Origin of the sequence: Pseudomonas sp. P39-UII1 (assembly GCF_039672635.1) — a bacterium.
Lineage (GTDB): Bacteria > Pseudomonadota > Gammaproteobacteria > Pseudomonadales > Pseudomonadaceae > Aquipseudomonas.
The window spans coordinates 57212-100204 of record NZ_JBDFPP010000016.1 but is presented as its reverse complement, the minus strand read 5'-3'; the positions used below and the strand labels follow the sequence as shown (position 1 = coordinate 100204).

The window sequence follows — 42993 nt, the reverse complement described above, 5'->3', positions numbered from 1 at the left end:
CAATCTGATCAACCACCGCCAATTTAAAAGACAGTGAGTAATCTCGCTGTGTGCGCTTTACACCTTGCTCCATCTGACTCTCCGGAAATTCGGGATGGGAGGTGTAAACCTTATTCAGGACGGGACATGGCAATAAAAAAGGCTGCCCAAGGGCAGCCTTTTTGCGGTCGGCTCAGGGAGCTTACTTGCGGTCTTTCAGTTCGACGATGTCGCGCTGCAGCTCGCCGGTGTACAGCTGGCGCGGGCGGCCAATCTTGTACGGGCTGGAGAGCATTTCTTTCCAGTGCGAGATCCAGCCCACGGTACGTGCCAGGGCGAAGATCACGGTGAACATGCTGGTCGGAATGCCGATCGCCTTCAGGATGATGCCCGAGTAGAAGTCGACGTTCGGGTACAGCGAGCGCTCGATGAAGTACGGATCGGTCAGGGCGATCTCTTCCAGGCGCATGGCCAGTTCCAGCTGCGGGTCGTTCTTGATGCCGAGCTCACCCAGGACTTCGTCGCAGGTCTTCTTCATCACGGTGGCGCGTGGGTCACGGTTCTTGTAAACGCGGTGACCGAAGCCCATCAGCTTGAACGGGTCGTTCTTGTCCTTGGCCTTGGCGATGTACTTGTCGATGTTCGAAACATCGCCAATTTCATCGAGCATGGTCAGTACGGCTTCGTTCGCGCCGCCGTGGGCAGGGCCCCACAGTGCGGCGATACCGGCGGCAATACAGGCGAACGGGTTGGCACCCGAAGAGCCGGCCAGGCGCACGGTGGAAGTGGAGGCGTTCTGTTCGTGGTCGGCATGGAGGATGAAGATCTTGTCCATTGCCTTGGCCAGCACCGGGCTGATCGGTTTGATCTCGCACGGGGTGTTGAACATCATGTGCAGGAAGTTTTCCGCGTACGACAGGTCGTTGCGCGGGTACATCATCGGTTGGCCCATGGAGTACTTGTAAACCATCGCGGCCAGGGTCGGCATCTTGGCGACCAGGCGCACCGCGGAAATTTCGCGGTGTTGCGGGTTATTGATGTCCAGGGAGTCGTGATAGAACGCCGAGAGGGCGCCAACCACACCGCACATCACCGCCATCGGGTGAGCGTCGCGGCGGAAACCGTTGAAGAAGGACTTCAGCTGCTCGTGAACCATGGTGTGGTTCTTGACGGTGCTGACGAACTGGGCCTTCTGCTCGGCATTCGGCAGTTCGCCGTTGAGCAGCAGGTAGCAGGTTTCCAGGTAGTCCGATTGTTCGGCGAGCTGTTCGATCGGGTAGCCGCGGTGCAGCAGCACGCCCTGGTCGCCATCGATGTAGGTGATCTTCGACTCGCACGAGGCGGTCGCCATGAAACCTGGGTCGAAGGTGAAGTGACCTGTGGCCCCCAACCCGCGGACGTCGATTACATCAGGACCAACGGTGCCGGTTAAAATGGGCAGCTCGACGGGGGCAGCGCCCTCGATGACCAACTGCGCTTTTTTGTCAGCCATGTGGCCTCCTATTAATGCTTGAAATCATCAGACAGACCCCCCACGCAGGGCCCGCACCACTATAGAGAAGTAAATTTGAATGTCAATTTGCCTAAAGGCTGGTTGAAACCGGCTCTGAGGCCTGATTTTTCACGAAATTCTCGCCCATTTACGCCTTTTGTTCGCTAAAGGCAATGCGCTATTTGGGCTACCCCGTCACGTTGTCATAAGCAGCCTAACTGTCTATACTCGGCACCCGACTCCCAGGGGCTTGCAAGCCCGAACTGCTGGGTGTCGCCGTTCCCTGGGTGGTGGGTACCTGACCAGTACACTTACCAACAACTTTGCCCTGATTCGCTAGGGGCTCTTCAGTGTGAAAAAAGCCGTGAAAAGCCAACGACCTGTAAACCTAGACCTAAGGACCATCAAGCTTCCTGTCACTGCGTACACGTCCATTCTTCACCGTATCTCCGGCGTCATCCTGTTCCTCGGCCTTGCCATCATGCTTTATGCACTGGGCAAATCGCTGGGTTCCGAGGAAGGCTTCGGTGAGGTGAAGGCGTGTCTGACCAGCCCGCTGGCCAAGTTCGTGACCTGGGGCCTGTTGTCCGCCCTGCTTTATCACCTCGTGGCAGGTGTACGCCACCTGATCATGGACATGGGCATCGGTGAGACGCTGGAAGGCGGCAAGCTGGGCTCGAAAATCGTGATCGTCATCTCCGTGGTGCTGATCGTTCTGGTGGGAGTTTGGGTATGGTAACCAATGTCACGAACCTGTCGCGTTCGGGCCTCTATGACTGGATGGCGCAGCGCGTATCGGCGGTCGTTCTCGCGGCTTACTTCATTTTCCTGATCGGCTACGTGGTCTGCCACCCAGGCATCGACTACACCCAGTGGCATGGTCTGTTCTCCAACAACGCGATGCGGATCTTCAGTCTGCTGGCCCTCGTTGCCCTGGGCGCTCACGCCTGGGTCGGCATGTGGACCATTGCGACCGACTACCTGACGCCTATGTCGTTCGGCAAGTCGGCAACTGCGATTCGTTTCCTGTTCCAGGCGGTATGCGGCGTTGCGATGTTCGCTTACTTCGTCTGGGGTGTGCAGATTCTCTGGGGTATCTGATCCATGGCTAGCATTCCTACTATTTCCTTCGACGCCATCATCATTGGTGGCGGCGGTGCCGGCATGCGCGCAGCGCTGCAGCTGGCTCAGGGCGGTCACAAGACTGCCGTAGTCACCAAGGTCTTCCCGACCCGTTCGCACACTGTATCCGCCCAGGGCGGCATCACCTGCGCCATCGCTTCGGCCGACCCGAACGATGACTGGCGCTGGCACATGTACGATACCGTCAAGGGTTCCGACTACATCGGTGACCAGGACGCTATCGAATACATGTGTCAGGAAGGCCCGGCTGCGGTCTTCGAACTGGACCATATGGGCCTGCCGTTCTCGCGTACCGAAACCGGCCGCATCTACCAGCGTCCGTTCGGTGGCCAGTCCAAGGACTTCGGCAAGGGCGGCCAGGCTGCTCGTACCTGCGCAGCATCCGACCGTACCGGTCACGCGCTGCTGCACACCCTGTACCAGGGCAACCTGAAAGCCGGTACCACCTTCCTCAACGAGTACTACGCCGTTGACCTGGTAAAAAACCAGGAAGGCGCCTTCGTCGGTGTGATCGCGATCTGCATCGAAACCGGCGAAACCATGTACATCAAGTCCAAGGCCACCGTTCTGGCGACTGGCGGTGCGGGCCGTATCTATGCCTCCACCACCAACGCCCTGATCAATACCGGCGACGGTATCGGCATGGCCCTGCGTGCCGGTGTACCGGTGCAGGACATCGAAATGTGGCAGTTCCACCCGACCGGCATCGCCGGCGCCGGTGTACTGGTCACCGAGGGTTGCCGCGGTGAGGGTGGCTACCTGATCAACGCCCACGGCGAGCGCTTCATGGAGCGTTACGCGCCGAACGCGAAAGACCTGGCCGGCCGCGACGTGGTTGCCCGCTCCATGGTCAAAGAGATCATCGCCGGCAACGGCGTGGGCCCGAACAAGGACCACGTACTGCTGAAGCTGGATCACCTGGGTGAGGAAGTGCTGCACAGCCGCCTGCCAGGCATCTGCGAGCTGTCCAAGACCTTCGCCCACGTCGACCCTGTGGTCGCGCCGGTGCCGGTCGTTCCGACCTGCCACTACATGATGGGTGGCGTTGCTACCAACATTCATGGCCAGGCCATCACCATGGACGAAGAAGGCAAGGATCACATCATCCCTGGCCTGTTTGCCGTCGGTGAAGTGGCGTGCGTATCGGTTCACGGTGCCAACCGCCTGGGCGGCAACTCGCTGCTCGACCTGGTGGTGTTCGGCCGTGCGGCCGGTCTGCACCTGGAGAAGGCGCTGAGCGACGGCATCGAGCACCTCGACGCCAGCGACACCGACATCGATGTTGCCCTGAACCGCCTGAACAAGCTCAACGAGCGCTCCACTGGCGAAGACGTTGCCAGCCTCAAGCGCGAGCTGCAGAGCTGCATGCAGAACTACTTCGGTGTATTCCGTACCGGCGAATACATGCTCAAAGGTATCGAGCAACTGGCTGGTCTGCGCGAGCGTATCGCCAACGTCAAGATCAACGACAAGTCCCAGGCCTTCAACACCGCGCGTATCGAAGCGCTGGAGCTGCAGAACCTGCTGGAAGTTGCCGAAGCTACCGCCATTGCAGCCGAAGCCCGTAAAGAGTCCCGCGGCGCCCACGCCCGTGAAGACTTCGAAGACCGTGACGACGAAAACTGGCTGTGCCACACCCTGTACTACCCGGGTGTCAAGCGCGTTGCCAAGCGCGGCGTCAACTTTGCGCCGAAGACTGTTCCAGCCTTCGAACCAAAAATCCGGACTTACTAAGGGTGGCTGCTATGTTGAAAGTCGAAGTTTATCGCTACAACCCCGACACCGACGCGGCGCCCAAGATGGAGTCGTTCGACGTCGACACCGGCGGCAAGGACCTGATGGTTCTGGATGTGCTGGCGCTGATCAAGGAAAAGGACGAGGGTTTCTCGTACCGTCGCTCCTGCCGTGAAGGCGTGTGCGGTTCCGACGGCATGAACATGAACGGCAAGAACGGCCTGGCCTGCATCACTCCGCTGTCGGGCGTGGTCAAGGGCAACAAGCTGGTGCTGCGCCCGCTGCCGGGCCTGCCGGTCATTCGTGACCTGGTCGTCGACATGAGCATCTTCTACAAGCAGTACGAGAAGGTGAAGCCATTCCTGCAGAACGACACGCCGGCCCCGGCCATCGAGCGTCTGCAGTCGCCGGAAGAGCGTGACAAGCTGGACGGTCTGTACGAGTGCATCCTGTGCGCTTGCTGCTCGACTTCCTGCCCATCGTTCTGGTGGAACCCAGACAAGTTCCTGGGCCCCGCGGCCCTGCTGCAGGCCTATCGCTTCCTGGCCGACAGCCGTGACACCAAGACCCAGGAGCGCCTGGCGTCCCTGGATGACCCGTTCAGCGTGTTCCGCTGCCGCGGGATCATGAACTGCGTCAACGTTTGCCCGAAGGGTCTGAACCCGACCAAGGCAATCGGCCACGTACGTAACATGCTGCTGCAAAGCGGCACCTGATTCAAAGCGTTGTAACTGCAGTAAGCCGAGGTGCGGGTGGTGAGCCCGCACTGAGGTAAAACCTGAGCAAGGGCCCACAAAGCCCGCGCTCGATACCTATGAAGATATGAGACCAGCAGGGGCTTTCCGGGCTGGTACCCGGAAAATCAGCAAGATCCAAGTGGCGTGGTTCAGTCGCTGTGTTCGGACTTTTCCAGGTTTGCTGTGGCTCTCGCCGATCAGTCCCCTAATCGAGGGTGACCAAGCATGCAAGAAAGCGTGATGCAGCGCATGTGGGAAAGCGCCCACCTTTCAGGTGGTAACGCTGCATATGTGGAAGAGCTCTACGAGCTCTACCTGCACGACCCTAACGCTGTGCCAGAAGAGTGGCGCACTTACTTCCAGAAGTTGCCTGCTGATGGCAGCACCGCTACTGATGTATCGCACTCGACAATCCGCGACCATTTCGTACTGCTGGCAAAGAACCAGCGCCGCGCCCAACCGGTGTCCGCCGGGAGCGTGAGCAGTGAACACGAGAAGAAGCAGGTTGAAGTTCTGCGACTGATCCAGGCCTATCGTATGCGCGGCCATCAGGCTGCCAAGCTCGACCCGTTGGGGTTGTGGCAGCGCCCTGCGCCCGTAGACCTGTCGATCAATCACTACGGCTTGACCAATGCCGATCTTGATACGACCTTCCGTGCCGGCGACCTGTTCATCGGCAAAGAGGAAGCGAGCCTACGCGAGATCGTCGAAGCGCTCCAGAAGACATATTGTCGCACCATTGGCGCCGAGTTCACCCACATCGTCGATTCCGAGCAGCGCAGCTGGTTCCAGCAGCGCCTCGAAAGCGTGCGCGGTCGTCCGGAATTCTCCGCCGACGTGCAGGCTCACCTGCTCGAGCGCGTGACGGCCGGTGAGGGCCTTGAGAAGTACCTGGGCACCAAGTACCCGGGCACCAAGCGTTTCGGCCTGGAAGGCGGCGAAAGCCTGATTCCGATGCTGGACGAAATGATCCAGCGCTCCGGCTCCTACGGCACCAAGGAAGTCGTGATCGGCATGGCCCACCGCGGCCGTCTGAACGTGCTGGTCAACACCTTCGGCAAGAACCCGCGCGAGCTGTTCGACGAGTTCGAAGGCAAGAAGATGAACGAGTTGGGCTCCGGTGACGTTAAATACCACCAGGGCTTCTCCTCGAACGTGATGACCACCGGTGGCGAAGTTCACCTGGCCATGGCGTTCAACCCGTCCCACCTGGAAATCGTCTCGCCAGTGGTTGAAGGTTCGGTGCGCGCCCGTCAGGACCGTCGCAACGACACCGTCGGCGACAAGGTGCTGCCGATCTCGATCCACGGCGACGCGGCCTTCGCCGGCCAGGGCGTGGTCATGGAAACCTTCCAGATGTCGCAGACCCGCGGTTTCAAGACCGGCGGTACCGTGCACATCGTGATCAACAACCAGGTTGGTTTCACCATCAGCAACCCGCTGGACGCGCGTTCCACCGAGTACGCCACCGACGTTGCCAAGATGATCCAGGCGCCGATCCTGCACGTTAACGGTGATGATCCGGAAGCCGTGCTGTTCGTGACCCAGCTGGCCATCGATTACCGCATGCAGTTCAAGCGTGACGTGGTCATCGACCTGGTCTGCTACCGCCGCCGCGGCCACAACGAGGCCGACGAGCCCAACGGTACCCAGCCGCTGATGTATCAGCAGATCAGCAAGCAGCGCACCACCCGTGAGCTGTATGCCGAAGCGCTGATCCAGGCTGGTCGCATCGACGCCGAGCGCGCTCAGGCCAAGATCGACGAGTACCGCAACGCCCTGGACAACGGCCTGCACGTGGTCAAGAGCCTGGTCAAGGAGCCGAACCGCGAGCTGTTCGTCGACTGGCGTCCCTACCTGGGCCACGCCTGGACCGCGCGTCACGACACCCGCTTCGACCTCAAGACCCTGCAGGACCTGTCGGCCAAGCTGCTGGAGCTGCCGGAAGGTTTCGTGGTTCAGCGCCAGGTTTCGAAGATCTACGAAGATCGCCAGAAGATGCAGGCCGGTGGCTTGCCGATCAACTGGGGTTATGCAGAGACCATGGCTTACGCCACGCTGCAGTTCGAAGGTCACCCGATCCGCATGACCGGCCAGGACATCGGCCGTGGCACCTTCTCGCACCGCCACGCGGTGTTGCACAACCAGAAGGACGCCAGCACCTACGTACCGCTGCAGAACCTGTTCCCGGGCCAGCCGCGCTTCGACCTGTACGACTCCTTCCTGTCGGAAGAAGCGGTACTGGCCTTCGAATACGGTTACTCGACCACCACGCCGAACGCGCTGGTGATCTGGGAAGCCCAGTTCGGCGACTTCGCCAACGGTGCGCAAGTGGTGATCGACCAGTTCATCACCAGCGGTGAGCACAAGTGGGGCCGCCTGTGCGGTCTGACCATGCTGCTGCCTCACGGTTATGAAGGGCAGGGCCCGGAGCACTCCTCCGCGCGCCTGGAGCGTTACCTGCAGCTGTGCGCCGAGCACAACATCCAGGTCTGCGTACCAACCACGCCAGCACAGATCTACCACCTGCTGCGTCGCCAGGTCATCCGTCCGCTGCGCAAGCCGCTGATCGTCCTGACGCCGAAGTCGCTGCTGCGCCACAAGCTGGCCATCTCGACCCTGGAAGACCTGGCAGAAGGCTCGTTCCAGACCGTGATCCCGGAAATCGACACCCTGGATCCGGCCAAGGTCGAGCGCCTGGTACTGTGCGGCGGCAAGGTGTACTACGACCTGCTGGAAAAACGCCGTGCCGAAGGCCGCGAAGACATCGCCATCGTGCGTATCGAGCAGCTGTACCCGTTCCCGGAAGACGACCTGGTCGACATCCTGGCGCCGTACACCAACCTCAAGCATGCCGTCTGGTGTCAGGAAGAACCGATGAACCAGGGCGCCTGGTACAGCAGTCAGCACCACATGCGCCGTATCCTGGGCCGCCACAACAAGGCGCTGGTCCTGGAATACGCCGGCCGCGACGCTTCTGCCGCACCAGCCTGTGGTTACGCTTCGAAGCACGCCGAACAGCAGGAAAAACTGCTGCAAGACGCCTTCACTGTCTAACGCCTTCGCGCACCTGAAACCGAATTTAAGGAAACACAGATAATGGCTATCGAGATCAAAGCCCCAACCTTCCCGGAATCGGTTGCCGACGGCACCGTTGCCACCTGGCACAAGAAGCCGGGCGAAGCCGTCAAGCGTGACGAGCTGATCGTCGACATCGAAACCGACAAGGTGGTCCTGGAAGTACTGGCCACCGCTGACGGCGTGATGGGCGACATCGTCAAGGGCGAGGGCGATACCGTCCTGTCCGACGAAGTCCTGGGTTCGATCGTCGAAGGCGGCGCTGCCGCCGCCGCTCCAGCGGCCGCTCCGGCCGCTGCTGCCCCGGCTGCTGCCGCTGCCGACGCTGGCGAAGACGACCCGGTCGCCGCGCCAGCCGCGCGCAAGCTGGCTGAAGAAAACGGCATCGACCTGGCTACCGTTGCCGGCACTGGCAAAGGCGGTCGCGTCACCAAGGAAGACGTGGTGGCTGCAGTCGCCAACAAGAAGTCGGCACCTGCCGCTGCGCCGGCTGCCAAGCCTGCCGCTGCCGCTGCTGCCCCGGTTGTGGCCGCCGCTGGCGACCGTACCGAGAAGCGCGTGCCGATGACCCGCCTGCGTGCCAAGATCGCCGAGCGCCTGGTCGAAGCCCAATCCAACATGGCGATGCTGACCACCTTCAACGAAGTCGACATGACCGAAGTCATGGCCCTGCGTTCGAAGTACAAGGACCTGTTCGAGAAGACCCACAACGGCGTGCGCCTGGGCTTCATGTCGTTCTTCGTCAAGGCCGCCACCGAAGCGCTGAAGCGCTTCCCGGCTGTCAACGCCTCGATCGACGGCAACGACATCGTCTACCACGGCTTCGCCGACGTCGGCGTTGCCGTCTCCAGCGACCGTGGCCTGGTGGTACCGGTACTGCGTAACGCCGAGTCGATGAGCCTGGCTGAAATCGAGAACGGCATCGCCACCTTCGGCAAGAAAGCCCGTGACGGCAAACTGTCGATCGAAGAAATGACCGGCGGTACCTTCACCATCACCAACGGCGGTACTTTCGGTTCGATGATGTCGACCCCGATCGTCAACCCGCCGCAGGCCGCCATTCTCGGCATGCACAACATCATCCAGCGCCCGATGGCCATCAACGGCCAAGTGGTTATCCGCCCGATGATGTACCTGGCGCTGTCGTACGATCACCGCCTGATCGACGGCAAGGAAGCGGTAACCTTCCTGGTCACCATCAAGAACCTGCTGGAAGATCCGTCTCGCCTGCTGCTGGACATCTAATCGCGCAGCTGTAAGCTGCAAGCCGCAAGCTTCAAGCCGAAGCCTGCTGGTCTTGCGGCTTGCAGCTTGCCGCTTGAAGCTAAAAAGGAATCTTTTATGACCCAGAAATTCGACGTAGTGGTGATTGGTGCAGGTCCTGGCGGCTATGTGGCTGCCATCAAGGCTGCCCAACTTGGTCTGAAGACTGCCTGTATCGAGAAATACACCGACGCCGAGGGCAAGCTGGCCCTGGGCGGCACCTGCCTGAACGTAGGGTGCATCCCGTCCAAGGCGCTGCTGGACAGCTCCTGGAAGTACAAGGAAGCCAAAGAGAGCTTCAACGTCCACGGTATCTCCACTGGCGAAGTGAAGATGGACGTCGCCGCGATGGTTGGCCGCAAGGCTGGCATCGTCAAGAACCTGACCGGTGGCGTTGCCACCCTGTTCAAGGCCAACGGCGTTACCTCGATCCAGGGCCACGGCAAACTGCTGGCTGGCAAGAAAGTCGAAGTCACCAAGGCTGATGGCACCACCGAAATCATCGAAGCCGAAAACGTGATCCTGGCCTCCGGCTCGCGTCCGATCGACATTCCGCCGGCTCCGGTCGACCAGAACGTCATCGTCGACTCCACCGGCGCCCTGGAATTCCAGACCGTACCTAAACGCCTGGGCGTGATCGGTGCTGGCGTGATCGGCCTGGAACTGGGTTCGGTATGGGCTCGCCTGGGTGCTGAAGTCACCGTCCTGGAAGCCCTGGACACCTTCCTGATGGCTGCCGACACCGCCGTGTCGAAAGAAGCTCAGAAGACGCTGACCAAGCAAGGCCTGGACATCAAGCTGGGCGCTCGCGTCACCGGTTCGAAAGTCAACGGCAACGAAGTCGAAGTCACCTACACCAACGCCGAAGGCGAGCAGAAGATCACCTTCGACAAGCTGATCGTCGCGGTCGGCCGTCGCCCGGTGACCACTGACCTGCTGGCCTCCGACAGCGGCGTGACCATCGACGAGCGTGGCTACATCTTCGTCGACGATCACTGCGCCACCAGCGTTCCGGGCGTGTTCGCCATCGGTGACGTGGTACGCGGCATGATGCTGGCACACAAGGCCTCGGAAGAGGGCATCATGGTCGTCGAGCGCATCAAGGGCCACAAAGCCCAGATGAACTACGACCTGATCCCGTCGGTTATCTACACCCACCCGGAAATCGCGTGGGTCGGCAAGACCGAACAAGCCTTGAAGGCCGAGGGTGTTGAGGTTAACGTAGGCACCTTCCCGTTCGCCGCCAGCGGCCGGGCGATGGCAGCCAACGACACCGGTGGTTTCGTCAAGGTCATCGCCGATGCCAAGACCGACCGCGTACTGGGTGTGCACGTGATTGGCCCATCGGCTGCCGAACTGGTACAGCAGGGCGCAATCGCAATGGAATTCGGCACCAGTGCCGAGGATCTGGGCATGATGGTCTTCAGCCATCCAACCCTGTCCGAAGCGCTGCATGAAGCAGCGCTGGCAGTGAATGGCGGCGCCATTCACGTAGCCAACCGTAAGAAGCGTTAATTATAAGAAACCACGGCGGGCTGCCCGTCGTGAGTCTTGCGTGCATGACTCACCGCGGAACGTTCGCCGGACCGAACTACACGGGAAAACCCGGGGTTGACGGTCACAGGTGGTGCGGCGCCAGCAATGGCGCAGCGCCGAAGCGCAGTACCTAACGAAGACGGTAAAAAGCATGAATCTTCACGAGTATCAGGGTAAGCAGCTGTTCGCTGAATACGGCCTGCCAGTTTCCAAGGGTTTCGCAGTCGACACCCCTGAAGCTGCAGCAGAAGCTTGCGACAAGATCGGCGGTTCCGAGTGGGTTGTCAAAGCCCAGGTTCACGCAGGTGGTCGCGGTAAAGCGGGCGGCGTCAAGCTGGTTCGCAGCAAGGAAGACGCCAAGGCGTTCGCTGCGCAATGGTTGGGCAAGCGTCTGGTAACCTACCAGACCGACGCCAACGGTCAGCCAGTGACCAAGATCCTGGTCGAATCCTGCACTGACATCGCCAAAGAGCTGTACCTGGGCGCTGTAGTCGATCGCTCGAGCCGCCGCATCGTGTTCATGGCCTCCACCGAAGGTGGCGTGGACATCGAGAAAGTTGCTCACGAAACTCCTGAGAAGATCATCAAGGCTACTATCGATCCGCTGGTCGGCGCTCAGCCGTTCCAGGGTCGTGAACTGGCATTCCAGCTGGGTCTGGAAGGCAAGCAAGTTGCTCAGTTCGCCAAGATTTTCGTAGGCCTGGCCAAGCTCTTCAAAGAGCACGACCTGGCCCTGCTCGAAGTCAACCCGCTGGTCATCAAGGCCGACGGCGACCTGCACTGCCTGGATGCGAAGATCAACATCGACGCAAACGCCATGTACCGTCAGCCTAAGCTGAAAACCTTCCACGACCCGTCGCAGGACGATCCTCGTGAAGCCCACGCTGCCAGCTTCGAGCTGAACTACGTGGCCCTGGAAGGCAACATCGGTTGCATGGTCAACGGTGCTGGCCTGGCCATGGGTACCATGGACATCGTCAACCTGCACGGCGGCAAACCAGCCAACTTCCTCGACGTAGGCGGCGGTGCCACCAAAGAGCGCGTTACCGAAGCGTTCAAGATCATTCTGTCCGACAGCAATGTCGCGGCCGTTCTGGTCAACATCTTCGGCGGCATCGTTCGCTGCGACATGATTGCCGAAGGCATCATCGGTGCAGTGAAAGAAGTCGGCGTTAAAGTTCCGGTCGTCGTTCGCCTCGAAGGCAACAACGCCGAACTGGGCGCTAAAGTACTGGCAGAAAGCGGTTTGAACATCATTGCGGCAACCAGCCTGACCGACGCTGCTCAACAAGTTGTCAAAGCTGCGGAGGGCAAGTAATGAGCGTCCTGATCAATAAAGACACCAAAGTCATCTGCCAGGGCTTCACCGGCTCGCAGGGTACTTTCCACTCCGAACAAGCCATCGCCTACGGCACCAAGATGGTCGGCGGCGTTACCCCAGGCAAGGGTGGCAGCACCCACCTGGGCCTGCCGGTGTTCAACACCGTCAAGGAAGCTGTGGAAGCGACCGGCGCTGACGCTTCGGTGATCTACGTTCCGGCTCCGTTCTGCAAGGACTCGATCCTGGAAGCGGCCTTCGGCGGCATCAAGCTGATCGTCTGCATCACCGAAGGCATTCCTACCCTGGATATGCTGGATGCCAAGGTCAAGTGCGACGAGCTGGGCGTTACCCTGATCGGCCCTAACTGCCCAGGCGTGATCACACCGGGCGAGTGCAAGATCGGCATCATGCCAGGCCACATCCACTTGCCAGGCAAGGTCGGTATCGTGTCGCGTTCCGGCACCCTGACCTACGAAGCCGTGAAGCAGACCACCGACGCCGGCTTCGGCCAGTCGACCTGCGTCGGCATCGGCGGTGACCCGATCCCGGGCTCCAACTTCATCGACATCCTGAAGCTGTTCCAGGAAGACCCGAAGACCGAAGCGATCGTCATGATCGGTGAGATCGGCGGTTCGGCTGAAGAAGAAGCTGCGGCCTACATCAAGGCCCACGTCACCAAGCCTGTCGTTTCCTACATCGCTGGTGTTACTGCACCTGCGGGCAAGCGCATGGGCCACGCTGGCGCCATCATCTCCGGCGGCAAAGGCACTGCGGACGAGAAGTTCGCTGCGCTGCAGGACGCGGGTGTGAAGACCGTGCGTTCCCTGGCTGACATCGGCAAGGCCCTGGCCGAGCTGACTGGCTGGGAAGCCAAGAAGTAAGTAACACGTAATACCCCCACGCGCACAAAGGCCACCTTCGGGTGGCCTTTGTCGTTTCTCTGGTGTAACTGCGCTTCAGAAAATTCGATTACCCCTATCAGGATTTTCAACCAGACATCCGCGTGATTCAGCAATAAATTGTCGTCTGAGACGGTCAACCAGACGACAAACATGTACGCACATCGGACAAGCAGCACTGTGCCAGTGCGTTTGTGGGGTAAAACGGTTAATCTACGCGTTCACTCTGTGCCCGTACCCCAAAAGGGAACGACACGCTAAACGGGTCTGGCCTATCAAGCCGGGCAGCATTTCCCTCATCCATGGGGAAATCCCTTCTCGAATCCCGATTTCAGCAGTGTGGTACTACCCTAAATGAAAGTTTTAAAAGGCCAGGATATCCTGGCACTTGGCTTTATGACGTTTGCGCTTTTCGTAGGCGCCGGCAATATCATCTTCCCGCCTATCGTTGGCCTGCAGTCCGGGCCGCACGTGTGGATGGCCGCACTCGGCTTCCTGGTGACTGCCGTGGGCCTTCCGGTCATCACCGTGGTCGCTCTGGCCAAAGTCGGTGGCGGCATGGATGCACTCAGCAGCCCGATCGGCAAGTTCTTCGGTGGCCTGCTGGCGGCCGTTTGCTACCTCTCGGTGGGCCCGCTGTTCGCGACTCCGCGGACCGCGACCGTGTCGTTCGAAGTCGGCGTGGCGCCGCTGACCGGCGAAAGCCCGTTGGCGCTGTTCATCTACAGCCTGGTGTACTTCATCGTCGTGCTGGCGGTTTCCATGTATCCGGGCAAGCTGCTTGATACCGTGGGCCGTTTCCTCGCGCCACTGAAGATCATTGCCCTGGCCGTATTGGGCATCGCTGCCTTCGCGCTGCCGGCGGGCAGCATTGGTGAGGCACAGCCAGCGTATGCTGCGGCGGCCTTCTCCAAAGGCTTCTCTGATGGTTACCTGACCATGGATACCCTGGGGGCTCTGGTCTTCGGTATCGTCATCGTCAACGCCATCCGTTCGCGTGGTGTCGAGTCGCCCAAGCTGATTACCCGCTATGCCATCATCGCCGGGCTGATTGCCGGTGTGGGCCTGGCGCTGGTGTACATCAGCCTGTTCCGCCTGGGTGCCACCAGCCACGACATCGCGGCTGACGCCACCAATGGTGCGGCGGTTCTGCACGCTTATGTGCAGCACACCTTCGGCTCGCTTGGCAGTGGTTTCCTTGCCGTGCTGATCGCGCTGGCCTGCCTGGTAACGGCCGTTGGCCTGACCTGCGCCTGTGCCGAGTACTTCAGCCAGATCCTGCCGCTGTCGTACCGTGCATTGGTGGTGATCCTGGCGGGCTTCTCGCTGCTGATCTCCAACCTGGGCCTGACCAAGCTGATCATGTTCTCGATCCCGGTGCTGACCGCCATCTACCCGCCATGCATCGTGGTGGTGGGTTTGAGCTTCGTCAAAGACCTGTGGAATTCGCCGACGCGCATCCTCGCGCCGGTAATGCTGGTGTCGCTGGTGTTCGGCATCGTCGATGCGGTCAAGGGCAGCAGCATTGCCCACGTGCTGCCAGACTTCATGGCGCACTTGCCGCTGAGCGATCAGGGCCTTGCCTGGCTGGTGCCTTCGGTGGTCACCCTGGTTGGCGCCGTGGCGTGCGACCGTATGCTCGGCAAGCCGCGCGAAGCGCTGGCATGATGCGTTGAAGCCCGCCGCTGGTACCGGCCACAAGCCGTAGGGTGCCAGCCGCAGGTCGATGCCCTGAACCCCGTATCCTCAAGGATGCGGGGTTTTTTGTTACAGGGGTGTGCCTTTCCGTGTTTGCGGGCGTCGAAACCCGGTCTCTATCCTTAGTGCACCTGGCCTTCGGGAGCCCTGCATGAATTTCATCCAAAGCAACCTCCACGATTTGCTGGCCGTCAGCTGGTTCGTCCTCTGCTGGGGCGGCTACACCCGCTACGCCATCTGGAAGGGCCGCGACACGGCCTGCCTGGCCAGTGTGCTGCACTTGTACCGGGAAGACTGGATGCGGCGCATGTTGCTGCGCGACAACCGCATCGCCGATGCCAGCGTGATCGGCAACCTGGAGCGTAACGCCTCGTTCTTTGCCTCCAGTACCCTGATTATCCTCGCCGGCATCCTCACCGTGCTGGGTGCCTCGGATCGCGCCTTGTCACTGTTGGCAGACCTGCCCTTGGTGCAGCAGGCGTCGCAGGGGATGTCGGAAATCAAGTTGCTGTGCCTGGCGGCGGTTTTCGTCTACGCTTTCTTCACCTTCAGCTGGTGCATGCGCCAATACAACTTCGCCGCCGTATTGGTAGGGTCCGCGCCAATGATCGGTGAGCGCCTGGTCAATGAACTCGAGCGCAAGGCGTTCGCTTCCCGCGCGGCGAGGGTGTTGTCGCTGGCGGCCAACCAGTTCAACTTTGGCCTGCGCGCTTATTACTTCGGCATGGCCATGCTCACCTGGTTCATCAGCCCGTGGTTGTTCATGGTGGTGAGTGTGGGTGTAGTGCTGATCCTGTATCGGCGCGAGTTCCATTCCGATGTGCTGGAAGTGATGGTATTCACGCCCACCGAAAGTGCACCGAGCGATGCCAGCAAAGAAAACGCCAGCATTAATACCTGAAACGTTTAATCGCTAAGTTGCAGGCACAAAAAAACCCGACACTGTCGGGTTTTTTTGTACGGCGCGATTACTGCTTGGCAGGCTCGGCAGGCGCGGTCGATGGAGCCGGAGTAGCCGGAGCGGCTTCTTCGGCAGCCTTCTTCTCGGCTTCGGCCTGATCTTTGGCGGCTTCGGCGTTTTCCTTGGCAGCGTCGTTCATCTTATCCTGAGCTTCGCCCATCTTTTCCTGGGCTTGCTCGGCGTGTTCTTGTGCGTCCTGGGCTTTGTCTTCGCTCGCTTTATCGCAAGCAGCCAGGCCCATGGCAGCAGCCAGCATCAGAGCAAAAGCAAATGGTTTACGCATGGGGGTGTTTCTCCTTGGTGGAATAAGTGACTTGTTCCTTCGAGTTCGCCCGTGCAGAAATAGTTCCGCATCAGTTACAGATATATAACACCGCGTTCTATATAGACTTTTTACCGGTTTTATGCCGCCGTGGCAGTAATCATGCGCATTGATCAGGGACACTACCAATGACCGATTCAACCTTGATGGCCATGGCCGAACGCTTCTTGTCGGCGCTCAGGCATTGCCAAGTATTGCACATGCAAGTGGCCCATGCGGATGCCGAGGGCATGACCCTGCTGTTGCCCTGGTCGCCTGCCATTGTCGGCAACCCGCAAACCGGCGCCGTGCATGGCGGCGCCTTGACCACGTTGATGGACACGACGTGCGGCATGGCCACACTTTGCGTGCTGCCAAGCTTTGAGGTGTGCCCGACCCTCGACCTGCGCATCGACTACATGCATCCCGCGCAAGCCGGTAAAGCCATCTACGGCCACGCCCAATGCTACCGGGTCACCCGTGACGTGATCTTTACCCGTGGCACGGCTTACCAGGATGACCCCAGCCAGCCGATCTGCCAGGTGGTGGGCACTTTCATGCGCCTGGGCCAGGGCATCAAAGGCGGTATCCGTTTCGGCAAAGACCTGAAAGAGGGCCGCGCATGATTCCGCAGGATGTCCGTAAACGCCTTAACGAGGCCCACGCCGTTGGCGATTATCAGCCATTGCTGGAACTGATCCCCTACGCCGGCCTGATCGGTATCGAGTGCGAGCGCCAGGGCGATGACCTGCTGTTCCGCCTGCCGGCCAATGCCGACAACATTGGCAACCCTTTGCTCCCGGCAGTGCATGGTGGCGTGATCGCCGGGTTCATGGAGCTTTCTGCCGCCTTGTACCTGCTTATTTACAGCGAGAGTGCGAGCATTCCGAAGATCATCGATTTTTCCATCGATTACCTGCGTGCCGGGCATTTTCGCGATACCTACGCGCAATGCCAGCTGTGGCGCCAGGGCCGGCGCGTGACCAACGTGGCGATCACCGCCTGGCAAGGCGATCGGCAAGCGCCGATCGCCACTGCACGTGCTCATTTCAAGATCGAACCGGAAAAGCCCTTGAAATCGTCTGGGCAGCCCCCATCTGCATGACATCCGCCGTTAACGCAGGCCGAATCGGCTGCCCGGCGCCCACTGCCATCAGATCGGAGTTTTGAAGACCATGAGTGTGGAAACACAAAAAGAAACCCTGGGCTTCCAGACCGAGGTAAAGCAGCTGCTGCACCTCATGATTCATTCCTTGTACTCGAACAAGGAAATCTTCCTGCGTGAGCTGATTTCCAACGCTTCCGACGCCGTCGACAAGCTGCGTTTCGAAGCCCTGGCCAAGCCGGAGCTGTTCGAAGGCGACAGCGACCTGAAGATCCGCGTGAGCTTCGACAAGGACGCCGGTACCGTGACCCTCGAGGACAACGGCATCGGCATGAGCCGTGAAGACGTGATCGCACACCTGGGCACCATCGCCAAGTCTGGCACTGCCGACTTCATGAAGAACCTCACCGGTGACCAGAAGAAGGACTCGCACCTGATCGGCCAGTTCGGCGTGGGCTTCTACTCGGCCTTCATCGTTGCCGACAAGGTCGATGTGTTCAGCCGCCGCGCCGGCCAACCGGCTGCCGAGGGCGTGCACTGGTCGTCGAAAGGCGAGGGTGACTTCGAGGTGTCCACGGTCGAAAAACCACAGCGCGGCACGCGCATCGTCCTGCACCTGAAGAAGGACGAGCTGGAGTTCGCCGATGGCTGGCGCCTGCGCAATGTGGTCAAGAAATACTCCGACCACATCGCCCTGCCCATTCAGCTGCCCAAGGAGCAGGCTGCCGCCGAAGGCGAAGAACAGCCAGCCGAAGAATGGGAAACCGTCAATCGCGCCAGCGCCCTGTGGACTCGTCCGCGTACCGAGATCAAGGACGAGGAATACCAGGAGTTCTACAAGCACATCGGCCATGACTTCGAAAACCCGCTGGCCTGGAGCCACAACAAGGTCGAAGGCAAGCTTGAGTACAACTCGCTGCTGTACGTGCCGGCCCGCGCTCCGTTCGACCTGTACCAGCGCGAAGCACCGCGCGGCCTGAAGCTTTACGTGCAGCGCGTGTTCATCATGGACCAGGCCGAATCGTTCCTGCCGCTGTACCTGCGTTTCATCAAAGGTGTGGTCGACTCCAACGACCTGTCGCTGAACGTTTCCCGCGAGATCCTGCAGAAAGACCCGATCATCGACTCGATGAAGACCGCGCTGACCAAGCGCGTGCTGGACATGCTGGATAAACTGGCGAAGAACGAGCCTGAACAATACAAGGGCTTCTGGAAAAACTTCGGCCAGGTGCTGAAGGAAGGCCCAGCCGAAGACTTTGCCAACAAAGAGAAGATTGCCGGCCTGCTTCGCTTCGCCTCCACCCACGACGACAGCGGCGAGCAGAGCGTTGCCTTGGCGGATTACCTGGCCCGCGCCAAAGAAGGCCAGGACAAGATCTACTTCCTCACCGGCGAGTCGTACGCGCAGGTCAAGAACAGCCCGCACCTGGAAGTCTTCCGCAAGAAAGGCATCGAAGTGCTGCTGCTGACCGACCGTATCGACGAGTGGCTGATGAGCTACCTCAACGAGTTCGACGGCAAGGCCTTCGTCGATGTCGCCCGCGGCGACCTGGACCTGGGCAAGTTGGACTCCGAAGAAGACAAGAAGGCCCAGGAAGAAGTCGCCAAGGACAAGGAAGGCCTGGTCGAGCGCCTGAAAGGTGCGCTGGGTGACAGCGTCGCTGAAGTGCGTGTGTCCCACCGCCTGACCGACTCGCCGGCGATCCTCGCCATCGGCGAGCAGGACCTGGGCCTGCAGATGCGCCAGATCCTCGAAGCCAGCGGGCAGAAGGTGCCGGACTCCAAGCCGATCTTCGAATTCAACCCGACCCACCCGCTGATCGAGAAGCTCGACAACGAGCAAAGCGAAGACCGCTTCGCCGAGCTGTCGCACATCCTGTTCGATCAGGCGGCGCTGGCGGCCGGTGATAGCCTGAAGGACCCGGCGGCTTACGTTCGTCGCCTGAACAAGCTGCTGGTCGAGCTGTCTGCTTGAGTTGATGCAAAGGAAAGCCCGCTTCGGCGGGCTTTTTTCATGGTGAAGCCTTAAGGAGTGCTTGATGAGCAAGGTAATCGTCGAATCGCTGGTTTATCACCTGTCTGGCAAGACGTATGAAAGCCGCCTGGTGTACGAGCCCGGCGCGCTGGGGCGCCCGGGGCTTGTCATGGCGCCGAACTGGATGGGTATTGGCGAAGGTGCCGAGCGCATTGCCAAGGAAGTGGCCGAGAAGGGATACGTGGTGCTGATTGCCGACCTGTATGGGCAATCGGTGCGCCCGTCCAATGCCGACGAGGCGGGGGCGGCGATGATGCCGTTGAAGAATGACCGCAGCGAGCTGCGCAAGCGCATGAAGGGGGCGCTGGAGCAGCTGCTGGCGCAGTCGAAGGCACTGCTGGAGCCGGGCAAGGTGGCAACGTTCGGCTTCTGCTTTGGCGGTTGCTGCGCCCTGGAGCTGGCCCGTACTGGCGCCGACCTGAAGGCTGCGGTGTCGTTCCATGGCACGCTGGATACCCCGAACCCGGAAGATGCCAAGCACATCAAGGGCTCGGTGCTGGTATTGCACGGCGCGTCGGACCCACTGGTGCCGAAGGAGCAGTTGCCGGCGTTCGAGGAGGAGATGAATGCGGCCAAGGTGGACTGGCAGTTGCTGAGCTACGGCGGGGCGGTGCACTCGTTTACCGACCCGAATGCCAATGTACCGGGCAAGATGCAGTATGACCGTCGCACTTCGGAGCGGGCCTTCCGCTCGATGCACAACCTGCTGACTGAAGTGTTCCAGCGCTGATATGGCAGGGGGCGCTTTGCGCCCCATCGCCGGCAAGCCAGCCCCACAGTACTGCGTAGGCCGCTCTTTGTAGGAGCTGGCTTGCCGGCGATGGGCTGCAGAGCAGCCCCAAAATCACCGTGGTAACTCGATCCTTGAGGTTTCCCCAGGTACCCGCGGCCAATCCCCCGAAGCCCAGCGGGCTCTGGCTTGCTCGATCAGTTCCGGGTCACTGGCCACGAAATTCCAGTTCATCCGCCGCGGCCCGTCCAGCGGCTCCCCGCCAATCAGCACCAGCTGGCACTCGCCCTGCGCATACAGCGTCATGTCTTCGCCCTCGGGCAGCACCACCAGGCTGCAAGGCTCTACGTCCTGATCGCCCAGCAGCAACTCGCCATCCAGCAGGTAAAGCGCCCGCTGCGCGTGGTCAGTCGGTATCAGCAGCGTCGTTGCCGGCTGCATCCGTACGTGCGCATACAGGGTAGGGGAGAGCACAGGCACCGGTGACTCCAGGCAGAAACCGCTGCCGGCTATCATGCAGATACGCACGCCCAAGGTATCGCTCACCGGCAGGCTGGCTGCGGGGTGATGGCTATAACTCGGTACGCCTTGCTCAAGCGAGCGGGGCGACGCCAGCCACACCTGCAGCCCATGCAAGCGCGAACCGTGCGCCAGCGCATCCGCCGGTGTGCGCTCGACATGCGCCACGCCGCTGCCGGCCGTCATCCAGCTGACATCGCCCGGCAATACACGCTGATTCGAGCCCAGGCTGTCCTTGTGCAGGATCGCCCCTTCGAACAGGTAGGTCAGCGTCGACAGCCCGATATGCGGGTGTTGGCGGATGTCCATGCCATGGCCCGGCGCGTAGTCGGTTTCCAGCATATGGTCGAAGAACACGAACGGCCCGACGCTGCGGCACTGGGCCGAAGGCAGCGGGCGCAGGATCGGCTGGCCCTCGACCGATTCGGCGCGCGGGCGGATGATCAGGGGGCTGCTCATGCTGGGCTCCAGGCGGGGTGCAAGTGCCCCCAGCATAGCTGTTTGCGGTGCATTGCTGAACCGCCAGCTGCGCGGCCGGGTCTACTCTGCTCATACCCGGAGAAGGAAGCTGCCCATGATCGCCAGAGCGCTGGCCTGCCTGCTGTTATGTGGAGGGTTGTGCCAGGCGGCACAGGCGCGTGACTACCGTTACAGCGACGCCCACCTGCACTATGTGGACTTCTTCCAGGAGACCGAGGGCATGCCTGCGCTGATCAAGGCGATGGATGACGCCGGTATCGAGCACTCGATGATCTCCGGCGTACCGGTGGCCAAGAAGTGGCATGAAGACGAGCCCAAGCGCCCGCGCTACTACGCCGGTGACGATGCCGATGCGTACTGGTACAGCGCCACGGACACCTACGTGGCGGCAGCGCTGCAGACATTGCCCGAAGCGCAGCGTAAACGCTTTCATCCGTTCCTGACGGGCTTCAACCCGGTCGACAAGAACGCGGTCAGCCATATCGAGCGCATGCTCGATCTGTATCCCGGGCTGTGGCAAGGCATTGGTGAAGTCTTCACCCGCCACGACGACCTCACGGCCTTGACCAGCGGTGACACGCCCCGTGCCAACAACGAGGCGATGACGCGCATCTATCACCTGGCCGCCGAGCGCGACATGCCGGTGCTGCTGCACTCGAACATCACCTCCAAGCGCGAGCGCAACCCGCTGTACCTGGCCGAGATCGAAGAGCCGCTGCGCAACCATCCGCATACCCGGTTCATCTGGGCACATGCGGGCACCAGCATGGAGATCCATCGGCATCAGACGCAGATGGATTTTCTGCTGCCGGTGCTGACGCGTTTGCTCGAGGACTACCCGAACCTGTATATCGACCTGTCCTGGAGTGTGCTGGAGCCCTATCTGCTGGATGACCAGGGCGCGCCTCGCAAGGCGTGGCTGGCGTTGGTCGAGCGGTACCCGGAGCGCTTCATGCTGGGGTCCGACGTGGTGGGTAAATTCGGTAGCGTGGGTGAGCAGATGCACGGCTTCAAGCCGTTTCTGGATGCTTTGCCGGAGGGGGTGGCGAAGAAGGTGGCGCGGGACAACTTCCTGGCGGTGTTGCCCAGGGCTCGCTAGCTCAGTACACAACCTACAGGCAAAAAAAACGCCCCGAACCAGTCGGGGCGTTTTTGTCACAGCATCAAGGCCTTACTTGCCTTCCCAGCGCTTGAGCACCAGGGTGGCGTTGGTGCCGCCGAAGCCGAAGCTGTTGCTCATGACCGTATCGATCCTGGCGTTTTCTTCGGTTTTGCGCACGATCGGCAGGTCCGCAACTTCCGGGTCCAGCTCGTCGATGTTGGCGGAGCCGGCGATGAAGTTGTTTTCCATCATCAGCAGGCAGTAGATCGCCTCGTGCACGCCAGCGGCGCCCAGCGAGTGGCCCGACAGGCTCTTGGTCGAGCTGATCTTCGGCGCTTTGTCGCCGAACACTGCACGAACACCCTTGATCTCGGCAACGTCACCGACCGGGGTCGAGGTGCCGTGGGTGTTCAGGTAGTCGATCGGGGTGTCGACGGTGGACATCGCCTGCTGCATGCAGCGGATGGCACCTTCGCCGCTTGGCGCGACCATGTCGTAGCCGTCGGAAGTGGCGCCGTAGCCGACGATTTCGGCGTAGATCTTGGCGCCACGGGCCAGGGCGTGCTCCAGTTCCTCGACCACGACCATGCCGCCGCCGCCAGCGATGACGAAGCCATCACGGTCGGCGTCGTAGGCGCGCGAGGCCAGCTCCGGGGTGTCGTTGCGCTTGGTCGACAGGGCGCCCATGGCATCGAACAGGAACGACTGGCTCCAGTGCTCTTCTTCACCGCCACCGGCGAAGACGATGTCTTGCTTGCCCCACTGGATCTGCTCCAGTGCGGTGCCGATGCAGTGGGCCGAGGTGGCGCACGCCGACGAGATCGAGTAGTTCAGGCCCTTGATCTTGAACGGGGTAGCCAGGCATGCCGAAACGGTGCTGCCCATGGTGCGGGTGACGCGGTAAGGGCCGACACGCTTGACGCCTTTCTCGCGCAGGGTGTCCAGCGCTTCCATCTGGTTCAGGGTCGAGGCGCCGCCGGAGCCAGCCACCAGGCCGGTACGCGGGTTGGAAACCTGCTCTTCGGTCAGGCCAGCGTCCTTGATCGCGTCCTGCATCGCCAGGTAGGCGTACGCCGCAGCGTGGCCGACGAAGCGGTAGACCTTGCGGTCGATCAGTTCTTCGAGGTTGAGGTCGATGGACCCGGAAACCTGGCTGCGCAGCCCCATTTCCTTGTATTCCGGGTTGAAACGGATACCCGGACGGCTGTTACGCAGGTTTTCGGTGACGGTAGCTTTGTCATTGCCCAGGCACGATACGATGCCCAGACCAGTGATAACGACGCGGCGCATGCGAATAACCCTTAGAAATTGTCAGTGGAGGTGAACACGCCGACCCGCAGGGCTTCGGCCGTGTAGATCTCGCGGCCGTCAACGCTGACCGAGCCATCGGCGATGGCCATGTTCAGCTTGCCCTTCAGGACGCGCTTGATGTGAATGTTGTAGGTGACTTTCTTGGCGGTAGGCAACACCTGGCCAAAGAATTTCACTTCACCCGAACCCAGGGCGCGGCCACGGCCTGGCAGGCCTTGCCAGCCGAGGAAGAAACCGACCAATTGCCACATGGCATCGAGGCCCAGGCAGCCCGGCATTACCGGGTCGCCTTCGAAGTGGCAGGCGAAGAACCACAGGTCCGGGGTGATATCCAGCTCGGCGACCAATTCACCTTTGCCGTACTTGCCGCCTTCTTCGCTGATATGGGTGATGCGATCGACCATCAGCATGTTCGGCGCGGGCAGTTGCGCATTACCTGGGCCGAACAGCTCACCGCGACTGCAGCGCAGCAGGTCTTCCCGAGTAAAGGCGTGTTGTTTGGTCATGCGAGCTCCTCAATAACCCCCTGTGGCAGGGGATGAATCTTCCCGGCCAACCCGGCATCTCTCCGAGCGGCAGCCTACAGGTAGACTATTGCGTTGTGGTGAAAGTCACAGCGCACCTGGCGAAAGAAGTACAGGTGTGCACTGAAACGTCTATTTTCAGGGCCGAAGAAGGTCCTGTCCAGTACTTAAGACTGCCGCACTTTAGCATTTATCGCCAGTCGCGGCTGTCTGGCCGGGTAACCAGCGTTGCAATACCCGCTGCAGTTCGGTGCGGCGGAAGGGTTTGCTCAGGTAATCGTTCATGCCAGCGTCGATGCAGCGTTCACGATCGCCCTGCAAGGCATTGGCGGTCAAGGCGATGATCGGTAGCAGGCCGCCATTGGGCAGCAGGCGGATGCGCCGGGTGGCTTCATAGCCATCCACCTGTGGCAGCCGGCAGTCCATCAGGATGGCGGCAAACCGATGCTGGCTGACCTGTTCTACCGCCTGAATGCCGTCGTGAGCCACGCTGACCTCAAGGCCCAGGCTACGCAGCATGGCCTCGATGACGCTCTGATTGACCGGGTTGTCCTCGACCAGCAGGATGCGTCCGCCTTGCGCGAGCTGCCCATGGGTCACCGCTGCGCCTGGCAGTGCTGCAGGCGTGGCGGTGGCCAGTGCCAGCGGCATCTCCAGGGTGAACGTCGAGCCCAGCCCTTCGCGGCTTTCGCCACGCAGCTTGCCGCCCATGCGTTCCGCCAGGGTGCGGGCGATGGACAAACCCAGGCCGGTGCCGCCATAGCGCCGCGAAATCGAACTGTCAGCTTGCTGGAACGCAACGAACATCATCTCCAGGCGCTCGCTGTCGATGCCGATGCCGGTGTCGCGCACGCTGCAGGTGAACCAGAGCGTCTGGCGGTCGAGTACCTGCCAGCGGGCCTCCACCTGGACCTGGCCACGTTCGGTGAACTTCAAGGCGTTGCCGACCAGGTTGAGGAGGATCTGGCGGATGCGGGTGGGGTCGCCCACCACCTGCAACGGCCCGTTGTCGTCGGGTAACTGCAGGTGCAGGTGCAAGCCGCGCTGCTGGGCGCTGTGCTGGAACGACTGCACGCTGCTGGCGATCAGCTCGCCCAGGTTGAAATCGATGTGTTCCAGCTGCAGTGTGGTGCGTTCGATCCGCGAGAAATCGAGGATGTCGTTGATCACCTTCAGCAGGTGCCCGGTGGATTCGCTTGCCACCGCCGTGTACTCGGCCTGTTCGCTGGTCAGCGGGGTGGTTTCCAGCAGTTGCAGCATGCCCAGCACGCCATTCATGGGCGTGCGCAGCTCGTGGCTCATCATCGCCAGGAATTCGGACTTGGCGCCGTTGGCCTGTTCGGCCTCTTCACGGGCCTGGATCAACTGGGCAATGGCTTGCTTCTGTTCCGTGCTGGCCTGTTCGAGGGCGTTGGCCAGGTTGTTGATGTGGTGCGCCAGGTGGCCCAGTTCGCTGTCGTCGACCACCGGCAGCGGCGTGTTGTATTCACCTTGCTGGATGGCCTTGACCGCGTGGCCCATGTCACTGATGGGCTTGGCCAGGCTCATGGCCAGGCGGCGGGCGAGAAGGAAGGTGAACAGTAGCGCGAACAGCGCCAGGATGCCGGCCTTGATCACGATCTCCTGCTGGCGCTGGCTGAAGGCGTCGTCCGACATGCCGACGATCACCCGCCCCAGGTAGTCGTCGCCGATCGCTGGCTGCGGGGCCTTGCCCTGCTGCAGGAAGTCGTTGTCCAGGCGGATCTGCTGCAGGCGGATCGGCGCCTGGAATACTTCCACGCGCTGAGCCCGGTTGGCACTTTCGTCGGACTGCTCGACGTACACCAGGATGTGGTTGCGGCTGTCCTGCACCTCCAGGAAGCGCACATGGGGGATGCTCAACGTGGCGCGCATCAAGCCTTCGAGCACTTCATTATTGCCCGAGATGACGCCGTATTCGGACGCTGGGGCCAGCTGGTTGGCGATCAGTTGCCCGGTGTGGTTGAGCTCCTGGCGCAAGTCCTGGATGCGCACGAAGGTGAAGAAACTGATGAGCAGCAAGGTCAGCAGCAGCGCGGGGCCCAGGCTGATGATCTGGGTGCGGGTATGGATGTCCCAGCTCAGGCGTTTGCTCATGGGGTGTGTTCTCCTTCGGCCAGGGCCTTGGCGGTGGCGTTCGGATCGATCGGTTCAAGGCCCAGGGCGCGGGCCACCTGCTGGTTGCCGCTGACGCCGAAGCGTGCCGGGTAAAGGCTGCGGGGCCAGCGTGTCGGCGGATGGTCGAGCAGTTGGTCGAGGACCGCCAGCCAGTCATCCTGGTCGCTGTAGGTGCTGGCCAGTGCGCCAGCGCGGACGAAACCGGCGTTCGGGCCGATCAGCGCCATCTGCCGGCCATAACTGCTGAGCAGCAGGTTCTTGGCGGTCTTGGAGTTGTACAGGTCGGGGTCGTCGAGCCCCAGCAGCACGTCGCTGTTGCCCAGCACATGCTGCAGCGGGCGGCTGTCGCGCTGGTCCGGCCAGTCCTGGGCCACGACCTCCAGCCCCAGCGGGCGCGCCGCCTGGCGCAGTTCATCGAGCAGAAAATGGCTATGCTCGCCGTACAGCACGCCGATGCGCTGGGCCTGGGGCAGCAGGTAGCGGGCCAGGCGCAGTTGCCGGGCCAGTGGCGCGTCACTCCACAGCAAGGTCAGGAAGGCCGGGCGCGACTTTCCCAGGCGTTGCTCGGCCTGCACGCGGCTGATGCGCATGGCCAGTGCCGGTGGGCCGGCAGTTTCGCCCAGGCGCCAGTCCAGCGCGGCGCTGTCCAGCAGCACCAGGCGTGTATCTGCCTTGAGCAGGCCGGGGCGGGGCAGTTCGGCGACGGTCTGAAACCGCACCTGGTCATGGCTGCGGCGGCTTTCGAGCGCTGCGGCAAAGCTGCGGATGCCGGGCTGGTCCTCGCCGCCGACCAGCAGGATTTCGCTGGCAGACAGCGAACCCAGTGGCAACAAGCAGAACAGCAGCAGGCGCAGCAGTCGGGCCATCAGAACTCCAGCTCCGCGCTGACACTCAGGCGGTGTCGGCTGTCGTAACGGTTCTGGGCCGTGGTAATCGGCTCGTCGTCCAGGCGCTGCTGCCACAACGCGGCGAGCTCCAGGTTGCTGCCCTGGATGCGCAAGCGTTTGGCTACGCGCAGGTCGAGGCGCTCGTAGCGGTACTGGTTGAGCGTAGCGTCGCCGTAATAGAACAGCGCGCTCGACCAGCCTTGGCCCCATTCGCGCATCCAGCCGGCCGAGCCACTGTTGCGGGCCGTGTTGGCGCTGTCGACGGGGTTGCTGGCCCAGGCGTCGACGTAGGCGTAGGTGAAGCGCAGGCGGTCACGCCGGGTGGGGCGCCAGTCCAGCTGCGCCTCGCTGCCGCTGAAGCGGGCCTTGTTGGCGTTGCTGGCGATGTACTGGTTGTTCTTCAAGGGTTCGCTGATCATTCCGGTGATCTCGTCGTAGAACAGCTTCACATCCATGTTCAGGTCGATGTCGCTGAACTGCCCGTTGTAGCCCAGCTCGCGCGAGCGCATGCGTTCCTGGTCGAGGTCGCCCGGCCCGCGCGTCTTGACGAAATATTCGCCGTGCTGCTGGCCGAATGCGGTGGGTGTGAGGTTCTTGACCGTGTAGCTCCAGTTGACGTTGTTCTCGAACATGTCCGGCGAGCGCACGGCTTCGGAGTACACCGCGCGCAAGCCGTGGCGTGGCGTGATCAGGTAGTTGACCGCCATGCGCGGGGTCAACGAGCTGCCGGACAGCTGCGAGTCTTCGAACATCGCGCCGCCCTGCACGATCCAGTGCTCGTCGGCGCGCCACTCCAGCTGGCCGAACAGGCGCCAGGTCTGATCGTCCAGGCTGCCGTCGAAGTAAGTCTGCGAGTCGGCGCGATCATAGCGGTAGTTCATGCCGCTGAGCAGGCGCAGGCTGTCGGTCAGGCTCAGGGTGTCCTGGATTTCCAGGTCGTAGCGGGTTTCGCGGGTGCTTTGGTCGACATCGCCGCACACCACATTGCTGCCACCCTGGTTGTTCCACTGGTTTTTGATGGCGTCGACCAGCGCCTGTTCTTCAGGGTTGCTGCTGCTGGGCGGGTTGTTGGCCCCGCGGGCGACCTGTTCGGCGAAATTCGGGTTCAGTTGCCACAGCCGGGTCAACTCCGGGCTGAACGACAGTGCCGCGTCGCACGCGCGCCAGACCTGCTGGCGGTCGAAGTGCTGGGCCGAGCCCTGCACGTACAGGCTGTGATCGGGGTTGAAATCGATGTTCCAGCGCACCGAGCCTGCATAATCCTTGGCGTTGACGTCTGCGTTGTCGCCGCTTTCGGTCACGAAGGGGAACACCGGCTGATAGGTGTAGGGCCGCTGGTTGCTGCCTTCCTTGGCCGCCAACTGCCATTCCAGCGTCTGGTTCGGCGCCAGGGTGTGGCTGACGCTGAGGTTGAAGCGGTTGAGCCGGCGGCTGTCGCGGTAATCCTGGCCGAACTGGTTTTCATCGAAGCCGTCATCCTTCTGGCCCGATACCGACAGGCGCAGGTCGCCGCCGTCCCAGCCCAGGCCCTGGCTGAGGTAGTAGTCGTCGATGCCGTTCTGGCCGCGGGTCAGCTTCATGCGCGTGCCGTGGCTGTCGGCCGGGTTGCGGGTGAGGATGTTGACCACCGCCATCAGCGCGTTGGCGCCGTAGCTGACGGTGTTGGGGCCGCGGAACACCTCGATGCGCTCGATATCCTCGAGCGCTACCGGGATATCGCTCCAGTCGACCGTGGCCAGTCCCGCGCGGTACACCGATCGGCCGTCGATCAGCACCTGCATGCGCCGGGCTTCGTTGACGCTGGTGCCGTGGTAGTTGACCGTCGGCTGGTTGCCGGCGCCGTAGCCGATCATCATGCCTGGCACCAGGCGCAGCAGCTCGGGAATATCACGGGCGCCGCTGGCACGAATCAGCTCGCTGTCGAGCACGGTCATGCTGCCCGGCACGGCGGCCGGGGATTGTTTCAGGCGCGTGGCGGTCAGAACCTGCGGCAGGTCGGCGTTGTCGATGAACAGGTCGTCGGCAAAAGCCTGGCCACCGAGCAAGGCGGTCAGCAGCAACAGGCGAGGGTAGGGAGGCGTGCCAGGGAACACGATACGGCCTTGTATCAGGGTTGAAACAGGCATGTTAACTGACCGTGGGGGTTTTGCCAGTGATCTGCGGCATGAGTGCCGACCGCTTCACGGGCACTGCCACTGGCTCTGTCGCCTGCGCACCGTATAATGCCCCCGTCGCCACTTCATTAATGGCTCTAACGGATTGAATATGACTCAACAGCAACCTGTTGCAGTTCTGGGAGGCGGTAGCTTCGGCACCGCCGTGGCGAACCTGCTGGCGCAAAACGGTGTGCCGGTGCGCCAATGGATGCGCGACCCCGTGCAGGCCGAAGCCATGCGCGTCAATCGCGAGAACCCGCGCTACCTCAAGGGTATCCGGCTGCATGATGGCGTCGAGCCGGTCAACGACCTGCTGGCCACCTTGCAGTCCAGCGACCTGGTTTTCGTCGCGCTGCCATCGAGTGCCCTGCGCAGCGTGCTGGCGCCGCATGCCGAGTTGCTGAGTGGCAAATGCCTGGTCAGCCTGACCAAGGGCATCGAAGCGCAGAGCTTCAAGTTGATGAGCCAGATTCTTGAAGAGATTGCCCCGCAAGCGCGTATCGGCGTGCTGTCCGGGCCGAACCTGGCCCGCGAGATCGCCGAACATGCACTGACCGCCACGGTGGTCGCCAGCGAGGACGAAGCGCTCTGCGAACGTGTGCAGGCCGTGCTGCATGGCAGCACCTTCCGGGTCTACGCCAGCAACGACCGTTTCGGCGTCGAGCTGGGTGGCGCGTTGAAGAACGTCTACGCAATCATCGCCGGCATGGCCGTGGCGCTGGGCATGGGCGAGAACACCAAGAGCATGCTGATCACGCGCGCACTGGCCGAGATGACCCGCTTCGCCGTGAGCCAGGGCGCCAACCCCATGACCTTCCTTGGCCTGGCCGGCGTAGGCGACCTGATCGTTACCTGCTCCTCGCCCAAGAGCCGCAATTACCAGGTCGGCCACGCCCTAGGCCAGGGGCTGACCCTGGAGCAGGCGGTCAGTCGCCTGGGCGAGGTGGCAGAAGGGGTCAATACCCTCAAGGTGCTCAAGGCCAAGGCGGAGGAAGTACAGGTATACATGCCGCTGGTGGCCGGCCTGCATGCCATCCTCTTCGAAGGGCGCACGCTGAACCAGGTGATTGAGCGCCTGATGCGTGCCGAACCCAAGACCGATGTCGACTTCATTTCCACCAGCGGTTTCAATTGAGCCACCAGCGTCCCGAATGAGCCTTTAGCGTCTTTGATCAGAGCAAGGAGCGATACATGAACGATACCCCCGAGCGCGCCCAGCGCGAGTCGATCATCCTGCGCGTGGTGTGGATGCTGGTGTTCCTGGTGGTCTGGCAACTGGCGGAACTGCTGCTGGGCGGCCTGGTGCTGGTGCAGCTCATCTACCGGCTGATTTACGGTGCGCCGAGCGCCAGCCTGATGAACTTTGGCGACAGCCTCAGCCAGTACCTTGCGCAGATCGGACGCTTCGGCACCTTCCACACCGACAACAAACCCTGGCCGTTTTCCGACTGGCCTGCCCCACGTGCCCCGGAAGGTGAAGCGCCACATGCCGTGGCCCCAGCCCCACACCCGGTGCGCGACGAGGAGCCCAAGCTGTGAAGCTGTGGGTGCTACGCCACGGCGAGGCTGAGCCACGGGCCAATACCGATGCCGAGCGGCGCCTGACGGCCCATGGCCGTGAACAGGTACTGCGCAGTGCGGCGCATCTGCTCGGCCAACCGCTGCAGGCCATCATCGCCAGCCCCTACGTGCGGGCGCAGCAGACGGCAGCCCTGGTGCATGACACCCTGGGGTTTGCTGAACCCGTGCGTACCGTGCCCTGGCTGACGCCGGAGAGCAGCGTCCAGCAGGCCATCGCTGAAATCGAGCGCCTGGGCCTTGAGCATGTGCTGCTGGTCAGCCATCAGCCGCTGGTGGGCTCGCTGGTCGGCATGCTCGAGCACGGGCACCTTCAGCAGCCGGCGCCTATGAGCACGGCGAGCCTGGCAGAACTCGAAGGCGATTGGCCGCTGGCGGGCCTGATGACGCTTCGCGCGCTTAATTCACCTGACTGACTGCGGCAACTGGCAGTTTTGCCAGTTGCCGGTAGATTGGATCCATTGTTAGCGTTGGTTCTGGAGCACAAGCGAATCAGTGTGGCATGGAGTGGTGGAATGAGTGGTCTGATGCCAGAGTTGTTGCGTTCGTTGGACCTGCAGTCAACGGTTGAAAGCGTGCAGCGCGGCGTTGTGCTGGATTTTGCCCAGTACAGCCTGCTGCGCGAATCGGCCGATGCCAAGCTTTACCATTTAATGGGCAAGCTGCGCCGCAGAGGCCAGCAGAGCGATACCCGCCATCAGCAAGGTGAAGACGATTTACGCAAGCTGCAGGACGCCTGCCTGCGCGTCTCCCATCTGGTGCAGACCAGTTGCCTGGCGTTGCGGCGGCTGGAGCTCGACTACCAGGACCAGCGCCTTGCCCGAGAGGTTCTGGAGAGTCAGGTGGCCTACATGCAAGCCTGCCTGCAACGTTCCCTGGCGAGCTTTGACAGCAGCGCATGACCTGATTGCCCTTGGCGTTGACCTTTACAGATGTTGCCGAGCATCAGCGCGATGCCGACAATGGGCCATCATCCCCGCTCCGGACCAGGCGCCATGTCGCAGCAGATCTTCTTCGCCCATGCCAACGGTTTCCCGTCTGCCACCTACGGCAAGCTGTTCGCGGCCCTGGCACCGGACTATCAGGTGCAGCACCTGCCCCTGCACGCCCACGACCCGCGATTTCCGGTCAACGACAACTGGCAGAGCCTGGTCGACGAACTGTTGCACCACCTGGCCCGTCAGGGCCAACCGGTCTGGGGCGTCGGGCACTCGCTAGGGGGCGTGCTGCACCTGCATGCGGCGCTGCGTTGCCCTGAATACTACCGAGGGGTGGTAATGCTCGATTCGCCGGTGCTGACCCGTGCCGACCAATGGTTACTGCGCACTGCCAAGCGTTTCGGCTTCATCGACCGCATTACCCCGGCAGGCCGCACCCTTGGCCGGCGCGAAGCGTTCGCCGACCGCGACAGCGCGCGTGACTACTTCGCCAGCAAAAGCCTGTTCCGGCATTTTGACCCCGAATGCCTTGAGGCGTACCTGGAACATGGCCTCGAAAACGCAGAGCAAGGCCTGCGTCTGCGTTTCGACCCGGCTACCGAAATCAGCATCTACCGCAGCATCCCCCACGCCAGCCCGGCACCGGCACGCCAGCTCGCGGTGCCGCTGGCGATGGTGCGGGGTGACCGCAGCAATGTTATCCGGCGCCATCACACGCTGGCCGTGCGCGCCATGCCACGTGGCGAGTATCACAGCGTGCCAGGCGGGCACATGTTCCCGCTGGAACGGCCAACCGACACCGCCAGCCTGATCAAAGGCCTGTTCGACCGCTGGAGCCAGGCATGAGCGCGCATGTCGAGGAAATTCGCCTCAGCCTCGGCCATATCGAACTGGCGGCGCACTTGTTCGGCCCCGAGCAGGGGCTGCCGACGATCGCCCTGCACGGCTGGCTGGACAATGCCAACAGCTTCGCCCGCCTGGCGCCGCAACTGAAAGGCCTGCGTATCGTCGCCCTGGATCTGGCCGGGCATGGTTACTCCGAACACCGCCCGCCGGGGGCTGGCTATGCGCTGGCCGACTATGCCCACGATGTGCTGCGGGTTGCCGAGCAACTGGGCTGGCAACGGTTTGCCCTGCTCGGGCATTCGCTGGGGGCGATCATCTCGGTGCAACTGGCCGGCGCCTTGCCGGAGCGGGTCAGCCACCTGGTGCTGATCGACGGCGTCATCCCACCGACCGGCGCCGAGGCGGATGCCGGGGAACGCCTGGGGCTGGCGCTGCAGGCGCAGCTGCGCCTGGATGGCAAGCGCAAGTCGGTTTACAAGACGCTGGAGGAGGGCGTGCAGGCGCGTATGAAAGGCATGGTTGCGGTCAGCCGTGACGCCGCCGAGCTGCTCGCCCAGCGCGGACTGATGCCGGTGCCCGGCGGCTACAGCTGGCGCAGCGACAGCCGCCTGACCTTGCCATCGCCTGTGCGCCTGAGCCAGGCCCAGGCCATGGCCCATGTGCACCGGGTGAGTTGCCCGGCCTGCCTGGTGGTGGCCGCCGATGGCATGCTGGCACGTCACACCGAGCTGCTGCAGCAGCTAACCTTTGAACAGACGGTGCTGCCCGGTGGGCATCACCTGCACCTGAACGATGAACAGGGCGCGGCCCTTGTCGCAGACTGTATCAATCGCTTCTTTGGCTTTGCTTGACTTGCATCGGACAAGTGTCGAGGCTTGGCGGGTTGAAAGGGAGACAACCATGCAACTGCCAGACATTCTGGAGCTTCACTTCGGCGCCGGTCGCCGTCTGGGCCGCCGATGAGCGCGCCCGTTGCCATGCGCACCGCCGTTTGCGCCAGCCTGCTGTTCGCCAGCCCGTTGCTGTGGGCCGGCAACCTGCCGGTCCCCGTGGACGCCAAGGTGGTCGACCAGCGGCCGGTGGTCGAGCAAGAACGCATCTACCCCATGGGGCCGCTGCGCAAGATCAGCGGCCGCTTGAGGGTCGATGACAAGGTCGAGAGCCGCGGGCAGGTCAGTTCCGTCACCTATGAATTGCCGGTGGAGCGCACCGCCCGCGAAGCGTTCACCAGCGCCCGCGAGGAACTGCAGCGCGACGGTGGCTACCCGTTGTTCTGGTGCCAGGGCCGCGACTGCGGCGAAGCCAGCCTGTGGGCCAATGATGTGTTCGCCAGTGCACGGCTCAATGGCGGTGACGAGCAGCAGGCGTTCATCCTGCTGCGCCGCTCCGCCGAAGAGGCCGATACCCTGGTGGCGCTGTACAGCGTCACGCGCGGCAATCGCCGTGCCTACCTGCATGTGGAAGAGTTCGTCGCCGGCAGCCCGCTCGGTGAGCTGCTGCCCACGGCAGCTACGGTGCTGCGCGAAATGCGCGACACCGGCAAGCTCGACTACCCTGACCTGACCACGCCGCAACCTGCCTGGGTGGCGTTGCTGGGCCGCAGCCTCAACCTCGACAGCACCTTGCGCGCCAGCCTCAGCGGCAACGAGGCCGAGGCCTGGCGCGAGCAACTGGTCAAGGCGGGCGTACGCAGCAACCGACTCGAGGTCGGCAATGCGCCTACCGACGGCCTGCACCTGGAATTGATCCGTTGAACGAGCGCCACCATGGCCAACAATGATCGCCTGCTGATACAGATCGTCCTGCTGGCCTTGCTCGGGGCTGCCCTGTGGGTGATGGCGCCGTTCATATCGGCGCTTTTGTGGGGGGCGATCCTGGCCTTTGCCAGCTGGCCGCTGATGCGCCTGCTGACGCGGGCGCTGGGCGGGCGCGAAACACTCGCTGCAAGCCTGCTGACCACCGCCTGGATCCTGATCGTGGCCTTGCCGCTGGTGTGGCTGGGGTTCAACCTGGCTGACCACATCCGCGATGCCACGGCCTTTGTGCGTGACGTGCAAGTGGACGGCCTGCCCGAGGCGCCGGACTGGCTGGGTGGCATTCCCTTCGTCGGCGAGCGCCTGGTGCGCTGGTGGCAATCCCTCGACCAGCAGGGCGCGGCGCTGATCGCCTCGGCCAAGCCTTACTTCGGCCAGGTGGGCAACTGGCTGCTGGCGCGCAGCGCACAGATCGGCAGCGGCGTGCTGGAGCTGACCCTGAGCCTGGTCTTCGTGTTCTTCTTCTACCGTGATGGCCCGCGCCTGTCGGCGTTCGTCCTGCGCTTGCTCAACCGCCTGGTAGGGGACCGCGCCGAGTACTACCTGGAGCTGGTGGCCGGCACCGTGCAACGGGTGGTCAACGGCGTGATCGGTACTGCAGCCGCCCAGGCACTGCTGGCCCTCATCGGTTTCCTGATTGCCGGTGTGCCAGGCGCCATCGTGCTGGGCCTGGTGACCTTCATGCTCAGCCTGATCCCCATGGGCCCGCCACTGGCATGGATACCCGCGACGGGCTGGCTGGTGTGGAAGGGTGAGTACGGCATGGCGGTGTTCCTGGGCATCTGGGGCACCTTCGTGATCAGTGGCGTGGACAACGTGCTCAAACCGTACCTGATCAGCCGTGGGGGCAACCTGCCGCTGGTGATCGTACTGCTTGGGGTGTTCGGCGGTTTGATCGCCTTTGGCTTCATCGGCCTGTTCATAGGGCCGACCTTGCTGGCGGTGGGGTACAGCCTGCTGCTGGACTGGAGCCGCAATGCCGGGCAACAGACGCCCCAGCGGTAAGCGCGAACCGGCCCAGCGATTGGGCCGGCACAGCCACCCATGAGTCGCTGATTTTTACGCTTTCTTTATTCCCATCCCCACCCCTCGATCTCGCCTCTTTACGCCCCTCCCTCGGACAATCTCCCCAAAGCGGCCCAAGCCGCACCCAGGGGAGATCTGCACATGAACATGCTCGACGGGCTGTCACTGCTTTTGGCAGTGGCATTGGCGGTTTACCTGCTGGTGGCGCTGCTGCGCGCCGATCGCAGCTAGGGAGCGGCCATGCACAGTTATGACTTCGCGTTGCTGTTGGCGTTTTTCGTCATTGTGCTGCTACCGGCACCGTGGCTCGGGCGGTTCTATTACAAGGTGATGGAGGGCCAACGTACCTGGCTGACGCCACTGCTTGGCCCGGTGGAGCAGGGCTGCTACCGGCTGGCTGGCGTGCGCGCCGAGCAGGAGCAGAACTGGAAGCAGTACACCCTGGCTCTGCTGGCCTTCAACCTCGCCGGCTTTCTGGTGCTGTTCGCCGTGCTGCTGCTGCAAGGCCATCTGCCGCTCAACCCGCAGCACCTGCCCGGCCAGGAATGGTCGCTGGCCTTCAACACGGCGGTGAGCTTCGTCACCAACACCAACTGGCAGGCCTACAGCGGTGAGGCGTCGGTCAGCTACCTGAGCCAGATGCTCGGCATGACCGTGCAGAACTTCGTCAGTGCCGCCACCGGCCTGGCCGTGCTGGTCGCGCTGTGCCGCGGCATCGCCCGGCGCTCCACCAGCAGCCTGGGCAACTTCTGGGTCGACATGACCCGTGCCACCCTTTATGGCCTGCTGCCACTGTGCCTGTTGCTGGCGCTGCTGCTGGTGTGGCAAGGCGTGCCGCAGACCTTCGCCGATTACGCCCACGCCATAACCCTGCAAGGCGCCGACCAGACCATCCCGCTGGGCCCTGCCGCCAGCCAGATCGCGATCAAGCAGTTGGGCACCAACGGTGGCGGCTTCTTCGGCGTCAACTCGGCGCACCCGTTCGAGAACCCTACGGCCTGGAGCAACCTGTTCGAAGTGGCCGCGATCATCCTGATTCCGGTCGCCTTGGTGTTTACCTTTGGCCACTACGTCAAGGACCTGCGTCAGAGCCGCGCGATCCTGGCCTGCATGCTCGGCCTGTTCCTGATTGGCGGTGCGACTGCGCTGTGGTCGGAGCACCAGCCGAACCCGGCACTGGAAAGTGCGCAGGTGCAGCAAAGCGCGCCGATGGAAGGCAAGGAGAGCCGCTTCGGCACCACCGGTTCGGTGTTGTGGACGGTGACCACCACCGCAGCGTCCAACGGCTCGGTCAACGCCATGCACGACAGCCTCAACCCGCTGACCGGCATGGTTGCGATGGTCAACATGATGGTGGGTGAGGTGATCTTCGGCGGTGTCGGCGCGGGGCTGTACGGGATGCTGCTGTTCGTACTGATTGCGGTGTTCCTGGCGGGCCTGATGATTGGCCGCACGCCGGAATACCTTGGCAAGAAACTGCAGGCGCGGGAAGTGCAGTTGCTGGTTGCGACACTGCTGGTAATGCCGGTCGGTGTGCTGGTGCTGGGCGCCATTGCCGCCAGCCTGCCGGGCCCCGCTGGGGCGGTCAGCAACCCTGGCGCCCATGGCTTCAGCCAGTTGCTCTACGCCTACACCTCCGGCACCGCCAACAACGGTTCGGCGTTCGCCGGGTTCGGCGCCAACACGGTGTTCCACAACGTGATGATCGGCCTGGCCATGCTGATCGGCCGCTTCGGCTACATCCTGCCAATTCTGGCCTTGGCTGGCAGCTTGGCGGCGAAGAAAAGCGCGCCACAAGGGCTGAACAGCTTCCCCACGCATGGCCCGTTGTTCACTGGCCTGCTGCTGCTGACCATCCTGCTGGTCGGCGGCCTGACCTTCCTGCCGACCCTGGCCCTTGGGCCAATCGCCGAACACCTGAGCCTGGGTTTCTGAGGACCGATCATGAACATGCCCATTCCTGAAGTGAATGCCCCGCGCAGCGCCAAGGACCAGACCCGCATTGGCGCGCTGTGGCGCCCGGCGCTGGTGCAGGCGTTCGTCAAGCTCGACCCACGGCAGCTCAAGCGCTCGCCGGTGATGCTGGTGGTCGCCCTGACCGCGGTGTTGACCACCGTGCTGTGCTTCGCACCCGGCAGTGGTGTCAGTACCGGCGTTGCCGTGCAGATTGCCCTGTGGCTGTGGTTCACCGTGCTGTTCGCCAACTTCGCCGAAGCGTTGGCCGAGGGCCGCGGCAAGGCACGCGCCGACAGCCTCAAGGCGGGTAGCCAAGGCCTGACTGCCCAGCGTCGCAAGCACGACGGTACCTTTGAAACCGTCAGCGCAACCCAGCTGCGCAAGGATGACGTGGTCCGTGTCGTCGCCGGCGACATGATCCCCGGTGACGGCGAGGTGCTCGAAGGCATCGCTGCCGTCAACGAGGCGGCCATCACCGGCGAGTCCGCACCGGTGATCCGCGAGTCCGGCGGTGACCGCTCTGCCGTTACCGGCAACACCCGGCTGGTATCCGACTGGTTGCTGATCCGCATCACCAGTAACCCGGGCGAATCGACACTGGACCGCATGATCGCCTTGGTCGAAGGCGCGAAACGGCAGAAGACCCCCAATGAAATCGCGCTGGATATCCTGCTGATCGGCCTGACCCTGATCTTCCTGGTGGTAGTGGTGACCCTGCAGCCGTTCGCCCACTTTGCCGGTGGCAGCCTGCCGTTGATCTTCCTCGCGGCGCTGCTGGTGACGCTGATCCCCACCACCATCGGCGGCCTGCTCTCGGCCATCGGCATCGCCGGCATGGACCGCCTGGTGCGCCTGAATGTGATTGCCCGCTCGGGCCGTGCGGTGGAGGCGGCCGGTGATGTGCATACGCTGATGCTCGACAAGACCGGCACCATCACCTTCGGCAACCGCCGCTGCAGCGCCTTGCATGCCGCCACGGGCGTAACCGCCAAGGAGCTGGGCGAGGGCGCCTTGCTCGCTTCGCTGGCCGATGACACTGCCGAAGGCAAGTCGATCGTCGAGTACCTGCGCCAGTTGCACGACTTCGTCGAGCCGGCAGCCGGGCAGTTCGAGGCCATTGCCTTCAGCGCCGAAACGCGCCTGTCGGGCATCGACTTGCAGCAACACCGTTACCGCAAAGGGGCTGTGGATGCGGTTCTGGCCTTCGTCGGCATGCAACGCCTGGAGATGCCGGCCGCGCTGGCCCGCGAAATCGAGCGCATCGCCCAAAGCGGTGGCACGCCGCTGCTGGTATGTGTGGACAAGCGTCTGCTGGGCGTGATCCACCTCAAGGACGTGGTCAAGCCGGGCATCCGCGAACGTTTCGCCGAACTGCGCAAGCTGGGCATCCGCACGGTGATGGTGACTGGCGACAACCCGCTGACCGCCGCCGCCATTGCCGCCGAGGCCGGGGTGGATGATGTGCTGGCCGAGGCCACGCCCGAGAAGAAGCTGGCGCGCATCCGCCAGGAACAGAACGACGGTCGCCTGGTGGCGATGTGCGGCGACGGTGCCAACGACGCCCCGGCACTGGCCCAGGCCGACGTGGGCATGGCCATGAACGACGGCACCCAGGCGGCGCGCGAGGCAGCCAACATGGTCGACCTGGACAGCGACCCGACCAAGCTGCTGGATGTGGTGCAGGTCGGCAAGGAGCTGTTGGTTACCCGTGGCGCGCTGACCACCTTTTCCATTGCCAACGACGTGGCCAAGTACTTCGCTATCCTGCCGGCGCTGTTTGCCGCCATCTACCCACAACTGGGCGTGCTCAACCTGATGCACCTGGCCAGCCCGCAGAGTGCGATCCTTTCGGCCATCGTGTTCAACGCACTGATCATCATCGCGCTGATCCCCCTGGCCCTGCGCGGTGTGCGCGTGCAGGCCGCCAGCGCTGCCCACCTGCTGCGGCGCAACCTGCTGATCTACGGCCTGGGCGGCATCATCGTGCCGTTTGCCGGGATCAAGCTGATCGACCTGCTGCTCAACGCTCTGCACCTGGTCTGAGGAGGCCATCATGAACACTTATGTACGCCCGGCGCTGAGCCTGATCCTGCTGATGACGGTGGTCACCGGCGCGCTGTATCCGCTGGCGGTGACCGGTATTGCCCAGGTGGCGTTCCCTGAACAGGCCAATGGCAGCCTGGTGCGCGATGACCAGGGCCAGGTGCGCGGCTCTGCGCTGATCGCCCAGGATTTCCAAGGCGATGGCTGGTTCCACTCGCGGCCATCGGCGGGGGCTTATGCCACCGTGGCCAGCAGTGCGAGCAACCTGTCGCCGAGCAACCCGGCGTTGGCCGAGCGGGTAGGCAGTGATGCTGCGAAGCTGTATCAGGCTGAGCAGGGGCCAGTGCCGCAGGCCCTGCTGACCACCTCTGGCAGTGGCCTGGACCCGCATTTGCCGCCTGAAGCTGTGGCCTATCAGATTGCGCGCGTGGCGGCAGCGCGCAAGCTACCGGCCGAGCGCTTGCAAGCCTTGCTCGAAGAGGCCACCCTCCACCCATTGATCGGCCCGCCTGTGGTCAATGTGCTGGCGCTGAACCAGGCCTTGGAGAAGCTGGGGCAGTAAGCCTGCTCCCACAGCTATTGCACCGCTCGCTGTGAGCTCCCTGTAGGAGCCGGCTTGCCGGCGATTGGCCTGCGAAGCAGGCCCAACCCTTGTCGATCGCCGCCATTTCGAAGGATGAAACATGAGTGACGCAGCCCGCGCAGACGCGCTGTTGGCCAACCTCCCGCGCGAAGGCCGTGGCAGGCTCAAGGTATTCCTCGGCGCCGCCCCCGGTGTAGGCAAGACCTACGCCATGCTCCAGGCCGCCCATGCCCAGCAACGCCAGGGCGTGCAGGTACTGGCGGGGGTGGTCGAAACCCACGGCCGCGCGGAAACCGAATCGCTGCTCGCCGGCCTGCTTCAGCAACCGCTGCTGCGCAGCGACTACCGTGGCGTCACCCTCGAAGAAATGGACCTCGATGGGCTGCTCAAGGCAACGCCTTCGTTGGCGTTGGTCGACGAGCTGGCCCACACCAACGCGCCGGGCAGCCGTCACGCCAAGCGCTGGCAGGACGTGCAGGAACTGCTCGCCGCCGGCATCGACGTGTATACCACGGTCAACGTCCAGCACCTGGAAAGCCTCAACGACAAGGTCCGCGACATCACCGGCGTGCAGGTGCGCGAAACCTTGCCGGACTGGGTATTGCAGGAAGCCTTCGAGCTGGTGCTGATCGACCTGCCGCCGCGCGAGCTGCTCGAACGCCTGCGCGAGGGCAAGGTGTACGTGCCTGAGCAGGCGCGGGCGGCGATCGATGCGTATTTTTCCCAGACCAACCTGACCGCACTGCGCGAGCTGGCGATGCAGACCGCCGCCGCCCAGGTCGACGCCGACCTGGCCCACGGCTATCGTCAGCGCGGCCAGGAGGCACCGGCCCTGCGTGGGCGCTTGCTGGTGGGCGTGGATGGCGACGACCAGGCCGAACGCCTGGTGCGCCACGCCAGCCGCGTCGCGCAGCGTCGGCATTTGCCCTGGAGCCTGGTGCATGTCGACAACGGCCGGCTGCGTGACGAAACCGCCCGCCAGCGCCTGCAGGCCGCCCAGCAGTTGGCCGAGCGCCTGGGCGGGGAAGTGGTGCTGCTGCGTGCGGGTGAAGTGGCGCGCACGCTGATCCAGCATGCTGGCGAGCGCCGTGCCAGCCTGGTGCTGGTGGGGCAGTCGCGTGATCGCCTGCGTCGCCGCCTGTTCGGCGCAGGCGTCGCCGCGCGGCTGCTACGCGAGAACCATGGCCTGGAAATCAACGTCCTCGACCGGGATAACCAGCCGGCGCCTGCGAGTGCTGCCGTGCAACGGGTATGGGTGTGGCGCCACTACGTGCTGGCGCTGGTCGCTACCGCGCTGGCGGCAGGCTTGTCGTGGGCGGTGTCCAGCGTGTTGGCGCTGCCCAACATCTCCCTGGTGTTCCTTGCTGCAGTGCTGCTGGTCGCGGTGCGCAGCAGCCTGGGCCCGGCGCTGGCCTGCGCCGCACTGTCGTTCCTGACCTACGACTTCCTGTTCATTCCGCCAAACTTTTCCTTCAGCATCCAGCGTGAAGAAGATGTGCTGACCCTGGTCTTCTTCCTGCTGATGGCCGCGCTCACCGGCAACCTCGCCGCGCGCCAGCGCCGCCAGCTGCAGGCCCTGCGCGAAACCCAGGCACAGACCAATCAACTGCTCGACCTGTCGCGCCGCCTGACCGTCGCCGCCGACCGCCAGGCCGTGTTCAACGCTGCGGGCCAGCACCTCGATGGCTGGCAGGACGTGCAGGTCTGCCTGCTCGAACGCAACCCGGAAGGCTTGCTGCAGCTGGCCAGTGGCGAGGCGCATGGTTTGAGCGACAACGAACGTGCCGCCGCCGAATGGGCCTGGCAACACGGCCAGGCCGCCGGCCACGGCAGCGACACACTGCCCAACGGCCGCTGGTGGTGGTGGCCGTTGGCGGTCGATGAGCATCCCCTGGCCTTGCTTGGCGTGCGGTCACGGTCCGGCGAGCCGCTCAGTGCTCAGCGCCGCCGCTTGCTCATGGCGCTTGGCCAGCCCCTGGCCCAGGCTTTGGCACGCGCACGCCTGGCCGAGCAGCTGGAAGCGGCCCGCCTGCACGGCGAAACCGAACAACTGCGCAGCGCCTTGCTGGCTTCGGTCTCCCACGACCTGCGCACCCCGCTGACTGCCATGCGTGGCAGCATCGACAGCCTGCTGGCGCTGGGCGAGGCCATCCCCGTCGAGGACCGCCGCGAGCTGCTGGAAGGCACCCGCAACGAAGCCGAACGCCTCGATCGCTACATCCAGAACCTGCTCGACATGACCCGCCTCGGCCACGGCGGCCTCAAGCTTGCCCGCGACTGGGTGGCGCCCGCCGATATCGTCGGCAGCGCCCTCAACCGCCTGCGCGTGGTGCTGGCGCCACTGCGCGTGCACACCGATGTCCCTGCCGAACTGCCACTGCTGTTCGTCCACGCAGCGTTAATCGAGCAGGCGCTGGTCAACGTGCTGGAAAACGCCGCGCGCTTTTCGCCGGCCCAAGGTCGCCTGGACCTGGTGGTTTCGGTGCACGACGAACACCTGTGTTTCGCCGTCAGTGACCAGGGCCCTGGCATCCCCGTGGCAGAGCGCGAGAAGATTTTCGACATGTTCTACACCGCCGCCCGCGGCGACCGTGGCGGGCAAGGTACCGGCCTGGGCCTGGCGATCTGCCAGGGCATGATCGGCGCCCATGGCGGGCAGATTCTGGTCAGCGAAGGCATCGATGGCCACGGCACCTGCATCACACTATGCTTGCCGCTGCCTCAACAACCTGAAGCCGAAAGCGAAGCCCCATGAGCCAGTCCGCCACCCTCCTGGTCATCGATGACGAACCGCAGATCCGCAAGTTCCTGCGCATCAGCCTGGCCTCCCAGGGTTACAAGGTGCTCGAAGCCGCCACCGGCAGCGAAGGCCTGGCCCAGGCCGCGCTGGCCAAGCCTGACCTGGTGGTGCTCGACCTCGGCCTGCCCGACATGGACGGGCAGCAGGTGCTGCGCGAATTGCGCGAGTGGAGTGCAGTGCCGGTGATGGTGCTGTCGGTGCGTGCCAGCGAAGTGCAGAAGGTCGATGCGCTGGATGGTGGCGCCAACGACTATGTGACCAAGCCGTTCGGCATCCAGGAAT

General features: G+C 62.9%; 38 protein-coding genes (1 of these 38 running past the window's edge). 30 read left to right on the top strand and 8 right to left on the bottom strand.

What is annotated here, in order from left to right:
• Positions 1-181: 181 nt before the first annotated feature.
• Positions 182-1471 (bottom strand): citrate synthase, encoded by a 1290-nt coding sequence (gltA, locus tag ABEH27_RS19560; protein ID WP_346615143.1) that lies wholly within the window; start codon positions 1469-1471, stop codon positions 182-184.
• A 352-nt stretch (positions 1472-1823) separates the two neighbouring features.
• Here gltA and sdhC point away from each other — a divergent pair, with 352 nt between their 5' ends.
• From sdhC to ABEH27_RS19505, 11 genes are all read left to right on the top strand, one after another.
• Positions 1824-2210 (top strand): succinate dehydrogenase, cytochrome b556 subunit, encoded by a 387-nt coding sequence (gene sdhC, locus ABEH27_RS19555; RefSeq protein ID WP_012315350.1) that lies wholly within the window; start codon positions 1824-1826, stop codon positions 2208-2210.
• Positions 2204-2572 carry a succinate dehydrogenase, hydrophobic membrane anchor protein gene (gene sdhD / locus ABEH27_RS19550; protein ID WP_027921320.1) on the top strand — a complete coding sequence of 123 codons (369 nt, stop codon included), beginning with the start codon at positions 2204-2206 and terminating at the stop codon, positions 2570-2572. Before sdhC ends, sdhD begins: the two co-directional genes overlap by 7 nt.
• 3 nt (positions 2573-2575) lie before the next feature.
• On the top strand, positions 2576-4348 hold the full coding sequence (gene sdhA, locus ABEH27_RS19545) for a succinate dehydrogenase flavoprotein subunit (RefSeq protein WP_023533625.1): 1773 nt from the start codon (positions 2576-2578) through the stop codon (positions 4346-4348).
• An 11-nt stretch (positions 4349-4359) separates the two neighbouring features.
• A complete protein-coding gene (locus ABEH27_RS19540; protein WP_346615142.1) occupies positions 4360-5064 on the top strand; it encodes a succinate dehydrogenase iron-sulfur subunit in 705 nt (234 codons plus the stop codon).
• Between the two features lie 246 nt (positions 5065-5310).
• Positions 5311-8142, top strand: a complete 2832-nt coding sequence (locus ABEH27_RS19535; protein WP_346615141.1) for a 2-oxoglutarate dehydrogenase E1 component — start codon at positions 5311-5313, stop codon at positions 8140-8142.
• Between the two features lie 42 nt (positions 8143-8184).
• Positions 8185-9408 carry a 2-oxoglutarate dehydrogenase complex dihydrolipoyllysine-residue succinyltransferase gene (gene odhB / locus ABEH27_RS19530; protein WP_346615140.1) on the top strand — a complete coding sequence of 408 codons (1224 nt, stop codon included), beginning with the start codon at positions 8185-8187 and terminating at the stop codon, positions 9406-9408.
• A 96-nt stretch (positions 9409-9504) separates the two neighbouring features.
• Positions 9505-10941, top strand: a complete 1437-nt coding sequence (lpdA, locus tag ABEH27_RS19525; RefSeq protein WP_346615139.1) for a dihydrolipoyl dehydrogenase — start codon at positions 9505-9507, stop codon at positions 10939-10941.
• Positions 10942-11113: 172 nt separating this feature from the next.
• Positions 11114-12280: an ADP-forming succinate--CoA ligase subunit beta gene (sucC, locus tag ABEH27_RS19520; protein ID WP_008091914.1), complete on the top strand. Its 1167-nt coding sequence runs from the start codon at positions 11114-11116 to the stop codon at positions 12278-12280.
• Positions 12280-13164 carry a succinate--CoA ligase subunit alpha gene (gene sucD, locus ABEH27_RS19515; RefSeq protein ID WP_172230032.1) on the top strand — a complete coding sequence of 295 codons (885 nt, stop codon included), beginning with the start codon at positions 12280-12282 and terminating at the stop codon, positions 13162-13164. The genes sucC and sucD overlap by 1 nt, the downstream gene beginning before the upstream one ends.
• A 372-nt stretch (positions 13165-13536) precedes the next feature.
• Positions 13537-14850 (top strand): branched-chain amino acid transport system II carrier protein, encoded by a 1314-nt coding sequence (gene brnQ, locus ABEH27_RS19510; protein ID WP_346615138.1) that lies wholly within the window; start codon positions 13537-13539, stop codon positions 14848-14850.
• A 181-nt stretch (positions 14851-15031) separates the two neighbouring features.
• On the top strand, positions 15032-15781 hold the full coding sequence (locus ABEH27_RS19505) for a DUF599 family protein (RefSeq protein WP_346615137.1): 750 nt from the start codon (positions 15032-15034) through the stop codon (positions 15779-15781).
• Between the two features lie 67 nt (positions 15782-15848).
• Here the strand turns inward: ABEH27_RS19505 and ABEH27_RS19500 are convergent, their stop codons facing one another.
• Positions 15849-16124 carry a hypothetical protein gene (locus ABEH27_RS19500; RefSeq protein WP_346615136.1) on the bottom strand — a complete coding sequence of 92 codons (276 nt, stop codon included), beginning with the start codon at positions 16122-16124 and terminating at the stop codon, positions 15849-15851.
• Positions 16125-16291: 167 nt separating this feature from the next.
• On the opposite strand from ABEH27_RS19500, the gene ABEH27_RS19495 reads away from it, so the two are divergent.
• From ABEH27_RS19495 to ABEH27_RS19480, 4 genes are all read left to right on the top strand, one after another.
• Entirely contained in the window at positions 16292-16768 is a 477-nt protein-coding gene (locus ABEH27_RS19495) for a PaaI family thioesterase (RefSeq protein WP_346615135.1), read from the top strand.
• Positions 16765-17247 (top strand): PaaI family thioesterase, encoded by a 483-nt coding sequence (locus ABEH27_RS19490; RefSeq protein ID WP_346615134.1) that lies wholly within the window; start codon positions 16765-16767, stop codon positions 17245-17247. Before ABEH27_RS19495 ends, ABEH27_RS19490 begins: the two co-directional genes overlap by 4 nt.
• A gap of 70 nt (positions 17248-17317) precedes the next feature.
• Positions 17318-19222, top strand: coding sequence for a molecular chaperone HtpG (gene htpG / locus ABEH27_RS19485; protein ID WP_346615133.1), 1905 nt, complete (start codon positions 17318-17320; stop codon positions 19220-19222).
• A 64-nt stretch (positions 19223-19286) separates the two neighbouring features.
• A complete protein-coding gene (locus tag ABEH27_RS19480; RefSeq protein ID WP_346615132.1) occupies positions 19287-20012 on the top strand; it encodes a dienelactone hydrolase family protein in 726 nt (241 codons plus the stop codon).
• Positions 20013-20126: 114 nt separating this feature from the next.
• On the opposite strand, the gene ABEH27_RS19475 is transcribed toward ABEH27_RS19480, so the two are convergent.
• A complete protein-coding gene (locus tag ABEH27_RS19475; protein WP_346615131.1) occupies positions 20127-20990 on the bottom strand; it encodes a pirin family protein in 864 nt (287 codons plus the stop codon).
• Positions 20991-21105: 115 nt separating this feature from the next.
• On the opposite strand from ABEH27_RS19475, the gene ABEH27_RS19470 reads away from it, so the two are divergent.
• On the top strand, positions 21106-22110 hold the full coding sequence (locus tag ABEH27_RS19470; protein ID WP_346615130.1) for an amidohydrolase family protein: 1005 nt from the start codon (positions 21106-21108) through the stop codon (positions 22108-22110).
• Between the two features lie 72 nt (positions 22111-22182).
• Here ABEH27_RS19470 and fabB read toward each other — a convergent pair whose 3' ends face one another.
• The 5 genes from fabB to ABEH27_RS19445 form a co-directional block, all read right to left on the bottom strand.
• Entirely contained in the window at positions 22183-23403 is a 1221-nt protein-coding gene (gene fabB / locus ABEH27_RS19465; protein ID WP_346615129.1) for a beta-ketoacyl-ACP synthase I, read from the bottom strand.
• 11 nt (positions 23404-23414) lie between these two features.
• On the bottom strand, positions 23415-23930 hold the full coding sequence (gene fabA / locus ABEH27_RS19460; protein WP_012315334.1) for a 3-hydroxyacyl-[acyl-carrier-protein] dehydratase FabA: 516 nt from the start codon (positions 23928-23930) through the stop codon (positions 23415-23417).
• 201 nt (positions 23931-24131) lie between these two features.
• Positions 24132-26063 (bottom strand): ATP-binding protein, encoded by a 1932-nt coding sequence (locus tag ABEH27_RS19455; protein ID WP_346615128.1) that lies wholly within the window; start codon positions 26061-26063, stop codon positions 24132-24134.
• The gene (locus tag ABEH27_RS19450) at positions 26060-26950 is read right to left on the bottom strand and encodes an ABC transporter substrate-binding protein (RefSeq protein ID WP_346615127.1); all 891 of its coding nucleotides are present in this window, start codon (positions 26948-26950) and stop codon (positions 26060-26062) included. Before ABEH27_RS19450 ends, ABEH27_RS19455 begins: the two co-directional genes overlap by 4 nt.
• Positions 26950-29097, bottom strand: coding sequence for a TonB-dependent receptor (locus tag ABEH27_RS19445; RefSeq protein WP_346615126.1), 2148 nt, complete (start codon positions 29095-29097; stop codon positions 26950-26952). Before ABEH27_RS19445 ends, ABEH27_RS19450 begins: the two co-directional genes overlap by 1 nt.
• Before the next feature lie 139 nt (positions 29098-29236).
• On the opposite strand from ABEH27_RS19445, the gene ABEH27_RS19440 reads away from it, so the two are divergent.
• The 14 genes from ABEH27_RS19440 to ABEH27_RS19375 all read left to right on the top strand — a co-directional run.
• Complete coding sequence (locus tag ABEH27_RS19440; protein WP_346615125.1) at positions 29237-30262, top strand: NAD(P)H-dependent glycerol-3-phosphate dehydrogenase; 1026 nt, start codon at positions 29237-29239, stop codon at positions 30260-30262.
• A 56-nt stretch (positions 30263-30318) separates the two neighbouring features.
• Positions 30319-30666, top strand: a complete 348-nt coding sequence (locus tag ABEH27_RS19435) for a DUF4389 domain-containing protein (protein WP_346615124.1) — start codon at positions 30319-30321, stop codon at positions 30664-30666.
• Positions 30663-31121, top strand: coding sequence for a phosphohistidine phosphatase SixA (gene sixA / locus ABEH27_RS19430; RefSeq protein ID WP_346615123.1), 459 nt, complete (start codon positions 30663-30665; stop codon positions 31119-31121). Before ABEH27_RS19435 ends, sixA begins: the two co-directional genes overlap by 4 nt.
• Positions 31122-31232: 111 nt before the next feature.
• Positions 31233-31607 (top strand): hypothetical protein, encoded by a 375-nt coding sequence (locus tag ABEH27_RS19425; protein ID WP_346615146.1) that lies wholly within the window; start codon positions 31233-31235, stop codon positions 31605-31607.
• Positions 31608-31700: 93 nt separating this feature from the next.
• Complete coding sequence (locus ABEH27_RS19420) at positions 31701-32489, top strand: alpha/beta hydrolase (protein WP_346615122.1); 789 nt, start codon at positions 31701-31703, stop codon at positions 32487-32489.
• A complete protein-coding gene (locus ABEH27_RS19415) occupies positions 32486-33340 on the top strand; it encodes an alpha/beta hydrolase (protein ID WP_346615121.1) in 855 nt (284 codons plus the stop codon). The genes ABEH27_RS19420 and ABEH27_RS19415 overlap by 4 nt, the downstream gene beginning before the upstream one ends.
• Before the next feature lie 108 nt (positions 33341-33448).
• A complete protein-coding gene (locus ABEH27_RS19410; protein ID WP_346615120.1) occupies positions 33449-34243 on the top strand; it encodes a DUF4892 domain-containing protein in 795 nt (264 codons plus the stop codon).
• A gap of 12 nt (positions 34244-34255) precedes the next feature.
• Entirely contained in the window at positions 34256-35308 is a 1053-nt protein-coding gene (locus ABEH27_RS19405; protein ID WP_346615119.1) for an AI-2E family transporter, read from the top strand.
• A 162-nt stretch (positions 35309-35470) separates the two neighbouring features.
• Positions 35471-35560, top strand: coding sequence for a K(+)-transporting ATPase subunit F (kdpF, locus tag ABEH27_RS19400; RefSeq protein WP_082422724.1), 90 nt, complete (start codon positions 35471-35473; stop codon positions 35558-35560).
• A 9-nt stretch (positions 35561-35569) separates the two neighbouring features.
• Complete coding sequence (gene kdpA, locus ABEH27_RS19395) at positions 35570-37264, top strand: potassium-transporting ATPase subunit KdpA (RefSeq protein ID WP_346615118.1); 1695 nt, start codon at positions 35570-35572, stop codon at positions 37262-37264.
• A gap of 9 nt (positions 37265-37273) precedes the next feature.
• Positions 37274-39328 carry a potassium-transporting ATPase subunit KdpB gene (gene kdpB / locus ABEH27_RS19390; protein WP_346615117.1) on the top strand — a complete coding sequence of 685 codons (2055 nt, stop codon included), beginning with the start codon at positions 37274-37276 and terminating at the stop codon, positions 39326-39328.
• 10 nt (positions 39329-39338) lie between these two features.
• Positions 39339-39890 (top strand): potassium-transporting ATPase subunit KdpC, encoded by a 552-nt coding sequence (kdpC, locus tag ABEH27_RS19385; protein ID WP_346615116.1) that lies wholly within the window; start codon positions 39339-39341, stop codon positions 39888-39890.
• Positions 39891-40011: 121 nt separating this feature from the next.
• Positions 40012-42666 carry a sensor histidine kinase KdpD gene (locus tag ABEH27_RS19380; protein ID WP_346615115.1) on the top strand — a complete coding sequence of 885 codons (2655 nt, stop codon included), beginning with the start codon at positions 40012-40014 and terminating at the stop codon, positions 42664-42666.
• A protein-coding gene (locus ABEH27_RS19375; RefSeq protein WP_346615114.1) for a response regulator crosses the window boundary here: on the top strand, positions 42663-42993 show its beginning. Its footprint extends 365 nt past the window's final position; only the first 331 of its 696 coding nucleotides appear in the window; the start codon lies at positions 42663-42665; the stop codon falls past the right edge of the window. Before ABEH27_RS19380 ends, ABEH27_RS19375 begins: the two co-directional genes overlap by 4 nt.

What these genes read in the sequence shown, in the direction of transcription:
- gltA (WP_346615143.1), bottom strand. Translation starts at nt 1,471, where the DNA reads ATGGCTGACAAAAAAGCGCAGTTGGTCATCGAGGGCGCTGCCCCCGTC.
- sdhD (WP_027921320.1), top strand. Translation starts at nt 2,204, where the DNA reads ATGGTAACCAATGTCACGAACCTGTCGCGTTCGGGCCTCTATGACTGG.
- sdhA (WP_023533625.1), top strand. Translation starts at nt 2,576, where the DNA reads ATGGCTAGCATTCCTACTATTTCCTTCGACGCCATCATCATTGGTGGC.
- ABEH27_RS19540 (WP_346615142.1), top strand. Translation starts at nt 4,360, where the DNA reads ATGTTGAAAGTCGAAGTTTATCGCTACAACCCCGACACCGACGCGGCG.
- ABEH27_RS19535 (WP_346615141.1), top strand. Translation starts at nt 5,311, where the DNA reads ATGCAAGAAAGCGTGATGCAGCGCATGTGGGAAAGCGCCCACCTTTCA.
- odhB (WP_346615140.1), top strand. Translation starts at nt 8,185, where the DNA reads ATGGCTATCGAGATCAAAGCCCCAACCTTCCCGGAATCGGTTGCCGAC.
- lpdA (WP_346615139.1), top strand. Translation starts at nt 9,505, where the DNA reads ATGACCCAGAAATTCGACGTAGTGGTGATTGGTGCAGGTCCTGGCGGC.
- sucC (WP_008091914.1), top strand. Translation starts at nt 11,114, where the DNA reads ATGAATCTTCACGAGTATCAGGGTAAGCAGCTGTTCGCTGAATACGGC.
- sucD (WP_172230032.1), top strand. Translation starts at nt 12,280, where the DNA reads ATGAGCGTCCTGATCAATAAAGACACCAAAGTCATCTGCCAGGGCTTC.
- brnQ (WP_346615138.1), top strand. Translation starts at nt 13,537, where the DNA reads ATGAAAGTTTTAAAAGGCCAGGATATCCTGGCACTTGGCTTTATGACG.
- ABEH27_RS19505 (WP_346615137.1), top strand. Translation starts at nt 15,032, where the DNA reads ATGAATTTCATCCAAAGCAACCTCCACGATTTGCTGGCCGTCAGCTGG.
- ABEH27_RS19500 (WP_346615136.1), bottom strand. Translation starts at nt 16,124, where the DNA reads ATGCGTAAACCATTTGCTTTTGCTCTGATGCTGGCTGCTGCCATGGGC.
- ABEH27_RS19495 (WP_346615135.1), top strand. Translation starts at nt 16,292, where the DNA reads ATGACCGATTCAACCTTGATGGCCATGGCCGAACGCTTCTTGTCGGCG.
- ABEH27_RS19490 (WP_346615134.1), top strand. Translation starts at nt 16,765, where the DNA reads ATGATTCCGCAGGATGTCCGTAAACGCCTTAACGAGGCCCACGCCGTT.
- htpG (WP_346615133.1), top strand. Translation starts at nt 17,318, where the DNA reads ATGAGTGTGGAAACACAAAAAGAAACCCTGGGCTTCCAGACCGAGGTA.
- ABEH27_RS19480 (WP_346615132.1), top strand. Translation starts at nt 19,287, where the DNA reads ATGAGCAAGGTAATCGTCGAATCGCTGGTTTATCACCTGTCTGGCAAG.
- ABEH27_RS19475 (WP_346615131.1), bottom strand. Translation starts at nt 20,990, where the DNA reads ATGAGCAGCCCCCTGATCATCCGCCCGCGCGCCGAATCGGTCGAGGGC.
- ABEH27_RS19470 (WP_346615130.1), top strand. Translation starts at nt 21,106, where the DNA reads ATGATCGCCAGAGCGCTGGCCTGCCTGCTGTTATGTGGAGGGTTGTGC.
- fabB (WP_346615129.1), bottom strand. Translation starts at nt 23,403, where the DNA reads ATGCGCCGCGTCGTTATCACTGGTCTGGGCATCGTATCGTGCCTGGGC.
- fabA (WP_012315334.1), bottom strand. Translation starts at nt 23,930, where the DNA reads ATGACCAAACAACACGCCTTTACTCGGGAAGACCTGCTGCGCTGCAGT.
- ABEH27_RS19455 (WP_346615128.1), bottom strand. Translation starts at nt 26,063, where the DNA reads ATGAGCAAACGCCTGAGCTGGGACATCCATACCCGCACCCAGATCATC.
- ABEH27_RS19450 (WP_346615127.1), bottom strand. Translation starts at nt 26,950, where the DNA reads ATGGCCCGACTGCTGCGCCTGCTGCTGTTCTGCTTGTTGCCACTGGGT.
- ABEH27_RS19445 (WP_346615126.1), bottom strand. Translation starts at nt 29,097, where the DNA reads ATGCCTGTTTCAACCCTGATACAAGGCCGTATCGTGTTCCCTGGCACG.
- ABEH27_RS19440 (WP_346615125.1), top strand. Translation starts at nt 29,237, where the DNA reads ATGACTCAACAGCAACCTGTTGCAGTTCTGGGAGGCGGTAGCTTCGGC.
- ABEH27_RS19435 (WP_346615124.1), top strand. Translation starts at nt 30,319, where the DNA reads ATGAACGATACCCCCGAGCGCGCCCAGCGCGAGTCGATCATCCTGCGC.
- ABEH27_RS19425 (WP_346615146.1), top strand. Translation starts at nt 31,233, where the DNA reads ATGCCAGAGTTGTTGCGTTCGTTGGACCTGCAGTCAACGGTTGAAAGC.
- ABEH27_RS19420 (WP_346615122.1), top strand. Translation starts at nt 31,701, where the DNA reads ATGTCGCAGCAGATCTTCTTCGCCCATGCCAACGGTTTCCCGTCTGCC.
- ABEH27_RS19415 (WP_346615121.1), top strand. Translation starts at nt 32,486, where the DNA reads ATGAGCGCGCATGTCGAGGAAATTCGCCTCAGCCTCGGCCATATCGAA.
- ABEH27_RS19410 (WP_346615120.1), top strand. Translation starts at nt 33,449, where the DNA reads ATGAGCGCGCCCGTTGCCATGCGCACCGCCGTTTGCGCCAGCCTGCTG.
- ABEH27_RS19405 (WP_346615119.1), top strand. Translation starts at nt 34,256, where the DNA reads ATGGCCAACAATGATCGCCTGCTGATACAGATCGTCCTGCTGGCCTTG.
- kdpF (WP_082422724.1), top strand. Translation starts at nt 35,471, where the DNA reads ATGAACATGCTCGACGGGCTGTCACTGCTTTTGGCAGTGGCATTGGCG.
- kdpA (WP_346615118.1), top strand. Translation starts at nt 35,570, where the DNA reads ATGCACAGTTATGACTTCGCGTTGCTGTTGGCGTTTTTCGTCATTGTG.
- kdpB (WP_346615117.1), top strand. Translation starts at nt 37,274, where the DNA reads ATGAACATGCCCATTCCTGAAGTGAATGCCCCGCGCAGCGCCAAGGAC.
- kdpC (WP_346615116.1), top strand. Translation starts at nt 39,339, where the DNA reads ATGAACACTTATGTACGCCCGGCGCTGAGCCTGATCCTGCTGATGACG.
- ABEH27_RS19380 (WP_346615115.1), top strand. Translation starts at nt 40,012, where the DNA reads ATGAGTGACGCAGCCCGCGCAGACGCGCTGTTGGCCAACCTCCCGCGC.